The 50,754-nt window shown below is 67.1% G+C and carries 49 protein-coding genes, 1 tRNA gene, 3 pseudogenes and 1 other annotated feature; of the genes and pseudogenes, 28 read left to right on the forward strand and 25 right to left on the reverse strand.

What is annotated here, in order from left to right:
• Positions 1-209 precede the first annotated feature (209 nt).
• Complete coding sequence (locus IOE58_RS12855; RefSeq protein ID WP_193866770.1) at positions 210-437, forward strand: antitoxin; 228 nt, start codon at positions 210-212, stop codon at positions 435-437.
• Positions 438-569: 132 nt separating this feature from the next.
• Here the strand turns inward: IOE58_RS12855 and IOE58_RS12860 are convergent, their stop codons facing one another.
• Positions 570-1,283 carry a copper resistance CopC family protein gene (locus tag IOE58_RS12860; RefSeq protein WP_348981986.1) on the reverse strand — a complete coding sequence of 238 codons (714 nt, stop codon included), beginning with the start codon at positions 1,281-1,283 and terminating at the stop codon, positions 570-572.
• Positions 1,284-1,292: 9 nt separating this feature from the next.
• Complete coding sequence (locus tag IOE58_RS12865; RefSeq protein WP_193866771.1) at positions 1,293-2,786, reverse strand: nitrilase-related carbon-nitrogen hydrolase; 1,494 nt, start codon at positions 2,784-2,786, stop codon at positions 1,293-1,295.
• A gap of 86 nt (positions 2,787-2,872) precedes the next feature.
• Between IOE58_RS12865 and IOE58_RS12870 the strand changes: the two genes are divergently transcribed.
• A tRNA-Arg gene (locus IOE58_RS12870) sits at positions 2,873-2,948 on the forward strand.
• 12 nt (positions 2,949-2,960) lie between these two features.
• On the opposite strand, the gene IOE58_RS12875 is transcribed toward IOE58_RS12870, so the two are convergent.
• Positions 2,961-3,161, reverse strand: a complete 201-nt coding sequence (locus IOE58_RS12875; RefSeq protein WP_193866772.1) for a hypothetical protein — start codon at positions 3,159-3,161, stop codon at positions 2,961-2,963.
• A 334-nt stretch (positions 3,162-3,495) separates the two neighbouring features.
• Positions 3,496-4,563: pseudogene (locus IOE58_RS12880) on the reverse strand (PHP domain-containing protein); the annotation flags it as partial.
• 168 nt (positions 4,564-4,731) lie between these two features.
• Here IOE58_RS12880 and IOE58_RS12885 point away from each other — a divergent pair.
• Positions 4,732-5,670 (forward strand): LysR family transcriptional regulator, encoded by a 939-nt coding sequence (locus tag IOE58_RS12885; RefSeq protein WP_193866774.1) that lies wholly within the window; start codon positions 4,732-4,734, stop codon positions 5,668-5,670.
• 191 nt (positions 5,671-5,861) lie between these two features.
• Positions 5,862-6,749 (forward strand): AbiTii domain-containing protein, encoded by an 888-nt coding sequence (locus IOE58_RS12890; protein ID WP_193866775.1) that lies wholly within the window; start codon positions 5,862-5,864, stop codon positions 6,747-6,749.
• A 194-nt stretch (positions 6,750-6,943) separates the two neighbouring features.
• Here IOE58_RS12890 and IOE58_RS12895 read toward each other — a convergent pair whose 3' ends face one another.
• The 5 genes from IOE58_RS12895 to IOE58_RS14820 all read right to left on the reverse strand — a co-directional run bounded on the left by IOE58_RS12895 (position 6,944) and on the right by IOE58_RS14820 (position 12,451).
• Positions 6,944-7,708 carry a TatD family hydrolase gene (locus tag IOE58_RS12895; protein ID WP_193866776.1) on the reverse strand — a complete coding sequence of 255 codons (765 nt, stop codon included), beginning with the start codon at positions 7,706-7,708 and terminating at the stop codon, positions 6,944-6,946.
• Complete coding sequence (qatC, locus tag IOE58_RS12900; protein ID WP_193866777.1) at positions 7,705-9,066, reverse strand: Qat anti-phage system QueC-like protein QatC; 1,362 nt, start codon at positions 9,064-9,066, stop codon at positions 7,705-7,707. Before qatC ends, IOE58_RS12895 begins: the two co-directional genes overlap by 4 nt.
• Entirely contained in the window at positions 9,063-9,788 is a 726-nt protein-coding gene (locus IOE58_RS12905) for a hypothetical protein (RefSeq protein ID WP_193866778.1), read from the reverse strand. Before IOE58_RS12905 ends, qatC begins: the two co-directional genes overlap by 4 nt.
• A complete protein-coding gene (locus tag IOE58_RS12910) occupies positions 9,772-11,799 on the reverse strand; it encodes a P-loop NTPase fold protein (protein WP_193866779.1) in 2,028 nt (675 codons plus the stop codon). The genes IOE58_RS12905 and IOE58_RS12910 overlap by 17 nt, the downstream gene beginning before the upstream one ends.
• 223 nt (positions 11,800-12,022) lie before the next feature.
• Positions 12,023-12,451 carry a helix-turn-helix domain-containing protein gene (locus IOE58_RS14820; RefSeq protein ID WP_348981987.1) on the reverse strand — a complete coding sequence of 143 codons (429 nt, stop codon included), beginning with the start codon at positions 12,449-12,451 and terminating at the stop codon, positions 12,023-12,025.
• A gap of 223 nt (positions 12,452-12,674) precedes the next feature.
• Between IOE58_RS14820 and IOE58_RS12915 the strand changes: the two genes are divergently transcribed.
• Complete coding sequence (locus IOE58_RS12915) at positions 12,675-12,974, forward strand: hypothetical protein (RefSeq protein ID WP_193866780.1); 300 nt, start codon at positions 12,675-12,677, stop codon at positions 12,972-12,974.
• A 188-nt stretch (positions 12,975-13,162) separates the two neighbouring features.
• Positions 13,163-14,353 (forward strand): calcium:cation antiporter, encoded by a 1,191-nt coding sequence (locus IOE58_RS12920; RefSeq protein ID WP_193866781.1) that lies wholly within the window; start codon positions 13,163-13,165, stop codon positions 14,351-14,353.
• Positions 14,354-14,413: 60 nt separating this feature from the next.
• Here IOE58_RS12920 and IOE58_RS12925 read toward each other — a convergent pair whose 3' ends face one another.
• Entirely contained in the window at positions 14,414-16,123 is a 1,710-nt protein-coding gene (locus tag IOE58_RS12925; RefSeq protein ID WP_193866782.1) for an AMP-binding protein, read from the reverse strand.
• A gap of 149 nt (positions 16,124-16,272) precedes the next feature.
• Between IOE58_RS12925 and IOE58_RS12930 the strand changes: the two genes are divergently transcribed.
• Positions 16,273-17,028, forward strand: coding sequence for a dienelactone hydrolase family protein (locus IOE58_RS12930; RefSeq protein ID WP_193866783.1), 756 nt, complete (start codon positions 16,273-16,275; stop codon positions 17,026-17,028).
• Between the two features lie 21 nt (positions 17,029-17,049).
• Here the strand turns inward: IOE58_RS12930 and IOE58_RS12935 are convergent, their stop codons facing one another.
• The gene (locus tag IOE58_RS12935) at positions 17,050-17,625 is read right to left on the reverse strand and encodes a general stress protein (protein WP_228020109.1); all 576 of its coding nucleotides are present in this window, start codon (positions 17,623-17,625) and stop codon (positions 17,050-17,052) included.
• 194 nt (positions 17,626-17,819) lie between these two features.
• On the opposite strand from IOE58_RS12935, the gene IOE58_RS14695 reads away from it, so the two are divergent.
• Entirely contained in the window at positions 17,820-18,275 is a 456-nt protein-coding gene (locus IOE58_RS14695) for a MarR family transcriptional regulator (protein ID WP_193866784.1), read from the forward strand.
• Between the two features lie 20 nt (positions 18,276-18,295).
• On the opposite strand, the gene IOE58_RS12945 is transcribed toward IOE58_RS14695, so the two are convergent.
• The 3 genes from IOE58_RS12945 to IOE58_RS12955 form a co-directional block, all read right to left on the reverse strand.
• Positions 18,296-19,573 (reverse strand): ABC transporter substrate-binding protein, encoded by a 1,278-nt coding sequence (locus IOE58_RS12945; RefSeq protein ID WP_193866785.1) that lies wholly within the window; start codon positions 19,571-19,573, stop codon positions 18,296-18,298.
• Between the two features lie 124 nt (positions 19,574-19,697).
• Entirely contained in the window at positions 19,698-20,804 is a 1,107-nt protein-coding gene (locus IOE58_RS12950) for a Gfo/Idh/MocA family protein (protein WP_193866786.1), read from the reverse strand.
• Between the two features lie 80 nt (positions 20,805-20,884).
• Positions 20,885-22,174 (reverse strand): ROK family protein, encoded by a 1,290-nt coding sequence (locus tag IOE58_RS12955; protein ID WP_348981988.1) that lies wholly within the window; start codon positions 22,172-22,174, stop codon positions 20,885-20,887.
• Positions 22,175-22,326: 152 nt separating this feature from the next.
• Here IOE58_RS12955 and IOE58_RS12960 point away from each other — a divergent pair.
• Together IOE58_RS12960 and IOE58_RS12965 are read left to right on the forward strand one after the other, a co-directional pair.
• A pseudogene (locus tag IOE58_RS12960) lies at positions 22,327-22,482 on the forward strand (carbohydrate ABC transporter permease); the annotation flags it as partial.
• A gap of 85 nt (positions 22,483-22,567) precedes the next feature.
• A complete protein-coding gene (locus IOE58_RS12965) occupies positions 22,568-24,259 on the forward strand; it encodes a glycoside hydrolase family 13 protein (RefSeq protein WP_193866787.1) in 1,692 nt (563 codons plus the stop codon).
• A 27-nt stretch (positions 24,260-24,286) separates the two neighbouring features.
• Here the strand turns inward: IOE58_RS12965 and IOE58_RS12970 are convergent, their stop codons facing one another.
• Positions 24,287-25,009, reverse strand: coding sequence for a type 1 glutamine amidotransferase domain-containing protein (locus tag IOE58_RS12970; RefSeq protein WP_193866788.1), 723 nt, complete (start codon positions 25,007-25,009; stop codon positions 24,287-24,289).
• Positions 25,010-25,167: 158 nt separating this feature from the next.
• On the opposite strand from IOE58_RS12970, the gene IOE58_RS12975 reads away from it, so the two are divergent.
• The 4 genes and pseudogenes from IOE58_RS12975 to IOE58_RS12990 all read left to right on the forward strand — a co-directional run bounded on the left by IOE58_RS12975 (position 25,168) and on the right by IOE58_RS12990 (position 28,112).
• Positions 25,168-25,467 carry a transposase gene (locus IOE58_RS12975; RefSeq protein ID WP_193866789.1) on the forward strand — a complete coding sequence of 100 codons (300 nt, stop codon included), beginning with the start codon at positions 25,168-25,170 and terminating at the stop codon, positions 25,465-25,467.
• A gap of 197 nt (positions 25,468-25,664) precedes the next feature.
• On the forward strand, positions 25,665-26,762 hold the full coding sequence (locus IOE58_RS12980) for an IS110 family RNA-guided transposase (RefSeq protein ID WP_193866790.1): 1,098 nt from the start codon (positions 25,665-25,667) through the stop codon (positions 26,760-26,762).
• A gap of 28 nt (positions 26,763-26,790) precedes the next feature.
• Positions 26,791-27,792 (forward strand): annotated as a pseudogene (locus IOE58_RS12985) (IS3 family transposase); the annotation flags it as partial.
• 158 nt (positions 27,793-27,950) lie between these two features.
• Positions 27,951-28,112 carry a hypothetical protein gene (locus IOE58_RS12990; RefSeq protein ID WP_193866791.1) on the forward strand — a complete coding sequence of 54 codons (162 nt, stop codon included), beginning with the start codon at positions 27,951-27,953 and terminating at the stop codon, positions 28,110-28,112.
• Positions 28,113-28,170: 58 nt separating this feature from the next.
• On the opposite strand, the gene IOE58_RS12995 is transcribed toward IOE58_RS12990, so the two are convergent.
• The 5 genes from IOE58_RS12995 to IOE58_RS13015 form a co-directional block, all read right to left on the reverse strand.
• Positions 28,171-29,346 (reverse strand): Mur ligase family protein, encoded by a 1,176-nt coding sequence (locus IOE58_RS12995; RefSeq protein ID WP_193866792.1) that lies wholly within the window; start codon positions 29,344-29,346, stop codon positions 28,171-28,173.
• A gap of 182 nt (positions 29,347-29,528) precedes the next feature.
• The gene (locus IOE58_RS13000) at positions 29,529-30,665 is read right to left on the reverse strand and encodes a S1C family serine protease (RefSeq protein WP_228020113.1); all 1,137 of its coding nucleotides are present in this window, start codon (positions 30,663-30,665) and stop codon (positions 29,529-29,531) included.
• A 184-nt stretch (positions 30,666-30,849) separates the two neighbouring features.
• On the reverse strand, positions 30,850-31,611 hold the full coding sequence (gene fabG, locus IOE58_RS13005) for a 3-oxoacyl-ACP reductase FabG (protein ID WP_193866794.1): 762 nt from the start codon (positions 31,609-31,611) through the stop codon (positions 30,850-30,852).
• 558 nt (positions 31,612-32,169) lie between these two features.
• Positions 32,170-32,601, reverse strand: coding sequence for an arsenate reductase ArsC (locus IOE58_RS13010; protein ID WP_193866795.1), 432 nt, complete (start codon positions 32,599-32,601; stop codon positions 32,170-32,172).
• A gap of 26 nt (positions 32,602-32,627) precedes the next feature.
• Positions 32,628-32,993 carry an ArsR/SmtB family transcription factor gene (locus IOE58_RS13015; protein WP_193866796.1) on the reverse strand — a complete coding sequence of 122 codons (366 nt, stop codon included), beginning with the start codon at positions 32,991-32,993 and terminating at the stop codon, positions 32,628-32,630.
• Positions 32,994-33,074: 81 nt separating this feature from the next.
• On the opposite strand from IOE58_RS13015, the gene arsB reads away from it, so the two are divergent.
• Positions 33,075-34,166: an ACR3 family arsenite efflux transporter gene (gene arsB, locus IOE58_RS13020; protein ID WP_031307374.1), complete on the forward strand. Its 1,092-nt coding sequence runs from the start codon at positions 33,075-33,077 to the stop codon at positions 34,164-34,166.
• A gap of 23 nt (positions 34,167-34,189) precedes the next feature.
• Positions 34,190-34,618 (forward strand): arsenate-mycothiol transferase ArsC, encoded by a 429-nt coding sequence (locus IOE58_RS13025; RefSeq protein WP_193866797.1) that lies wholly within the window; start codon positions 34,190-34,192, stop codon positions 34,616-34,618.
• A 618-nt stretch (positions 34,619-35,236) separates the two neighbouring features.
• Here the strand turns inward: IOE58_RS13025 and IOE58_RS13030 are convergent.
• Positions 35,237-35,644: a MerR family transcriptional regulator gene (locus tag IOE58_RS13030; RefSeq protein ID WP_193866811.1), complete on the reverse strand. Its 408-nt coding sequence runs from the start codon at positions 35,642-35,644 to the stop codon at positions 35,237-35,239.
• A gap of 63 nt (positions 35,645-35,707) precedes the next feature.
• Here IOE58_RS13030 and IOE58_RS13035 point away from each other — a divergent pair, with 63 nt between their 5' ends.
• The 6 genes from IOE58_RS13035 to IOE58_RS13060 all read left to right on the forward strand — a co-directional run bounded on the left by IOE58_RS13035 (position 35,708) and on the right by IOE58_RS13060 (position 41,384).
• Positions 35,708-35,941 carry a ferredoxin family protein gene (locus tag IOE58_RS13035; RefSeq protein WP_193866798.1) on the forward strand — a complete coding sequence of 78 codons (234 nt, stop codon included), beginning with the start codon at positions 35,708-35,710 and terminating at the stop codon, positions 35,939-35,941.
• A gap of 84 nt (positions 35,942-36,025) precedes the next feature.
• Positions 36,026-36,841 (forward strand): arsenic resistance protein, encoded by an 816-nt coding sequence (locus IOE58_RS13040; protein ID WP_228020115.1) that lies wholly within the window; start codon positions 36,026-36,028, stop codon positions 36,839-36,841.
• A gap of 45 nt (positions 36,842-36,886) precedes the next feature.
• Positions 36,887-38,109 (forward strand): IS3 family transposase gene (locus IOE58_RS13045; protein WP_193866799.1). Its coding sequence is split into 2 segments (ribosomal slippage): positions 36,887-37,166 and positions 37,166-38,109, totalling 1,224 coding nucleotides; the frame shifts between segments, so codons are not numbered across the junction.
• Positions 37,156-37,258: a sequence feature (AL1L pseudoknot), on the forward strand. It overlaps the preceding gene by 103 nt.
• 365 nt (positions 38,110-38,474) lie before the next feature.
• Positions 38,475-39,596, forward strand: coding sequence for a tyrosine-type recombinase/integrase (locus IOE58_RS13050; RefSeq protein ID WP_259792751.1), 1,122 nt, complete (start codon positions 38,475-38,477; stop codon positions 39,594-39,596).
• Positions 39,574-39,924 (forward strand): helix-turn-helix domain-containing protein, encoded by a 351-nt coding sequence (locus IOE58_RS13055; protein ID WP_193866800.1) that lies wholly within the window; start codon positions 39,574-39,576, stop codon positions 39,922-39,924. The genes IOE58_RS13050 and IOE58_RS13055 overlap by 23 nt, the downstream gene beginning before the upstream one ends.
• Before the next feature lie 521 nt (positions 39,925-40,445).
• Positions 40,446-41,384 (forward strand): site-specific integrase, encoded by a 939-nt coding sequence (locus IOE58_RS13060; RefSeq protein ID WP_193866801.1) that lies wholly within the window; start codon positions 40,446-40,448, stop codon positions 41,382-41,384.
• A 184-nt stretch (positions 41,385-41,568) separates the two neighbouring features.
• On the opposite strand, the gene nrdF is transcribed toward IOE58_RS13060, so the two are convergent.
• Both nrdF and nrdI read right to left on the reverse strand, forming a co-directional pair.
• The gene (gene nrdF / locus IOE58_RS13065) at positions 41,569-42,579 is read right to left on the reverse strand and encodes a class 1b ribonucleoside-diphosphate reductase subunit beta (RefSeq protein ID WP_193866802.1); all 1,011 of its coding nucleotides are present in this window, start codon (positions 42,577-42,579) and stop codon (positions 41,569-41,571) included.
• Positions 42,576-43,085, reverse strand: a complete 510-nt coding sequence (gene nrdI / locus IOE58_RS13070) for a class Ib ribonucleoside-diphosphate reductase assembly flavoprotein NrdI (RefSeq protein WP_106505696.1) — start codon at positions 43,083-43,085, stop codon at positions 42,576-42,578. Before nrdI ends, nrdF begins: the two co-directional genes overlap by 4 nt.
• A 217-nt stretch (positions 43,086-43,302) precedes the next feature.
• Between nrdI and IOE58_RS13075 the strand changes: the two genes are divergently transcribed.
• From IOE58_RS13075 to IOE58_RS13085, 3 genes are read left to right on the forward strand one after another with little or no spacing between them, the layout of a single operon-like run.
• Entirely contained in the window at positions 43,303-44,232 is a 930-nt protein-coding gene (locus IOE58_RS13075) for a metal ABC transporter substrate-binding protein (RefSeq protein WP_228020117.1), read from the forward strand.
• Positions 44,229-44,972 (forward strand): metal ABC transporter ATP-binding protein, encoded by a 744-nt coding sequence (locus tag IOE58_RS13080; RefSeq protein WP_102237453.1) that lies wholly within the window; start codon positions 44,229-44,231, stop codon positions 44,970-44,972. Before IOE58_RS13075 ends, IOE58_RS13080 begins: the two co-directional genes overlap by 4 nt.
• Complete coding sequence (locus IOE58_RS13085) at positions 44,969-45,871, forward strand: metal ABC transporter permease (protein WP_193866803.1); 903 nt, start codon at positions 44,969-44,971, stop codon at positions 45,869-45,871. The genes IOE58_RS13080 and IOE58_RS13085 overlap by 4 nt, the downstream gene beginning before the upstream one ends.
• Here IOE58_RS13085 and IOE58_RS13090 read toward each other — a convergent pair.
• Positions 45,847-46,527 (reverse strand): metal-dependent transcriptional regulator, encoded by a 681-nt coding sequence (locus IOE58_RS13090; protein WP_193866804.1) that lies wholly within the window; start codon positions 46,525-46,527, stop codon positions 45,847-45,849. The genes IOE58_RS13085 and IOE58_RS13090 overlap by 25 nt on opposite strands.
• A gap of 250 nt (positions 46,528-46,777) precedes the next feature.
• Between IOE58_RS13090 and cmtR the strand changes: the two genes are divergently transcribed.
• The 3 genes from cmtR (at position 46,778) to IOE58_RS13105 (ending at position 50,066) form a co-directional block, all read left to right on the forward strand.
• Positions 46,778-47,137: a Cd(II)/Pb(II)-sensing metalloregulatory transcriptional regulator CmtR gene (cmtR, locus tag IOE58_RS13095; protein WP_006590980.1), complete on the forward strand. Its 360-nt coding sequence runs from the start codon at positions 46,778-46,780 to the stop codon at positions 47,135-47,137.
• Complete coding sequence (locus tag IOE58_RS13100; protein WP_193866805.1) at positions 47,134-47,736, forward strand: cadmium resistance transporter; 603 nt, start codon at positions 47,134-47,136, stop codon at positions 47,734-47,736. The genes cmtR and IOE58_RS13100 overlap by 4 nt, the downstream gene beginning before the upstream one ends.
• 371 nt (positions 47,737-48,107) lie before the next feature.
• Entirely contained in the window at positions 48,108-50,066 is a 1,959-nt protein-coding gene (locus tag IOE58_RS13105) for a cytochrome c oxidase assembly protein (RefSeq protein ID WP_193866806.1), read from the forward strand.
• Positions 50,067-50,128: 62 nt separating this feature from the next.
• On the opposite strand, the gene IOE58_RS13110 is transcribed toward IOE58_RS13105, so the two are convergent.
• The gene (locus IOE58_RS13110; protein WP_348981989.1) at positions 50,129-50,650 is read right to left on the reverse strand and encodes a copper resistance CopC family protein; all 522 of its coding nucleotides are present in this window, start codon (positions 50,648-50,650) and stop codon (positions 50,129-50,131) included.
• Between the last annotated feature and the right edge of the window lie 104 nt (positions 50,651-50,754).

Below are 50,754 nucleotides of genomic sequence, written 5' to 3' on the forward strand. Positions count from 1 at the left end.
CCGAAGATCCGGGCAGGGGGCGGGGACCGGGCGCGCTCACGTTCACGCAGTCAGTATTGCGCGAGATGCGCCGATCTTGGGCTCGATCGGGCGGGATCGTTCGGTTTCGGTTCGGATCCGCGGTCTCAGTGGTGGGGGACGCGTTCCCGGATCTACGGTGGCGGTGCCGCCCCGGTCGGGGACGGCGACCTACGCGAGAGGAGAACGCCATGGGCATCGGCGATTCGCTGAACAATGCTTTCGACAAGGCCAAGGATCACGCGGAGAAGAACCCGGACAAGGTCGACCAGGCTTTCGAGCAGGGCACCAAGCACGTCACCGACCGCACCCCGGACCAGTACGACCAGCACGTCGAGAAGGGCTCCGACGCTGTGCGCGACCGCCTCGGCGGCGGCGCGGACGACGCAGCGGCCGACAAGGACCAGCAGCAGAAGTGACCGTCTGAGAACGGACCACGACGCCCCCGGCACCGAGCGTGCCGGGGGCGTCGTCCTGTCCTGTGCGGGCAGCTGCGCGGTGGCACCGGCCAGCCGGCTTGCGGCCCCGGCGTGCTCGGGGGCGCCCCTCCCTCAGCGGCGGCGCAGGGCGAAGAAGGAGGCGAGGGCCACGCCCAGCACAGCCACGGCGATCACGCCGAGCAGCAGCGGCGTGGTCGAGGTCCCCTGCTCCTGGGTGGTGCCGTCGGCGGTGTCGCTCCCGGCGGTTTCTGCATCGGCGCCGTCCTGGGCGTCGGTGTCCTCCGCCTGCTGGGCGTCCTCGGCCTGCTGGGCGTCCTCGGACTCCATCGCACCGGCCTCGCCCTCGCCGGGCTCACCGTCCGTCTGCGCGGGGTCCTCCTCGCCTGAGCCTGCGCCACGGGCACCCGGCTCACCCTCGACGGTGAAGGTGATGGAGCCTTCGATGGGGTGGCCGTCGGAGGAGACCACGCGCCACTGGGCGGTGTGGGTCCCGGCGGGAAGGGGCTCGGTGATCTGCGCTGTCACGGTGGGGCCGTCGATCACGGGTTCGAGCACGATGGGCTCCCCGTCGCCGCCCGGGCTGATCTGGACCACGGGGCTCACCTCGAGCACGTCCGCGGAGTAGGTGAGGGTGATCTGCTCAGGGGATGCCTCCAGGGTCGCGCCGTCGGCCGGGTCCGAGGAGATCAGCGTGTCGTGCGCGTGGGCGGGTACGGGCCCCAGCAGCATCACCGCCGCCATCGTCAAGGCGGCGAGCAGGGCGAACAGCGCGCGAGGCGCGGCAGCGGTCGGCGGGGCGGGGCGGGAGAGGGTGGAGGTGAGCACCCGGCCAGGCTACGCCGATGGGCTGGGCGGCTCCTCCAATGCCGCCGCGGCGGCACGGCCGTGCTCGAGGACGGGCAGTTCCAGCCGCGCCTGCGCGATCTCAGCCAGGTCCAGATCCACCACCAGCATGCCTTCCTCGCGGCCCAGTTCGGCGCGCACCTGCCCGAGGGGGGAGATCACGGCGCTCTCGCCGATGCCGCGCGGCGCGCGTCCCCGGTAGTGCGGGTCGGGAGCCTGGTCGGCAGCGAGGATCGCGCAGGTGGAGTCCAGCGCCCGAGCGCGCAGCAGCAGCCGCAGCTGCTCGCTCTTGGCGGGCCCCTCGGCCCAGGCGATCGGCAGCAGGATGGCCTGCGCGCCGCGACGGGCGAGGGCCGTGAACTGCTCGGGGAAGCGCACGTCGTAGCAGGTGGCGATGCCCAGGGGGGTGCCGTCCACCTCGATGGTGACCAGCTCGCTGCCGGGGGCGACGGTCTGGGACTCTCGCGCGCCGTAGGCGTCGAACAGGTGGATCTTGCGGTAGTCGGCGCGCACGCCGGGCCCGCGTGCGATGACGGTGTTGTGCACGCGGTCCCCGTCGGCAGGGGTGAAGGTGCCTGCCACGATCACCAGGTCGTGGTGCGCGGCGAGCTGCTCGACGAGGGCCTCGAAGCGGGGATGGTGCTGCTCGGCTGCCTCGCGCAGGTCGGTGCCGAAAGGAGTGAGGGTGGCCTCGGGCAGCAGCAGCACCCGGGCCCCGCGCATGGCCGCCTCGGCGACGGCGCGGCGCAGGGTCTGCAGGTTCTCCTCGGCGTCCTCGCTGATGCGCACCTGGGCCACCGCGATGCGGGGCCCGGCACTGCGGCGCACCTGGTCGAGGTCCTCGGGGGTGTCCATGTCCGCTCCCTCCATGCCGACGGCGGGACGGGCGACCAGTTCATCAGGCCCCAGGTCCGCATAGAGGCGGCGCAGGCTGAGGTCCGCCCAGTCGCCGCCCGGGCCGGCCACGGCATCGAGGGCGGCCCGCAACCGGGCGAGCGGCCAGGCAGCACAGAGGAACTGGGGGCGGCCATCGGCCTCCAGCGCCACCACGCGGGTGCCGCGGGGATCGTGGTCGCGCAGGGACTCGAGGGTCTCGGTGCGCAGCAGCGGCATGTCCCCGCCGAGGAGCAGGATGCGGGCGCCCGTTGCGGCGGGTGCGTGCTCCTCGACGGGCCGCTCGTGCGCGGCAAGAAGCCGCTGGGCCTCCTCCACTCCCCTGGCCAGCGCCGCGAGGGGCCCGGAGCCGGGAGGATCTTCCCGCACGAAGCGGGCTCCGTGACGTTCGTGCAGCCCGGCAGCATCGTCCTGCTCGGGGCCGACGACGATCAGGTGATCCGCAGGGGCGGCGCGCAGCACGCGTTCCAGGGCCGTGACACCGGCCACCGGCAGACGGGTCTTGTCCACCCCGCCCATGCGGGTGGAGCCGCCTCCGGCCAGCACGATCGCGACCGTCGGGCCGGTGATGTGGTCGTCATCGCTCGCCATGGGGCGATCCTCCCACGGGGCGTTACGATGTCCCAGGCCCTCGCGCAGGGCCGATGGCGGTCCCGACCGGATGGACCCGCCGCCCCGCCTCCGTAGCTCAGGGGATAGAGCACCGCTCTCCTAAAGCGGGTGTCGCAGGTTCGAATCCTGCCGGGGGCACCAGAGCGTCGTTGTTCAAACCAGCGACGTTCCCGGTTTGATCCGCCCCGTTTCCGCCTGCTGTCTGGCGGGCGAGCGCGGTGGCCTGGACCTCGGGGTTGAAAGGGTGTCGAAGGGCACTCCTGGTTCGGAGTCGATGGCGTCGTCGTCGGTGACGGTGAGGCGTTCGAAGAAGGCCTGGTTGGCGATCCGACGGAGTGAGTCGTCGATGCTCATGTAGATCGCGTGGGCGTTGCCTGCCAGGGCTAGGCAGTCTTCGAGGTGGGCGCGGGCCTGGTCGTACTCGATCTCGCTGGCCTCGATGCGTGAGTCGAGGAACGCGATCTGTCGGGCGATGCGGTCCTGTTCGGTCCTGAGCAGGTCCAGTGGAACGGCTCCGGCGTAGTGGGCCTGGAGCAGCTTGGTGCGCTCGTCGTAGAGGCGGTCACGTTCGGCGACCTGTGCCTTGCGTTCGGTCTTGGCGGTGGCGAAGAGCCGGTCGAACTCGCTGGTGATCAGCTCGCGCAGTGAACCGCCCTGGGTTTGATGGAGACTCGGGTCAGTGGGTTCCCATCAAGTAGCCGGCGAAACCCATCTGCACGATGACACGGGTCTCGTAGTCCGCGCGGTCACGGACCTCGGCGCTCAGCCCGCCGGGGTAACGCTCGGCCAGGCCCCGTTCGATCTCCTTGACCAGCCAGCTCTCCTCGGTCTCCCCATCGGGAACCGGGAAGCGGGGCATGTAGTTCGCGCTCGTGTCAAAGGCGACATCGCACCGCTCGGCGATCAGCAGCGTGTTGTCGCACGCTTCGGGGTAGTCGCGGAACAGCTCCCGCATCTGCGCGGCCGACTTTAGATAGAACTCATCGGCATCGAATTTGAACCGCTTCGGGTCATCGAGGGTGCTGCCGGACTGCACGCACAACAACGCGGCGTGGCTGGTGGCGTCCTCGGCGGCGACGTAGTGCAGATCGTTGGTTGCCACCAACGGCAGGGTCAGCTCTTTGGCGAGCCGGAGCAGATCGGTCATGACGCGGCGTTCGATGCCCAGGCCGTGGTCCATGACCTCGCAGAAGAAGTTGTCCGGCCCGAAGATGTCGCGGAAGTCCGAGGCGGCCTGGCGGGCTTGGTCGTACTGCCCGAGGCGAAGACGAGTCTGGACCTCGCTGGAGGGGCAACCGGTGGTCGCAATCAGTCCCGAGCCGTACTGGCTGAGCAGGTCGCGGTCCATCCGCGGTTTGAAGTAGTAACCCTCGATCGAGGCCAGCGAGGACAGCCGGAACAGCTTGTGCATCCCCGCGGTGGTCTCGGCCAAGAGCGTCATGTGCGTGTACGCGCCCGACCCAGAGACATCATCACCCGAGCTGCCGCCCTCACCCCACCGCACCCGGGTACGGTCCTGCCGCGCGGTGCCTGGTGTCAGGTAGGCCTCTGTACCGATGATCGGCTTGATCCCGGCATCGGTCGCGGCCCGCCAGAACTCAAACGCGCCGAACACGTTGCCGTGATCGGTCATCGCGACCGCCGGCATGCCCTGCTCGACGGCCGCAGCGATCAGCGGGTTCACGCGTGCTGCCCCGTCGAGCATCGAATACTCACTGTGAACGCGCAGATGCACGAACGAGTCCGTCGCGGTCACGCTGAGCACCCCGCTGATACTCCGGCCTCGTACACTCCGCCCACCTGCACGACCTCCATCCACAACCGACTGTTGACTACATCAATTCGATCAATCGGGCGTCTGGGGCGACAAACAACCAGACCGTCGGAGAGTCACAACTAGAGGTTGTTGAAGTAGGATGGGCGGATGGATGTGGAGGCCGTACGGACGTTCGCGACCGCGGCCGCCCTGGGCCAGTTCCAGGAGGCGGCGATCGACCTGGGCGTCACCCAGCAGGCGATCTCCAAGCGCATCGCCGTGTTGGAGCGCCAGCTCGGGGTCACCCTGTTCACCCGGACCGCGCGCGGTGCACAGCTCACCATCGACGGGCAAGCGTTCCTCCCGCACGCACGCGAGCTGTTGCGCGTCGCGGCGCGCGCAACCGAGTCAGTGCAACCCGGCAGACGAGCGTTGCGGGTCGACGTGACCAACCGGCGGATCGCCCCGGCCGTGATCCTGCACGACTTCCACCGCGCTCATCCCGAGATAGACCTCGACGTCGTCACCCTGATCGACAGCGACCTCACAGCCGCGATCGCCGCGGTCCACGACGGCACCATCGATGCCTCCTTCCGCGCCGTCACAGTGCCCCCGTCGCAACTACCCGACGGGGTTGCAACTGTGCGAGCCATCGACCACCGGCTCGAAGTCCTGCTGGGCCCCCACCATCCGTTGGCGAACGCACGAGAGCTGGCTCCCTCGCAGCTCGCCGGCCACCGGATTTGGATTCCCGGCATTGTCGAAGGAACCGAGTGGGCGACCTTCTACAGCGACCTCGCTGCCGCTTTCGACCTGACCATCGATGCCCTCGGCCCCCACTTCGGCGACGAAGCCCTCATGGACCAGCTCGCCGAGTCTGCCGATCTTGCGACGCTGGTCGGTGAGCGCGACCGCTACCTCTGGCCGGCCCACTACGACCTCCGACGTATCCCGTTACGGGGCCCGACCCCGATCTACCCCCACTCGCTCATCTGGCTAAAGGCCAACCCGCAGCCAGGGCTCGCCGAGTTACGCGCGTACCTCGCCGCGATCCGAATGACGTCCACCGACTCCGACGACTGGACACCTGCCTGGACTGCACGCTGAGCCTTGGCGCACAGCAAGCAGCGAGCCAACCACCTTCATCCACCACCACCGAGAGCTGCCACGCCTCTTGCAGGTCGAGGTTGACCGCGCTCTGAGTCGCACCGCTCGATCAGTGGTTCGAAGGCCTTCTCGAGCGCCGAGAGCAGTGCGGACACGGGTAGCCGACGGCCTCGCGGAGGTAAAATTCGCCTATGGCGACACTTCTGGACCAGATCATCGACGGAAGCAGCGACGAAGGCGTGAAAACACCGGACTTGCTGCGGAAGGTCCAAGTCGCCGCGACGCGGATCGGCGCTCCTGGCGTGGTCGACTGGGTAAAGCAGGAACTGCAGGGGTACACCGATGATTCAGATCTCCCCAGCTACCGGAAGATGCAGACGGTTGTAATGGGTCATTTCACTGGGCCGATGCAGAGTCAGATCAAGAAGCAACTGCCGCCCTATCCCGGATTCGAGGACGACTTCTTCATTGAGATGCGGCAGCCCCTCATAACGCTTCAGTCTTTCGCCGAAGCCGAAGAGGACGCCCAACTACAGTGGCCAATCTGGAGGGTCGAAGAGTACGAGAAGACCGGAGCGTTCGCCATACAGCTCTACGGCTTGTTCGGTGCGTGGAACGTGATTACAAGGCAGTCACTTCTTGGGGTCATCGACACCGTGCGATCTAAGGCCATGGAATTCGCTCTTGAACTCCAGGAGAGCTTTCCCGACGCAGGTAGCGTTGACGGCCCGTCAGTAGCGAAAAACACCGCCGTTGCGCCGATTGTCTTCAACACAACCAACAACATCTATGGGCATGGCGCGAACATTGCGACCGGCTCGGACATCGCGCAGAAGAGCGTAGTCAAGGGGAACCCGGAAGAGTTCAAGCGACAACTGAAGTCGCTCGGCCTTAATGACGTTGAAGCGGAACAGTTCACACAGATCATCTATGAAGAACAGTCCATCGATAAGCCACGCACGAAGGCTTTCTTGGAGAAGGTGCGGGCAGGTTCGATCGCGGTGGGAACAGCAGTTCCGTCCAATGTCATTGCAGGCTCCCTCGTCGAGCTTGCCAAGATGTATCTCGGCATCTCTTGACGGCCTGGGGCGCGGGCCAGAGCAAGTAGCGCTGTCGCAGCACATTTCCCAATGACCGCCATCGCAGTGGTCGATGCCGTTCATCCACGCTACGCGTTGGCTGAGAGGCCCACCCAATCAGGCAACGCCTCGCTCGGCCAGCAAGACCATCTCCTGTTCGCGGTCCGACACTGCCATCTACTCGCCGAGGTCGATCACCTCAATAACCTTCTCGTGGTGTCTGTCTGACTGAGAAAACGCGCTTGATTCTCGCCGATGATCGATGTCGCTTCCTCCACTGCCGTGCCCCATGCGTTGGCCAGGTCTCTTACGACATCGTTAAACTCGTGGGGATAAGCAATGCGACCTCTAGATTTTGCGTACGGGCCATCCGTTTCCAGCAATACGCGATCCGCCGGAATCGCTCGCACGAGCGACGCGAATCGATTTGACTGGACCATTGCGGCGTTGAAGGAAAAATACAGGCCGGCGGCGAGTGCGTCATCGATCGGACCGATTGGTCCCGAGTACCAGTGCATTACGCCTGAAACCCTGGCATCGCGAAGTCGCTCAATCACTTCTTTCTCTGCGCCACGACTGTGGACGGTAAGGGGGTGCCTGCCTGGCTGTGCTTCGGTGAGGACCACCTCGAAGACCTTCAACTGCTGCTTCTTCGTCGCCGCCCCAGCGCGCGAGAAGTCGAGTCCTACTTCGCCGATCCAAGCGCATTGAGGGACGAATCGGAAGAATCGTGCAAGATCGTTCGGTGTGAAGGAGGCCGCCCGGAGCGGGTGGAGTCCGAGTGCAACTTCGATCTCTCGCCGTGAGCCCAATCGCGTCTTTAGCCGTCGATACTCATCTGGGTCCTCCGTCACTGCGACAATAGAGGTGCCGGTTCGTTCTGCGTCGCGGACGACTGACATCGGGTCTGAGTACGCTCCGACGTGGCAGTGGGTGTCAAGCAGGGCGCTGCGTTTCATCGGAGTCCACTCACCAGAGCGTTGGTGGCTCCGGTTGCGTTGTTGAGCCAGTCTCGCAGTTCGTCGAGACCTGTTCGCCAAACACGAAGGAACTCTTTGTGCTCACCGTCAGGGATGGGGCCGTTGCGGAGTATGTCTCGATCGGGACGCTCGGCGTAGACACCGGAAATGACGGCACGAAGGTCCGAGGCCCGGCGGGTGTTGCGGTCGAGTAGGTCTGCACCGGAGAGCGCATCCCACGAGTAACCGGCGGCGCCATCCCAGCCGACTTGTGCCATCGAAGCTCGGCGGATGATGCAGGGGAAACAGTAGCCACAGTTTCCTTGCGGTCGTTTGACATACCGAGCAGCTTCCGGGTGAGAGCAGGAGATGCTTAGCGGTGCGAGGCTCTCAAGTAGTTCGGGGTTCCTCGTTTCTGCGAGGATCTGTCCCTTTGTCTTCAAGCGGAAAGGATTCAGGATCGGGTTTTCCACGCCCAGGTCTCTGATGGCAGAGCCGAGGGATTTTATGAAGAACGGATGGGTAGTGCGCGTGCTGTAACTACCGCTGCGTGCACGGGTCAGTGGCACATTGATTCCGATGAAGCCATTCTCGGGGATGTAGACCGGCGTCGTAGGACTGATCGACGAGGCGAGAGCGAGAGCCGCGGTGAGGAAAAGCAGTGATCGCGCGCGTGTAGTGTTCTCGCGTCCTGGCGGCAGTGGCCGTGCCTGATGTCTGTTAGCCGGCGCCGGTCGCAGGAACAAGCGGCGATCTTGGAGTCGTTCCTTCCCGTAGTGGTCTCGTAGCTTTGCCAACAGTTCTTGCTGCGCCGTCGATGCCTTGTCTCCTTCGTTATGAGAGAGAAGGCACAGCTTGCGGTCTGGGTCCTCTTCGAGGAGGTCGATCACACCCGTCAGAGAGTCAAGACCGCCGGAGAACAGGCACACGCCGTCGACCTCGGCGACCGGAGTTACTTCCTCCGGAACGCGTCTCAGGTCCGCGAGCGGTGACCGAGATTCGTGATAAGACCGTATGCTCCAGCGATCGCCCGTTAGGAAATCGAGGACCGGCTCGACGGCTGCGTTGTCCCATCGATCTGTGCTTCCGACAGGCAACTCGACGTGCAACTCGCGCGTCCAGTGATCGGGTGCCGAATGTCGCATGCTGGTCTTGTCGACGCAGTAGGCGGCTGCACCAAGCATGAAGAGGTCAAGCGCCTCGCGTGGCGCTCGCCATCCGTCGAAGAATCGGGCACCGGCTTGACGCCCAATCTGGATAGTGGCCGACGGGCGACCTGGTTCCCAATCGAGTACGAGAACGGAATCGTCGTGTGGGAGTTCCGACGTCGGATCGCTCCTGACTCTGAAGCTGGTCATGACTGTTCCTCACTGTCGAGAGCCGCGAGTGTCTCGTACACGGACTCGATCGCACTGTCGGCGAGCGCTCTTCCGGCGCCTCCTTGCCAGTCGATGGATGAAAGGTCATCCGGAAGTTCAATGGCGACCAGGTCGGAGATGATCTGGCGCATTTCTTGATCCGCCTGTCGCATAGCTTCGGGGTCCGTGAGCCTGCTGAGTCGCTCCGCTACGACAGGTATCCGGTTGTAGACGTACAGCGCGAGGAAGCGTTCGAGGATGTGGCCCAGCTCGGCCTCGCCTACGTCGACCGCGGCCAATTCATCCCAAGTATCGGCGTCGCCAAAGACTTCATCGAGGACATCACAGGCTGCGTCTCTGGCGGCTTGCGCGTCAAGGTCATCACCGTCTCCCGTGATGAAGGTGATCAGTTCGTCCAGGACAAAGAACCGATCCTCTCCGATAAGCCTGGTGAGACCGAGAGAATCGAAGGTTTGGGTGACACCGTTCGCCGCGATCCCAGAGAGCAACGAACCTAACTGGCGTATGCCCGCACTGCCGGCTCGCGCCGAGGAAGCGGCCGAGCCCGCACCGCCGAGTAGGGGGACGTGGCGAGTCAACAGGCGCCGCGCACGTTCACCCGAGTCGCTGCGGCCGATGCCGCGAATGTATGTGTTCGTGGCATGTTTCAGGGGCGTCCAGTTCCCCCCGCTTCCGGCCGAGCGGTCAGCCGACGTGCCCACGGGATGTCCCCTTCTTCGCCTGGGCTTTGCGTGCCTGCGACACGAGCGTCTTCAAGCCGCTGTTCTCGCTCGCTTCCCAGTGGTTCAACAATTCGATGACGGCGGCGTGATCTCGCGGGAGGCGACGTACCGCGCTCGTGCCAGTGGACCCGGCGATGCTTGCTGTCGGAATCCGCACAAGGGCTTCACAGATGGGCTGGACTACGTCGGGGTTCTGTTCCGCCAGCTCGATTGCGGCGGTCATCGCCACGCTGTCTGGTTGACGCCTCACTCGATCGAGAAGTGCCTCAATGAACTGTGCGCGCTCGGTAGCTTCGAGTGCGGCGAACGCCGAGTAGTGGCTTCTTCGGTTCTGGTCGACGTCGGACTGAATGTTCGTCAGAAGCTGTTGAAGGTGGGGAGCGAGACGAGACGCAGAAACGCCGAACGAGAGTTTGTCCCGCGAGTACGTGAAATAGGGTCTTAGATCGACGCCCTTGAACGGAGGCTCAGCACGCAGCCACTCGGCGATGTGAGGCTTGTCGGCCCAAGCCTCGGCGTCGCTTGGGGGAGGTGGGGGTGCTGTCTCCTTCGCCGATGAGTTCCGTTTCACCCCGGGCTCGGCCTTCGTTGATGCTGGCTCCTTCTGAGCCGAGGCGTCCTCTTCATCTCCTGGTTCAGACAGCACAGATCCAGCTCTGGCGTGACTCTCCGCTGTCGCGATTTCGGGGCACTTTCCTTCCGCTGCCATCTCCCAGTCGAACAACTTCTGGAAGTCGGTATTGTACTGGTCTTCGAGCACCATCAGTTTTGCGAGCACGGGCAACTTGAGTTTCACGTCCCTTCGTGCGGCGCTTCGATGCTTTAGCAGCAGGTTGTTCAAGAACCGCTTGAGCTGACGAGGATTACCCCGAAGGGATGAGCCCAAGATGGGCGTGATCTCGGCCGCCCATCCCAAGTCAGCGGCGAGTTCGTCCGGTATATTTCCGAGCGCCTCGCCAGCGATTCCGGTATTAAATGCAACCGATAGACCGCTAGCCTTACGATTCTCTTCTACTGTGGCGAGCGCTTCGTCAAACTTCTCCGGGGGCAAGTGCAGCTCACCGAACAGCAGATTTATGTAGGTCTCTGCTTCTGCGGCCGAGAGTGCTGGGATCGAAATTTTCAACTGAAGCATCTTCTCCAAGTAGTCTCGCCCTATTCCTCCTCCATCGGCCTTTCGGAGGTCCGGATAACGTGAGTCAATAGCCGACTCAACTACGTTCTGGTTGAGCGCGAGCACGTAAGCGGTCTTAGGGGTGTTAAGGAAGAGGCGGATTGCTTCGAACGTATCGACGACAGTCTCAGGGAGGCAGCGATCTAGGTCGTCTATGAATACGACGACGGCCTCTCCGCCTGGAATGCTTGCAACGAGTTTCTCGAATTCCGCGCGAAAAGCTTTGATATCGCCGATGGGCAGTGGCTCGTCCGCGCCCTCGCTAGCGGGCTCCGAACCTGGCTCGGTGAGTGCATCGTTGACTTCCTTCGCGGCCGCCCCTGCGCCAGCGGTGAGGATTCCTGCCACCTCAGGACTCAGGTCTGGCGCGGCACCTTGCAGGATGATCGGCAGCACGGTGGGAGCAGCGCTCGTACCGGCCCGCCCAATGCGTCGCCCCCAGCGCTTTAGGCGGGTTATGAACTCGCGCAGTCGTCCTACTTCGTCGGCGGCCTCAGGCAACAGTGTTGCGAGTGCGTCAAGAACCGTGGTCATCAGGGCGACTTTGACGTCTTCGTGGTCTTCGTACTGCCACGGGCTGAACTCGACGATCAGATAGGGATAGACGGCGGGTTCACCCTCGGAATCAGGTTCCCTCTGAATCTCTCTGAGTTCGTCTGCGGCGATTCGCATCAGACTGCTCTTGCCTGATCCCCAATCGCCGAGCACGCCCACCGTCAGGGGCAGCAGCCGAGGCTCAGTAAGCGCCACCACCAAGCCATCAACTAAGAAGTCGAAGCCGAGAAGATCGATCTCAGCCTCATTGTCTGCCCACATTGGCCCTCCGCTCCGCCGATCGGGTGGCGGATGCAGCGGCAATGACTGTAGGCCACCGACGCCTACGCGGCTTCGATCACACCGATCTTCTCTCTCATGACGAGTTCGATTCTACCGGAATGAACCCCCACCCGTCGCGAGATCGATGAGCGGGTCGCGACGTGGCGTCAGGCATCTCCACCATCGGTACGCGGGCTGCGGGGCCTGTCGCACCTACCGGAACCTAGCCCGAGACGCGCCGTCGACCCCGGGAGCGGATCGTTCCACCACACGCCACGACCGCCGAACGCACCGTCTCATCGCCAACCCCTAGCTCGGCCGCGACCTCTTCCAGCGTCATGCCTTGCTCGTACAGTCGCGCAGCGTCTCGACGCCCAGGCTCGTCCAGACCTCGACGACGCGACGAGACACCCGCCTGAGCAGCGAGTCGATGCACAGTCGCCCGATGCACCCCGAACCGCCGCGCCAGCTCGTCGACCGGCACTCCCTTGGCGTACTGCTCGGCCAGCGCAGCCCGATTCGGGACACTCAAACGGGTTTGAGGACGGGGTGAATTCCTGGCGACCGGGCCGCGCACATCCTGGATAGGCTGACCTTCAGGACGTGACACCGAGCGGCGTGATCCCCGCAGAATCCGGCGAATCAGCGTCATGAGGGGCTTGCGCGGGTTTGAGAACCACCCAGCGAGGTGCACCGTCGGCAGTTCGCGGCACTGTGCGAGACAACGGAGTCACGATGATGCCGCCCCGTGGAAACCTCGACGGCGCCCAGCAGGGCCAGGCGCACCTCCGATCTCACCACCGGGGCCGCCGAGAGGGGATAGCGTGGAGGGCCCGCCGCACTCCCCTGCGGCCCTGTCCACGAACGGAGAACCCATGGCCGCGAACACGCGTCGCTCCTTCGACGCCACCTGGCTGCCCTTCGGGCTGCCCATCGGCCTGGTCCTGGGAATCTCCGTCGGGATGATCTGGTTCGACAGCCTGATCGTGGGCTTCGTACTGGGTGTGATCCTGGGCCTGGCCCTCGGGGCCGCCATCGGCCTGCGCCGCGGCGACGGCGGCGAGGACGAGCGCATCGAGGACGCCCTGCGCGAGGACCAGCTGCGCGAGGAGCAGCCGCGCGAGGAGGAGCAGCCGCACACCCGGCCTCGCGACGGCGACCAGGACCGCATCTGAGAGGGACGGCCCCGGGGCGCACCGCACCGCGGGCAACGGCTCACCCTGGCCAGATCCCTCACCGAGGGATGCCCCCGCCCCACGGATCGTCTACGGTGAGGGGGCGCCGCTGAGCAGGCGCTCCGGCCGGGACGACCCGGCCGGTCAGCCCGAGCGAGGACGGCCTCGCGGAACAGGACCCACTCCGCATGCCGTCGCCCTTCCCTCTCCGTCGCGTCCTCACGCCTGTGGCCATCGCCCGCCTGGTGATCGGCTGGGGCGCCGTGGGTGCCCTCGCCGCAGCCGGCCCCCTGCTCGCCCCACCCGTGGCCGGCCCCGTGCTCCTCATCGTGCTGGCCGTGACCATCGTGGTGATCCTGCTGTGCTCCTTCGGGGTGGTCCACGAGGCCGAAGCTCTCGCCCGCCGCCTGGGCGATCCGTACGGGACGCTGATCCTGACCCTGTCGATCGTCACCATCGAGGTGGTGCTGATCGCCGCGGTGATGCTGGGCCCCGGTGACCACGCCACCATCGCCCCGGACTCGGTGATGGCGGTGTCGATGATCATCTTGAACCTGGTCGTGGGGGTGTGCCTGCTGCTGGGCGGGATCCGCCACGGCGACCTGCGGGCGAACCGCACCGGCGCCCTCGCCTACACCACGCTGCTGGTGGTGCTGTGCACCACGGCCTTCGCGCTGCCGGCCGCGATCGGGGCCGACGGGGCCTACACCCCCGTCCAGGCGTTGACGGTGGCGGTGATGACGGTGGGCTTGTACGGGTTCTTCCTGTGGCGGCAGACAGGTGCGCAGGCCGCCGACTTCCAGGAGGTCGCCTCGCCCGCGGGGACCGACATCGGTGCGATCACCGGGCAGCAGACCGCGAGCACCGGGCAGCAGACCGCGAGCATCGAGCAGCGACCCGCGATCGGCGCGGGCATCACCGCGCACCGCAGCGAGCCGCTGGCGCGCCCCGCGCTGCTGATCGTGACGGTGCTGCCGATCGTGCTGCTGTCCCACGACTTGGCCGCCCTGCTGGACGACAGCCTGGGCCGACTCGGCGCACCGGTGGCACTGGCCGGGGTGCTGATCGCGATGATCGTGTTCACGCCGGAGTCGATCACGGCGGTGCGCGCGGCCCTGGGCGGGCAGACGCAGCGCGTGGTGAACCTGTGCCACGGGGCGCTGGTCTCCACCGTCGGCCTCACGATCCCCACCGTGCTGGTGATCGGCCTGCTCACCGGCCAGCAGGTGGTGCTGGCCGAATCAGCGGCGAACCTGCTGCTGCTGGGCATCACCCTCGCACTCACTGCGGTCGCGGCGACCTCCCCGCGGGTCACCGCGATGCACGGCGCCGCGCACCTGATGGTGTTCGGACTGTACGCGCTGGTGCTGTTCAGCTGAGGGCGCCTGCGCTGTTCAGCTGAGGGCGCGACTCAGCGGAGCCCGAACTCGCCGGGCTGCTCAGTCCTCGCGGTGGCGGCGCCGGTCCAGCTCCTCGAGCGTGGCGCGCACCTCGCGGCGCAGCACCTTGCCCATCTCGTTGCGGGGCAGCTCGGACAGCACGTGGAAGCGGCGCGGCACCTTGTACGCGGTGAGCCGCTCCTTGAGCCGGCGGCGCAGCGCCTCCACGTCCGGCAGCAGCCCATCGGGCGTGACGATCGCAGCGACCACCTCCTCGGTGCCCAGCTCGTCGACCATGCCCACCACGGCGATGTCGTCGATGCCCTCGTGGCCGCGGATCGCATCCTCCACCTCCGAGGGGTACACGTTGACCCCGCCGGTGATCACCATCTCCTTGAGGCGGTCCACGATGCTCAGGAACCCGTTCTCGCTCGCCACCGCGATGTCGCCGGTGCGGAACCAGCCGTCGTGGAACGCGGCCGCGGTCTCCTCGGGCCGGTTGCGGTACCCGGAGAACACCTGGGGGCCCTTCACCAGGATCTCCCCGGCCTCACCGATCTGGACGTCGCGGTCCAGGTCCTCCGGGTCGGCCAGGCGCACGTGCGTGTCGGGGAAGGGCACGCCGATCGAGCCGGGGGTGCGGGAGGCATCCACCGGGTTGCCGGCCACGATCGGGCAGCACTCGGTCAGGCCGTAGCCCTCGATCAGCAGCCCCCCGGTGGCCTCTTCCCAGGCGTCCACCAGGTCCGGGCGCAGGGGCATCGCCCCCGCGATCCCGGTGCGGATGCCCTGCAGCGACATGCCGCGCTCCTTCGCGCCGGCGACCAGTCGCTCGAACAGGGGCGGCACGGCGATCATGGTGGTGGGGGTGCGGCGCCGGATCGCGTCCAGGATCAGGCCCGTCTCCGGCTTGGGTATCAGGTGGATCATCGCCCCCACCGTCAGCCCCGCGTTCATGGACAGCGAGCAGCCGAACACGTGGAACAGCGGCAGGCAGGCCATGAACACCTCCTGGCCGGGCACCAGCGGTGTCACCCAGGTGCGGGACTGCGTGGTGGTGGCCAGCAGGTTGCGGTGGGTGAGCTGCACGCCCTTGGGTGCACCCGTGGTGCCGGAGGTGTACAGCAGCAGCGCCACGTCCTCGGGGCCGGGCCGGTTCTCCCGGGGCGCGCGGGCCTTGCTGCGCAGCAGGTCCCGGAAGGGGATGGTGCCCTCGGGTGCAGGCTTGGTGAGCTGATCGCGGGAGGCGCGGGCCTTCTTCACCGGCAGGCTCAGCAGCAGCCGCTTGGCCGGCGTCATCTGCTCGATCAGGTTCACGGCGACGATCGCCCGGGGCCGCACCTCCTGCGGGAGGGACTGGACGGTGCCGGCGGCGGCGTCCCACACGATCGCCACCTCGGCCCGGTGGTCGGCGAACATGGGGGCGAGCTCGACGGCGGGGTACAGCGGGTTGTGCTCGACCACGGTGCCGCCGCAGGCCAGCACGGCGTAGAAGGCGACCACGTGCTGGGGGCAGGTGGGCATCAGCATCGCCACGGTGGAGCCCGGGCCCACACCGAGGGTGTGCAGCGCGCCGGCGACGGCCTCGACCTGCTGGGCGAGCTCGCGGTAGCTGGTGCGGCGGCCGAAGAAGTCCAGGGCCGGCTTCTGGGCCCAGGTGCGGGTGGCCAGATCGAACTCGTCGACCAGGGAACCCTCGGGGTAGTCCAGGCCGTGGCGGGGCACCCCGTCGGCATAGGCGGCGCTCCAGCGCTCCTCGAGAGTGGTCATGGCAGCTCCTGGACATGGATGGGACGCAGCGGGATCCATCGGCCGCGGACGGCTGACGGCGCAGGGCCGACGGCACGGGCACCGGTGCCCGTCCTGCCAGCCCAACCAAGGGTATGCCCCACGCCCGGCCCTGGCGATACGCTCGCGGCGTGACTGCGACGACGCTTCCGATCCCCACCGACGACGGTGACCTGCCCGGCCTGCTGTGGCTGCCCCCGAACGAGGCTCGGGCCGACCGACCGGTTCCCGGTCTGGTGGTGCTGCAGGAAATCTTCGGACTGTCCGCGTACCTGCAGCAGCGGTGCGCACAGCTGGCCGAGCTGGGCCGGGCGGTGCTGGCCCCACAGCTGTTCGCCCGGCTGGACCCCCCGGTGGTAGGCCTGCCCGACGGCGAGGACTTCGAGGCGTGGCTCGGGGAGGGCATCGCACTCACCCAGGCGCTGCCCTGGCAGCGAGCGGAGGCCGACGCCGTCGCGGCGCTCGAGGCGCTGCGCGGGCACGAGGCGGTCGATGCCGCGCACGTGGGGATCATGGGCTTCTGCTACGGGGGCGGGCTGGCCTTCGCCGCCGCTGCCACGGCGCGCGAGCAGGGCCGCGCACCCGCGGTGCTGGTGAGCTACTACGGCTCCGCCCTGCCCACGCTGCTGGACCGGGCCGCCTCCGTGGACATGCCCTCCCTGCACCTGTTCGGCACGGACGATGCCTTCATACCCATGGAGCAGGTGGAGCAGATCCGCCAGGCGGTCACTGCCTCGGGGACGCGTGAACAGGTGCGGTTCGAGCTGCACGAGGGCGCGGGGCATGCCTTCGACAACCCGCACCCGGGCCTGCACCATGCACAGGCGGCAAAGCGGGCCTGGATGCAGACCAGGCAGTTCCTCGAGGAGGAACTGCCTGTCAGCTGAACGCTGGGCCGGTATGCCGGATCAGCGACCCTTGGTGAGGATGTCCAGGGCGGCGCGGGCGCGGTCGAAGGGGACCTCGACCGTGTAGGAGCTCGCCTTCATGGTGGACTGCGAGTGGAAGTTGCGGTCCTGGCCCTGCGCCGCGAAGGCGATCAGACCGAAGATCGCACCCCAGACGGCGCCGAAGACGACCGCGCCCAGCACGGTGCCCAGGGAGCCGACCGGCACGAAGATCGCCATCAGCAGGCCGATCAGCAGGCCGAACCAGGCGCCGGAGCCGGCGCCGAACAGGGCGGCCTTGCCGTAGCTCATCCGGCCGCGCACGATCTCCACGCTCTTGAGGTCGTGGCCCACGATGCGCGTGGCGCCCACCTCGAAGCCGGAGTCGGAGAGCAGGTCGACGGCGGCCTGGGCGTCGCTGTAGTCGGAGAAGTCGGCGATCGTGGTCATCGACGGGGTGGCGGTGAAGCCGGCATCGTCGGTGTTGGCGGCCTGGGCCTGCTGCACGTGGTCGCGGTCCAGGGGCTGGGCGTCTGAGGGCCGGCCTGCGCTGTGCCAGCCGTGGGGCTGCGGGGTCTGGTTCTGGGCCTGGGTCATGAGGTCTCCTTCGGTGATGACGGGGGCGGCAGGAGTCGCCGCGGAGCGTCACACAACGATAGTTTGATTGTATAAACCAATCTTCAGGCATGTCAAAGTGAGCAATCAACGATCGGTATCGGGAGGAACGCACGATGGGATGCACCCGTGCGGCTGCAGGCGTCGATCCAGGCACGAGAGCGGGGGGTGAGGCGGTGCGAGCATCTGTCGCACGTGAACTGCGTCGCACCGTGGCGGAGATCCAGCGGTGGACCCAGCGCTGGCTGCACCGGCGCACCGGCACCTCGCTCTCCCCCAACGAGACCCATCTGCTGGGCCACCTGGACATCGCCGGGCCGCAGCGCATGAGCGGGCTGGCCGCCTGGCAAAACGTGGACAAGTCCACGATGACGATGCAGATCAAGAGCCTGGTGGAGCGCGGCTTCGTGGAGCGCAGGCCCGATCCGGCCGATCGCCGGGCCGCGATCGTGGCCCTCACGCCGGCCGGGCGCGATGTGCTGGCCGCCTACGCGGACCGTGCATCGGCGATCCTCTGCGATGCGCTGCAGGACTGGACCGAGGAGGACCTTCGCCGCTTCAGCCATGACCTCGCCCGGTTCGCCGGGGACCTCGAGGGCGCCCTCGTCCAGGACGTCGAGCACCGCCTCTGAGGCCGGACCCGGCCGACTGCTCAGCCCCGGCCGGACCCCGCAGCATCCGCGAGTGCGCTCTGGTAGCCCGCCAGATCCGAGGCACCGGTGGTGAACTGGCTGGTCGCCTCGCTGATCGCGGTCAGCCACGCCACGGAGGTGGCAGCACCGTGCGCGATCGAGGAGCAGATGGCATCCTGCGCGAAGGAGGTCAGGGCGCCCTGCATGTACTCGCTGAACTCGGCGGTGTCCACGTCGGTGCGCGCCGGGATGGCCCCCTTGGCGAGACTGAGCGCGAGCTGCCCGTCGACGGAGGAGACCGTCTCCAGCCACGCCCTGGCCCCGTCGGGGTGGGATGCGCCCTCCGGCAGGGTGAACGAGTCCGCCAGGAAGCCGAACACCTTCTCCCTGCCCGGCAGCTCGAAGGCCACGAAATCCTCGCCCAAGACCAGCTGCGCCTGTTCGAACGCGGCGATGGCCCAGTCCCCCATCACGTTGTACCCGGCCGCGCCGTCGATGACCTGCTGGGTGGCTCCCGGCCAGTCGAGGTCGTCGCGGTCGGGGTTGGTGTGACCGATCATGGCCTCGAACCTCTCCAGTGCGGCGGTCACCTCGGCACCGTCCCAGGCGGTGGCCCCGTCGAAGAGGCCGTTGTAGGCATCGGCGCCCAGCTGGGCCATCAGCACCGCCTCGAGCAGGTGCACCTGGGTCCAGGTCGTCCCCACCGACAGCGGCGTGACGCCGGCGCCCTGGAGCCTCTGGAGCTGCTCGAGGAACTCGTCCAGCGAGGCCGGCGGGCTGGAGGTGTCGATCCCGGCGTCGTTCAGCACCGTGGCGGAGCCCCACACCATGTTGGACCGATGGATATTCGAGGGGATCGAGTAGATCGCCTGATCCACGCTCAGGCGCGCCAGCAGCCTCTCGGGGATGGCGTCGCGCAGCCCGAACTCGTCCAGCAGCGCCGAGACGTCCTGGATCTGGCCCGCCTCGATGTAGTCGTTGAGCTCGGCGCCGGCATGGGCCTGGAAGGTTTCCGGCGGGTCGCCGGCTCGAAGTCGGGACTGCAGCAGGTCCTTGGCGGCGGAGCCGGCGCCGCCGGCCACCGCGCCGTTGACGAACTCGACGTCCGGGTGCTGGGTCGCGAACACCTCCACCAGGGCGTCGAGCCCGGCCTTCTCGGATCCCTGCGCCCACCAGGTGAAGACCTCGACGGAGGTCTGGGCCGCGGTGCCGCTGCCCGTGCTGTCCTCACCGCAGGCAGCCATCGTGCCGACTGAGATGAGCGCGGGGAGGGCGAGCAGGGGCCTGCGCTGGATCAACTGAACCGATCTCCTTCGGACCGCGCGAGGGTGGGCAGCGGGCTGGCGTGAATGTCGCGCACATGGGCGCATCGAGGCGCCCCGGCGGGCCCTCCCGCACGAGGGCACGTCGCGCGCTGAGCTCTCAGAGCTCGAGCGCGACCTCGCCGCCCTGCTTCGCGGAGGCGTAGCAGGCATCGAGGATGCGTGCGCGGCGCAGAGCCTCCACGCCGACGTGCTGGCCAGGCTCACCCGTGCGCACCTTCTCCAGGAAGTTCGCGACCGCCGCGGCATGCTTGCCGTGCTCGCCCACTTCCGGTCGCAGTTCGGCGGGCAGCCCCTGGACCTCGGTCCATACGTTCAGACGCTGATAAGGGTGGCGGGGGTCGCCGCCCCATTCCACGCTGGCCCCACCCTCGGAGCCGTAGAGGGTGACGTACACCTGGTCGTAGGGGATCCACTGCGCCCAGCTGGTCTCCAGCAGCAGGGTGCCGCCGCCCTCCATCCGCAGGAACGCCGAGGCCAGGTCCTCCACCTCGAAGGGGACGTCCTCCACCGCGGAGGAGGTCTGGAAGGAGCTGCCGCCCCGTCCGCGCGGACCGACCGGGGCATGGGTGGCGGCTGAGACCGCCGTGACCTTCGGCTCCCCCATCAGGTGCAGCGACATGTCCAGCATGTGCACGCCGATGTCCATCAGCGCTCCACCACCGGCACTGGCGGCGCTGGTGAACCAGGTGCCCATGCCGGGGATGCCCTTGCGGCGCAGCCAGCCCGTCTTGGCGTAGTAGATCTCCCCCAGCCCTCCGGACTCGACCACCTCGCGCAGGGCGGTGACGTCACCGCGCTGGCGGTGGTTGAAGGCGATGTCCAGCACCTTCCCGGTGCGACGGGCTGTCTCGACCATGGTGGCGGCCGCCTGCCCTGTCTCAGCCATCGGCTTCTCGCACAGCACGTGCAGGCCGGCCTCGAGGGCCTGCACGGTCATCGGGGCGTGCAGGAAGGTGGGGGTGGCGATGGAGACCACGTCCAGGTGGGCCTCGGCGAGCATGGTGGTGTAGTCCGGGTACCGGCCCTCGATGCCGTGCTGGTCACCCAGCTGGTCCAGCAGGTGCTGCTCCTTGCCGGAGATCGCCACCAGATCCACCGTCGGGTCGGTGGCGTAGGCATCGATGTGCTGCCGCCCGGCCCAGCCCAGTCCGATCACCCCCGCGCGCAGCTTCGGGGTGTCGGCGGTGCGGTCGGTCGCGGTCATGGGGGTGCTCCTGGGGTGGGTGCTCGCGTGCGATGACACCACCCTAGGGTCCGTTCCAAGGGTTCCGCACCAGGTGGGCCTCATCCTTGGTCGAGGTATTCCAGCGGATCCTCACGCAGGCGGGCCAGGGCCAGCTCGATCGCACCGCGCACCACCACCTCGGAGCCGTGCATGCTGGCCACCAGGCGCGGGTGGGGTGGTCCGGTGAGGGCCGGGATCCTGGTGCGCGCGCGTTCCAGCACGGGCTCGACGGCATCGGCGATGGCACCGGCCACCACCACCGTCTCCACCCCCAGCAGGCTCGCCAGGATCACGGCGATCCGGGCCAGGCGGTCGCCGATGCGCTCCATCACGGCTCGTGCGAGCTCGTCCCCGCGGTCGGCCGCGGCGAACACGTCCACCGCCGTGATCCGCTCGGCGCTGATGCGAGCCAGCTCCGAGCGCGCGGCCACCCCTGCACCGTCGTCGAGCGCGCCGTCCCCGGCGAGCGCCTCGAGGGACCAGCGGCGCGCGAGCGCGGCCACGCCGTCGGCACCCCGCTCGTCGTCGAGGGCCACGTCGAGGAACCGCATCTCGCCCGCACCCCCGGAAGCTCCGCGCAGCAGGCGCCCGTCCACGATCAGACCGGCGCCGAACCGCTCCCCCATCAGCAGGGTCGCCACGTGCGACCCGATGCCCCCGGCGTGCTCGGCGATCGCGGCGAGGTTCGCATCGTTCTCCACCAGCACAGCGCCCCCCGCAGCGGCGCGCTGCGTAGGAGACCCGGGCCCGGCCCCGGGGTTGCCGTCCTGGGGCACGGTGCCCAGGGCGTCGACGAACCCGGGGTTCATCCGCTGCCAGAAGTCGTCGTCGTGCGGGGAGCGTCCGTGCTGGTCCACGGGGGCCGGGACCCCGACCACGGTGAGCACGCGCGGCGTGCCAGGCACGCCGGCACGCGCGAGCACGCGGTCGATCAGCGCAGTCACCATGGCGGTGCGGTCGGCCGACGGATCAGGCTCGGCCTGGTCGATCGGGTGATGCACGGTCGCCAGGGTGCGCCCGCACAGATCGGCCACCCGGGCAGTGAGGGTGTGCTCCCCTGCGTCGACGCCCGCCAGCACGGCGGCAGCGGATCGCAGGGCGTAGCGCCGGGCGGGCCGTCCGCGCTGCGCGGACCCGCCGGCGGGCGCTCCGTCGACCTGCTCGAGCCAGCCCGCGCTCACCAGCTCGGCGCACACCCCGAGCACGGTGGCGCGGGTGAGGCCGGTGGCGGCCATGGCATCGGCGGCGGTGAACGCGGCACCCCGCAGGGCCAGGCGCAGCAGGGCCTGCCGGTTGGCGCGGCGCATCAGCTGCGGGGAACTGGCACCGCGACCTTGGTCCTTTGACACCGTTGGGCACCTCCCCCATACTTTTCGATAAGGCTTAAATATATTGCCTGTACGTCCATCGTCGCACCGGAGCCCCCGCTGCGCACCCCCTTTGCGAAGGAGAGACGTCGTTGTCATCCTCGACCGGCTCGAGCCGGCCCCTCTCCCGCCGCTTCCCGGTGCTGCAGAACATGTTCCAGACCCAGTTCAGCAACAACTACAACGTGGCCTTCGCCTCCTACCTGATGGCCATGGCGCCCGCGATCATCGTGTACCTGTTCGCGCAGCGCTGGGTGATGTCCGGCCTCACCCAGGGCGCCATCAAGTGATCGGCGGCGCGGCCGGGTACACCCAGGCCGCGCCACCACCGCCCACGCACCCGAACCGAGCAACTGCACCCTGAGGAGTTCCCCCATGTCCGAGCACCACTCCGTCGAGATCCCCCTGAGCGATGCCGACTGGTGGCGCCAGGCCGCCGTGTACCAGATCTACCCGCGCTCCTTCGCCGACGGCACGGCCGACGGCGTCGGTGATCTGACCGGGATCATCTCCCGCATCGACTACCTGCGCTCCCTGAACGTGGACGCCGTGTGGCTGAGCCCGTTCTACCCCTCGGCGCTGGCCGATGGCGGGTACGACGTGGACGACTACCGCGACGTGGACCCCCGCATCGGAACCCTCGAGCAGTTCGACGAGCTGGTGGACCTGCTGCACGGAGCCGGGATCCGCGTGATCGTGGACCTGGTGCCCAACCACTCCTCCGACCGCCACGCGTGGTTCCAGGAGGCGCTGGCCTCCCCGAAGGGCTCGAACGCCCGCGAGCGGTACATCTTCCGCGACGGCACCGGGCCGGACGGCTCCCTGCCGCCGGCGGACTGGGAGTCCATCTTCGGCGGGCCCGCCTGGACCCAGGTGGAGGACGGCCAGTGGTACCTGCACTCCTTCGCCCGCGAGCAGCCCGACTTCAACTGGGACCACCCCGAGGTGCGCGAGGACTTCCTGCACACCCTGCGGTTCTGGTCCGATCGCGGGGTGGACGGGTTCCGGGTGGACGTGGCCCAGGGGCTGGCCAAGGAGCTGCCGGAGCAGTTGCCCACCAAGGCGCAGCTCAAGGAGATGCCCAAGGACGGCACCCATCCCCTGTGGGACCGCGACGACGTGCACCGGATCTACGCCGAGTGGCGCCGCGTGTTCAACGAGTACGATCCGCCGCGCATGGCGGTTGCGGAGGCCTGGGTGGACACCCCCGAGCGGCGCGCCAAGTACGCCACCCCGGACGGCCTGGGCCAGGCCTTCAACTTCGACCTGCTGGAGGCCGACTTCACGGCCGCCGACTTCCGCGAGGTGATCGACTTCAGCCTCGAGCAAGTGGAGAAGACCGGCTCGACCACCACCTGGGTGCTGTCCAATCACGACCAGATCCGCCACGCCACCCGGTACGGTCTGCCACCGCGCAACGGCAGCCCCGACAAGCACGGCGCCGACTGGGTGATCGCCGGCGGTCCCGAGGAGCAGCTGGACCGGGAGCTGGGCATCCGCCGGGCGCGCGCGGCGACGATGCTGGAGCTGGCCCTGCCGGGCAGCGCCTACCTGTACCAGGGCGAGGAGCTGGGCCTGCACGAGGTGGCCGACATCCCCGACGAGCATCGGCAGGACCCCGCCTTCTGGCGCACCACCCCGGAGAGCCGCAGCTTCGACGGCCTGGGCCGCGACGGCTGCCGGGTGCCGATTCCGTGGACCCGTGGAGGCTCCTCCTTCGGCTTCGGGGAGGACGGTGCGCACCTGCCCCAGCCCGGCTGGTTCGCCGAGCATGCGGTGGAGGCGCTGGACGGGGTGGCCGGCTCCACCCTGGAGCTGTACCGCGAGGTGCTGGGACTGCGTCGAAAGCTGCAGGGCGCGGAGGAGCTGCGCTGGGACGAGTCGCTGTGCGGCCCGGACGTGCTGGCCTTCGACCGGCCCGGCGGCTGGCTGTCGGTGACGAACTTCGGTGAAGCGCCGGTGCCGCTGCCGGTGGGCGAGGTGCTCGCCTCCAGCATGCCGTTGGTCGGGGACGAGATCCCCGGGGCCACCACGGTGTGGCTGCGCCGCAGCGTACGGTCGTCCTGAGGCAGAGGCCGTTTCGGCCGAGGCCGGTCAGCGGCGGTCCTGCTTGGCCAGCAGCTTCACCACGGCCTCTCCCACGCCGCTGGCACTGGTGGGGTTCTGGCCGGTGATGAGTCGATCGTCGACCACCACCTTGGAGGCCATCGGCCGCAGCGCCTTGGTGTAGGTGGCGCCGCGCTCCTTCAGCCGCTCGTCCAGCCGGAAGGGGACCGCGTCGGCGCGGCTGGCGAGCTTCTCCTCGGGCCAGCTGTAACCGGTGACCTTGCGTCCGTCCAGGAAGGGGCGGCCGTCGGCACCGATCACCTCCGTGAGACCTGCCGGGCCATGGCAGACGGCTGCGACAATCCCACCGTCGCCATCGGTGCGACGGATCCGCTCGGCAAGGGCCGCGGAGGTGGGGAAGTCGAACATGGTGCCGTGGCCGCCGGTGAGGTAGACGGCGTCGAAGGACTCATCGGCCAGGGACTCGATGCTCGGGGTGTCCTCCAGCAGATCCATGAAGGAGCGGTCTGCGTAGCGCTGCCCTGTTCCGCCCTGCTTGAGCACCAGTGTGCCTAGGCTCTCGGGATCCAGGGGGACGCGGCCGCCGTCGATGCTGGCGATGACCACGTCGTGCCCGGCGCCGGTGACCACGTCGTAGAAGTGAGTGAGCTCGCCCAGCCACAGGCCGGTGCGGTACCCGACGGTCTCATAGGCCGCGGTGCTCGTGGTGACGGCCAGGATGCGCTTCGGGGTGGTGCTCTTGGGTGACATGCGTGTTCTCCCTGACTCGGATGCGGGGGCTGCTGGGGCACGGCCGCCGCATGTTCGGGTGGATCAGGTGGTGATCATGCCATCTCGAGCTGGCCAGCTCATTCTGAATCGGCCCAGGTTTGATGCCGCTGCTGTTTGAGTCCGAGAGGATGGACAGCATGCCGAAGAAGATCGATCCCCAGCTGCGCGCGAGGTGCGTGCGGCTCGTCAGGGAGCACCTCCAGGAGTCCCCCACCTTGCCCGCCGCCGTCACCGCAGTGGCTCGCCAGGAAGGCGTCTCGCGCGAGTCCGTGCGGCGCTGGCTCGCGCAGGCCGAGGTCGCCGACGGGACCCGCCCCGGCATCACGACCGAGGAGGCTGCCGAGGTCAAGCGACTGAAAGCAGAGAACAAGCGGCTTCGCGAGGACAATGAGATCCTGCGCCGCGCCTCGATTTTCTTCGCGTCAGTACCAGACTGAAGGCGTCCCGGCGGGGCTGGCTCCTTTTTTCGCTGCCCTCGTGGCTTATCCGCGATGTGCCGTCCCGCCGGGGCCCGCGGTGCTGGAGGTAGGCGTGGCCTGATAGGAGCCTGCTGGTTCGACTGCCCCACTGAGGCGTGCCCGCCCGCGTTCGGCACCGCAGCTCGAGCAGAATCCGGCCTGAGGAAGGGACTGTCATGACTGTCATCGGTATCGACGCTCACAAGGACTGGCACACGCTCGTCGCGGTGGACGAAGTGGGTCGCAGGATCAAGGAACTTACGGTCGAAGCACGTGCCGCCGGTCACCGAAGAATCATGACCTGGCTGGAGGGCTTCGAAGACGTCACCGTCGCAGTCGAGGATTGCCGACACCTGACTCGTCGACTCGAGGCGGATCTGCTCGAAGCCGGCCATCGAGTCGTGCGCGTGCACACCAGGTTGATGGCCGGCATGAGGCGCAGCAGCCGGGAACGCGGGAAATCCGACCCCATTGACGCTGAGGCCGTGGCCCGGGTCGCACTTCGCGAAGAGGGTTTGCCGACCGCTGAGCTGCCGGGCGCCTCCAGGGACATCAAGCTCCTGTCAGACCATCGCAGGACCCTGGTCGCCCGGCGCACAGCGATGCAGTCCAAGGCTCGCTGGTTCCTCCACGAAATTGATCCTGAGCTGGAGATTCCCTCTCGTGCTCTGCGCCGATACCACCTCCTGGACGAGCTGATCGAGTACCTGGAGCCAGTCGAAGGGGCGGTGGCCGAGATCGCTCGGGACCTCCTGGTCGACATTCGAGAGCTCACCGTCAGGATCAACACGCTGGAGTGCCGCCTGAGTCGACTGGTGCGCGCCAGCCATCCCTCACTGGTCGCCGTCCCGGGGATGGGAACCTTGGGCGCCGCGATGATCATCGGCGAGACAGCGGGGATCGCCAGGTTTCGCTCCCGCGATGCCTACGCGAGATTCAACGGCACCGCGCCGATCCCAGTCTGGTCAGGCAACAAGGTCCGCGTTCGCCTCTCGCGCGGAGGGAACCGCACGATCAACACCGCCCTGCACATGGCCGCCCTCACCCAGATCCGGATGGGCGCTGAGGGCGCCGCCTACTACGACAAGCTCATCACCGCCGGCAAGACGCGCAAAGAGGCGCTACGGCTGCTACGACGTCGACTCTCGGACCGCGTCTATGCGGCACAGCGAGCCGACGTGGTCCCCGCCGCCCAGGCGTTCGCAGATCCCGTTCCTATGGGGTCGTCGACAATGCAGGATCCCGCGTCTTCGGTGATGCTCATGGCCGCCTGAGTACCTGAACTTGACATAGGAGCATCGGGGAGCTCGACCCCCGAAACCGCTGATCTGCGCGTTCATCGACGAGATGCGCACCGAGGGCTATGCAGTCGAGCCGATCCTCCGCGTCCTGCGCCAGCAGGGCCTGAAGATCGCTGCACGCACCTACCGGGCCTGGAAGAGCCCGGTCCGTATCGCGGCCCGCACCGTCACAGACGCCCTGGTCGAGGACAAGATCCGCGACCTCGCCTGGCCCATCACCCCCGCCACCGGGCAGGTCCAGATGACGCCCGAGGGACTCTACGGACGTAGGAAGTGGGTCGCGCGGCTCCGCCGACAGGAAGGCCTGGCCGGCACCTCCCGCGGGGCGGTGGACCGGGCGATGCGGACCCTCGGTCTTGAGGGCATCCGGCGGGTGAAGAAGGTCCGCACCACGATCCCCGGCCCGGACGGGAAGCGGGCCGGTGACCTGCTGAATCGCGATTTCACCGCCCCTGCTCCGAACCGGGTCTGGGTCACCGACTTCACCTACGTCCGCACCTGGGCGGGGTTCGTCTACGTCGCGTTCGTCGTGGACGTCTTCGCCCAGCGAATCGTGGGCTGGCACGCCTCCACCTCGAAGCAGGTCGACCTGGTCATGACCCCGCTGCGCATCGCGCTGTGGCAACGCGAGAGGGAAGGAAACCCAGTCTCACCAGGGAACTTGATCCATCACAGCGACGCTGGGTCTCAGTACACCGCCATTCGACTGACCGAGCACCTCGCCCTCGAGGGCATCGCCCCGTCGATCGGGACCGTCGGCGATGCCTTGGACAACGCGCTGATGGAGACGGTGAATGGCCTGTTCAAGACCGAGTGCATCCGCACCACCGTGTTCCACGCCGGCCCTTACCGCACCCTCGCGGACGTCGAGTTCGCGACCGCCGGCTGGGTCGACTGGTACAACAACCGCCGCCTCCACGGCTCCCTCGGGATGCTCACCCCGATAGAGTTCGAGACGCTGCACAAAGAGGCCCTCACCCGAGAGCCCGCACCCACAAAGTAGCGGCAGAGAACCTGGGCCGATTCATTCTGGCTACCTCCTTTCAGCGGAGAAGTGATCGACGAAAGTCGCAGGCCAGGACCTTGTCCTACCAGGCGGGAACTGCGTTGAATCAGCAGTGCACCACGGTGCATTTCTCACACACCATTCAAGGGGGAATGATGAACGGTTACGACCCCGACGCCGGCTACGACCCCGACAGCGGGTACGACCCGGACGGCGGGTACGACCCCGACGCCGGGTACGACCCCGATGGGGGCTACGACCCCGACAGCGGGTACGACCCCGACTCCGGGTACGACCCTGATTCGGGTTCGTTCTGAGCTGCCTGTGCACTGAGAGAGCGCGGCGTCCGCATCTGCGGGCGCCGCGCTCTCGCATTCAGCGGGCCGCCATGGCCTGGCGGATGACCTCTCGGTCATCATGCGGGATGCGTCCAGTGCCCACCAGCTGCACCGTCTCATCACCCTTGCCTGCCACAAGCACTGTGTCGCCGGGTCGAGCCATCTCCAGCGCGGCGAGGATCACATCCGTGCGGCGCGGGATCTCGATGCAGTCCGGGCATCCCTTGCGCACCTCGGCCCGTATGCGCTGCGGAGGCTCGCGCCGGGGGTTGTCGTCGTTCAGCACCACCAGGTCGGCCAGGTGCGCGGCGATCGCTCCCATCTCCTGTCGCTTGCCGCGATCCCTCTCACCGCCCGCGCCGAACACGACCAGCACTCGGCCCGGGGTGCGCTCGCGCACTGCGGTCAGCGCAGTGCGCAGGGCTCCGGGATTGTGGGCGGTGTCCACCATGGCGGTGATTCCGTCGCACTGGGTAATGATCTCGAGTCTGCCCGGCGGCGGGGCCACCTGTTCCAGGCCTGCCACGACCGCTTCGGGTGACCCGCCGGCTGCGATCACGGCGGTGGCGGCCAGCAGCAGGTTCGTCACTGCGATCGAGTGCACCGTGGGAAGCGTGACCGGGTAGGGGTCCTCGCCCAGATGGAGCTTTCCGCTGAGGTGTCCATCGGTTTCGTGAGCGTCGGTGAGTCGCACGTGCCCGCCCTCTCCCACTTCCACGACCCGGGCGCCGCGACGCCTCGCGGCCTCGCGCACCATGTCGCCGCGCACACAGTCCGTGGCCAGCACGGCTGTCCCGTCGGGACGCAGATGCCTCTCGAACAGTGACAGCTTGGCGGCCCAGTAGCCGTCGACGCCCCCGTGCACGTCGAGGTGATCCCGTTCCAGGCCCGTGCACACGGCGGTATCCACTTCGACGTGCTCGAACAGGCCGTCCGCCAGGATTCCGACGAAGGCTTCCAGGGAGATCGCCTGGGCACCGCGGCGCACCTGGTAGTCGATCAGCTCCGGCAGGTAGGCGGGCGAGCGCCGCACCTTCGCCTCGTGCAGCACACCGTCGACGTCGGTGATGCCGGTGGAGTCGTACCCGGCGGCACTCCACCCGGCTGCCCGCATCAGCTGCAAGGTGGCCGTGCCGACGCTGGTCTTCCCGTTGGTGCCGGTGACCGCGGAGATCAACGGGCGCCCCGCAGGCACGCTGACAGGCTGGATCATGGTGCTACTCCCCCGAGCAGGCTGCCCCCCACGGGCCGCGACTGCCTCCATCACAGCACGGGCACCGGATCATCGGCGTCCTCCCCTCGGCGATTACCGGAGCGTAAACCCGAGCGAGCACGACACGACGGGTGACCGTGCATCGTCAGCTCCGCCGCCGAGTCACCCGCGACGCCCACTGCTCAGGGCCGCGCGGCGAGGGTGACGGTGACCTCCTGGGCCTCACCGTCGCGGACGATGTCGAGGGTGACCTCGGTGCCCACCGGCCGTTCACGGATCTGCGCGATCAGCGAGAGGGCGGAGTCCACGGCCTCGTCGTCGATCGCGAGGATGCCATCGCCCTCCTGCAGGCCGGCCTGCGCTGCGGGGCCGTCGGGTGCCACGTTCGCGACACCTGCGGCCCACCGCTGGGCCCCGTCGACCTCGACGATCACGTCGCCCACACCCACGCCCAGGTAGGCGTGCTGGACGGTGCCGGTCTCCAGGATCTGGTCAACCACGGACCGCATCTGCCGTGAGGTGATCGCGAAGCCGATGCCGATGTTGCCGGATTCGGGGCCGAGTGCGGCGATCGAGGAGTTGATGCCCACCAGCTGGCCGTTCGCGTCGACCAGGGCGCCCCCGGAGTTGCCGGGGTTGATCGCGGCGCTGGTCTGGATGGCGTTGGTGACCACGGGCTCCTGCGCCCCCGACGCCGACGGTTCAGCGCTGCCAGCCGTCACGGGACGATCCAGCGCGCTGACGATGCCGGTCGTGACCGTGCCGGACAGTCCCAGCGGGTTGCCCACGGCCATCACGGGTTCGCCGACCACCAATTCGTCGGAATCGGCGACCTCGATCGGGGTCAGGTCTGCGGGAGCATCGGCGATCTCCAGGACCGCGAGGTCGCTGGCCTGATCGCTGCCCAGCACGGACGCCTCGAAGACCCGCTCGTCAGCGAGCGTCACCAGGATCTGCCCACCCTCGGTGGCCCCGGCGATGACGTGGTGGTTGGTGACCACGTGGCCCTGCTCGTCGATGATCACGCCGGATCCGGCGCCACCGCCCTGCGAGGTGCGCACCGAGATCGAGACCACGCTCGGTGCGACCTGCGCTGCCGTGGCAGACCAGTCCCCGCCCGCCGATGCCGCGACGGCAGCCGGCTCAGAGGCCGGTTCGGAAGCGGAGGAGGCAGGCGATGCGTCCGGGGCAGCGGGACCGGTGTCCGCGCCTGTGCACCCCGCCAATGCCAGGGCCACACAGGATGCCAGGACCACTGGTGCAGCGGTGCCTCTCACCCGTCGGATCGTCCTGATCGTGCTCGGCCGCGTGATCCTCATCCCTGATCTACCCCTATCATGGACAGCGCAGCGGCGCACGATGCGCCGCGACGGCGAAAGAGGTGGACCGCCGGCGCCTCTTCGCAAGACACCGGCGATCTCCCCCTACGGGAAGCATCCCACCGCATAGTCTCTGCCAACTGGAAGGGATGCGAAAGACTCCTGGAGGCCGACGGCGAACGGCTCAGATCTCCTCGAGTGCCTCCGGGGTCTCCGGCAGGATCTGTCCGCCATCGACCACGATGCCCTGCCCGGTGATGTACCGGGCGCCGTCCGAGGCGAGGAAGGCGACGGTCGCACCGATGTCCTCCGGCTCACCAAGGTAGCCGGCAGGCACGGACCGTGCCATCTGGTCCAGGTACTCCTGCCCCAGCTCCTTCAGCCCCGGGGTCAGGATGTTGCCGGGCAGCACAGCATTGATCGTGATGCCCCTGCGTGCCAGTTCGATCGCGGCGGAGCGCACGAACCCCATCTGCGCGGCCTTGGTGGCCCCGTAGTGGGACCACGCCGGAAAGCCCGTGAAGTTGCCGGTGATCGAACTGGTCACCACGATGCGACCGCGCCCCGATGCCTCCAGTGCGGGGATCGCCGCCTGGACGGCGTGGATGGTGCCCTTGACGTTGATGTCGAAGATCAGATCGATGTCCTCGTCGGTCATCGCCTCGATGCGGGCCTGCGGGTACACCCCTGCGTTGGAGGCCAGCACGGAGAGTCCTCCGAGCTCGTCGGCCGCTCGGGCGATCACCTCGTCGCACGCCGCGCGATCACGCACGTCGAGCACGTAGGCGGTGAAGCCGTCCTCCCTTGCCTGGGAGCATTCGTCCTCGGTGAGGCCGGTGACGATGACCTGGGCGCCATGGTCGCGGAGCTGGCGTGCGATGCCTGCGCCGATGCCGACGGTCCCTCCGGTCACCAGGGCGGTGCGGGAATCAAGCAGTGCGGTCACGGAGATCCACTCCTCGGTCGAGATCAGAGTCCTGGCTCGCCGACCGTGGTTCGACGGCCGCTTCCACTGTAGTTCGGTAAGCGGGCACCGGGCCGGGACGTGCGCGGGGCCCCGGAGCAGGTCAGCGCTGCAGGACGGCTGGCCGGTGCATTGAGGCACCGCCGCGGAGGATCAGCTAGTTCGAATCCTCAGGCGCTGACGCGCCGGTGTCGCATCAACGCCACCCCGGGAATGCCACCACGCTTAGAGACGCACGCAACCGACTCCTGATCGTGCATCAGTCCCTTTCAGCGCGAAGAACCGAAACGCGATCTCGGCTCTGACCTGCGGTGGGCCCGGAGGGGACCGACCCTCGACCCGCGGATTGAAAGTCCGCCAGAGCACCGGCCGCAGAGCGTGTACAAGCAGGTCAGAGGGCTCGTACTGCTACCCGAAGCGCGACGGACACCACCGCGTCGCTGTCAGCGTTGCTGTCAAGAGGTGTTCGAGACGGGTCGGCATCTGTTCCTTGGGGACGGTGTCTCCAGAAGCCCTAGTCACACGTGCGCTCGGCTTTCCTCAACCTTGGACTGGAATGTCGAGTGGCTCGCGGGACAGCAAGCTGCCGATGAGCTCCTCGATGCGGGTGCGGATCTCGTCGCGCACCGGGCGGACTTCCGCCACGCCCTTGCCGGCTGGGTCCTCGAGTTTCCAGTCCTCGTACCGCTTGCCGGTGTAGTAGGGGCAGGCGTCGCCGCATCCCATGGTGATGACCACGTCGGAGGCCTGGACGGATTCGGGGGTGAGGACCTTCGGCTTCTGGTGGGAGATCTCGATGCCGACCTCCGCCATGGCCTCCACCGCTGCGGGGTTGATCGAGTCGGCGGGCGCAGACCCGGCGGAGCGGACCTCGATGCGGTCCCCGGCGAGCTCCCTCAGCCACCCGGCTGCCATCTGGGATCGACCGGCGTTGTGGACACAGACGAACAAGACGCTGGGGCGAGCGGGCATGGGAGCCTCCCGACCGGGGGTGAGGTTCAGGCGATGTCGAGGAACGCGCGGAGTTCGGCAAAGGCGGACGGGACGACGGAGTAGTGGGCCCAGCGGCCCTTCTGCTCGCGCGTGAGCAGGCCGGCGTCGACAAGCTTCTTCATGTGGTGGCTGACGGTGGGCTGACTGATGCCGAGCGGCTCGGTGAGATCGCACGCGCAGACCGACTCGCAGCCCTGGGCGGCGACGTGGGAGAGGAGTCGGAGCCGCGTGGGGTCGGACAGCGCCTTGAACAGGGAGGCGATCCTCTCGGCGTCGACGGTGTCGACCGGGCCTGCGGACAGCGAGCAGCACTCGTCAGAGTCGGTCCTCAGCGCGAATCCGGTGGCTGTGGCGTCGGTCGTCGTGGACATGCCCTCACCTTACATTGACAGTCATCGATGTGGGGCATAGCGTACGCATCGATAACCGTCGATGGAAGGAACATGGCCCTGATGAGTACGACCACCAAGGATGTGGAGCAGCCCCGCGTAATGGAGGAGATGTCCTTCCTCGATCGCTGGCTCCCGGTATGGATCCTGGCCGCCATGGCCGTGGGGCTCCTCCTGGGGCGGTTCGTCCCCGGCCTGAACACCGCACTGGAGGCGGTAAAGATCGGATCCGTGTCCCTCCCCATCGCGATCGGACTGCTGGTGATGATGTACCCGGTCCTGGCGAAGGTCCGCTACGACGAGACCCGCAGAATCGGAGCTGACCGACGCCTGCTGGTGACCTCCCTGGTGCTGAACTGGCTCGTCGGACCGGCACTCATGTTCGGCCTCGCGTGGATCTTCCTTGCCGACCTGCCGGAGTACCGGACCGGCCTGATCATCGTGGGCCTCGCGCGCTGCATCGCGATGGTGCTCATCTGGAACGACCTCGCCTGCGGCGACCGCGAAGCTGCCGCCGTGCTGGTCGCGATCAACTCCGTCTTCCAGGTGATCGCCTTCGGTGCCCTGGGCTGGTTCTACCTCCAGGCGCTGCCGTCGTGGCTAGGGCTGCCGACCACGTCGGCCGAATTCTCGATCGGCGCGATCGTCCTCAGCGTGCTGATCTTCCTCGGGATCCCCCTGGTCGCCGGCTTCCTGACCCGCATCCTCGGGGAGAAGGCGAAGGGTCGGGCCTGGTACGAGGAGCGGTTCCTCCCGAAGATCGGCCCGTGGGCGCTGTACGGGCTGCTTTTCACCATCGTGCTGCTGTTCGCTCTCCAAGGCGACGCGATCCTCTCCGCCCCGGGAGACGTGGCCCGCATCGCTCTGCCGCTGCTGGTCTACTTCGTGGTCATGTTTCTGGGGTCCTTCCTGCTCGGACGGGCGATCGGCCTGAATTACGCCAAGTCCACGACCGTCGCGTTCACCGCCTCGGGAAACAACTTCGAGCTCGCCATCGCCGTCGCCATCGGCACCTTCGGCGTCACCTCCGGCCAGGCCCTCGCCGGTGTCGTCGGCCCCCTGATCGAGGTCCCGGTCCTCGTCGCCCTCGTCTACGTCGCCCTCGCGATGGGCCGCCGGCTCTTCCCCGGCGACGCGACCGTTCCCACCCGATGAACCAGCAGAGAGGTCGAGTCACCATGACCGCGAAACGCCCCGCAGTCCTGTTCGTGTGCGTGAAGAACGGCGGTAAGTCACAGATGGCGGCCGCCCTCATGCGCCATCACGCCGGAGATGCCGTCGAGGTGCACCCCGCCGGCACCCGCCCCGGCACCGCCATCAATGCCCAGTCCGCGGAGGCGATCGCCGAGGTCGGCGCGGACATGTCCTCCGCCGTCCCCCAGCCGGTCACCTCCGAGCTGCTGCGCAGCGTCGACCACGTGATCGTCATCGGCGGCGAAGCCGAAATTGAACCCGTTGAGGGAATGACCGCGCCGGTCACCACCTGGCACACCGATGAGCCCTCCCTGAGGGGCATCGACGGGATGGAGCGCATGCGCCTGGTGCGGGACGACATCGACGCCCGCGTCCGTGCACTCCTGAACGACCTCACCGCTACCGCGAACTGACCGCGCCCGCAGCGACACGGCCCGACCTCGCCACCGCATCGAACTCGCCTCCCTGGTCGTCATCGACCCTGGTCCCATCGGCCCGGCCGCTGCCGCCCACCTCTGAGAACGCGGCTCTCGGGTCCTTGCCCGGGTGCCGGACCCGTCAATAGAGCGGCGCCTACCAGCGCCTCCGCCTGGGCACTCGCGCAGGGGAGACCGCGCTTCGACACCGATGGGTCGCCGACATGGTTCTCGCACCGTGTACACCCTGCTCGTCCTGCGGGCGCAGCCGGTAGGCACTCCCCGCCATACGGGCCGGGTGTGCGACCAAGTTCCCGTCGACTCCCCACAGGACGCAGCCATGTCGCCGACGACAGGCTTCGACCAGGGTGGGCCCGGAGGGGATCGACCCCTCGACCCGCGGATTAAAAGTCCGTCTGGACACGCGCGAACGACCACGTTTTCACAGGTCATGGCCCCGGCGCGACTCGAGCGAACCGACCAGACACCAGCGCGTTGCTGTCAGCACTGCTGTCAGATCCGCAGCGGCCTCTATGTGCAGACAGTTCACACTGGCGCACTGTCTGAGCATTATTGAGCAGATGCAACCCTGGTGTTCGTGAGTCGCTTGGCTTCCTAGTGCCCGGCGAAGGCCCTGAACGCGCACTCCGACCGGCAGCGCTCGTCGCTGTCCGGGCAAGCGTCGACGTGAGCCTGCGCCCTATGCAACTGTCCTTGCAGGTCAGTCAGGGTTCGCAGCTGGTTCTCGACAGCGGTGATCTGCATTGCCAACAGTGGCTGGAGCGTGGCCTTGACTCCCGTGCAGGTGCCGTTGTCCGCGAGGTCGAGGAGGCGGCGGATCTCGGGCAGCTCGAGGCCGAGCCGCTTGGCCGAAGCGATGAAATCCAAGCGCTCCAGGTGGCCCACGTCGAAGTCCCGGTATCCGTTGGCGCTCCTGTGCGCGGTGAGGATACCGAGGCGCTCGTAGTAGCGCAGTGTGCTCGTGGGCACTCCGGTGCGCTCGGCGACCTCGGAGATCCTAATGCTCCGACCATAGAGGGCTCCGGCTTGACCTTCAACCTGAGTTCAAGGTCTAACGTCTTGGGTATGACGTATGTGATTGCGCTGCCCTGCGTGGATGTGAAGGACCGTGCATGCATCGACGAGTGCCCGGTCGACTGCATCTACGAGGGGCAGCGAATGCTCTACATCCACCCCGACGAGTGCGTCGACTGCGGAGCCTGCGAGCCGGTCTGCCCCGTCGAGGCGATCTACTACGAGCTGAGCTTGATCGACAAGGATCACCCGATCGTCGCCGCACTGCCACCGCAGAACGGATAGAACAGCGTGTCCTGACCCAGGCCGCTCGACCTTGGATGCGATTGCGCATCCGGTACTGGTACGAGAAGGAACCGAAGGAGACTTATGCGCGCGAGCGTGGAATGGATGGAGCGGCACCAGGTGGTGCTCTACGTGGCGGGCCTGGCTCTCGGGGCCGTCGTTGGGATGGCCTGGCCTGCGGTTGCTCATCCTGCGGAGCTGGCGATCCACCCGGTGCTGGCGCTGCTGCTGTACGCCACGTTCCTCGGGATTCCCTTCGGCAGGATCGGGCGGGCGTTCCGGGACTGGCGGTTCCTTTCGACGATCCTCGTCGTCAACTTCGTCTTGGTGCCGTTGATCGTCTGGCCGCTCTCACGGATCGTCGCCGCCGACCAGGCACTCCTCGTTGGCGTCCTGTTCGTGCTGCTCACCCCTTGCATCGATTACGTCATCGTCTTCTCCGGCCTCGCGGGCGGCGACGAGGAGCGGCTCCTGGCTGCGGCACCGTTGCTGATGATCGCTCAGATGCTCCTGTTGCCGCTGTACATGTGGCTCTTCGTGGGAGCGGAGTTCGCCAGCTCCATCGAGGTCGCGCCGTTCGTAGAGGCGTTCGTGCTCATCATCGCGCTTCCCTTCTTGGCCGCGGCACTGACCCAGCTCGCCGCTGCCCGGTCACGGGCCGGCAGGAAGCTCGACCAGGTTGCTACCGCGAGGATGGTGCCGCTGATGGTCACGACGCTGGCGGTCGTCGTCGCTTCGCAGATCTCCGGCGTGAGCGCCCGGCTCGGTTCACTGCTCCTGGCGGTGCCGGTCTACGTCCTCTTCGCTGCAGTGATGGTGCCGGTCGGGATGCTGGCCAGCCGCATTGCGGGCCTCGACGTACCTGGAAGGCGTGCGGCCGTCTTCAGCGGGGCGACTTGAAGCGCCCTGGGTTTCGTTCCGAGTCTCAGCAAGGAGAATCGGAGTATGCCCAAGAAGTTCAGTCCAGAGCTGCGTGACCGTGCCGTGCGTATGGTCTACGACCGTCAGGTACGCGAGGGTGGTCCCCGTGCAGCATCGATCCGTGCGGTCGCCCCGCAGCTCGGTGTCGGCGAGGAGACGCTGCGGATCTGGTGCAACCGCTACGGCCCCACCGAACCAGCCGGCCCGGGAGAGCCGCTCGAGGAGGAGAACCGCCGGCTCCGGCGAGAACTCGCCGAGGCGAGACGCGCGAACGAGATCCTGAAAGCCGCCTCGGCGTTTTTCGCAGCGGAACTCGACCGCCCCACGACGAAATGATCGCGTTCATCGACATGCATCGCGAACAGTTCGGGGTCGAGGCCATCTGCCGCATCCTCGGTGCGACAGAATGTGGGTTCATCACCTCCCGCGGATACCGTGCCGCAAAGAGCAGGCCAGCCTGCGCTCGTAGCATTCGGGACGAGATGCTCGTGGAGGAGGTGAAACGAATTCACAAGGAGAACTACAGCGTCTACGGGGTCCGAAAGATGTGGCACGCCATGCAGCACGCGGGATGGGACGTCGGTCGCGACCAGGTGGCACGACTGATGAGGATCGCGGGACTCCAAGGCGTCCGGCGAGGCCGTAAGCCCGTCACCACCCGCCCTGGAGCCGGACCGGATGAGCGCCCCGACCTTGTGGAACGGAAGTTTGCCGCGGACCGTCCGCGGCAGCTCTGGGTCGCTGACATCACCTACGTCCGGATCCTCGCCGGATTCTGCTACGTCGCATTCATCACCGATGTCTTCAGTCGGAGAATTGTCGGCTGGGCGGTCGCACCCACACTCCACACACAGTCTCTACCTTTGCTCGCACTGGAGCACGCACTTCTTTCCACTGGTGCAAGCAGGAATGATAGCGGATTGGTTCACCACTCCGACAGGGGCAGTCAGTATGTCTCACTGGCCTATTCGGACGCTCTCATCGCAGCGGGGGTGAAAGCATCAGTCGGCACCGTTGGCGATAGCTACGATAACGCCCTGGCCGAGACCGTGAACGGTCTCTACAAGACGGAACTGATCTACTCGAAGCGGATCTGGGATTCGGTCAGCGAAGTCGAGTTGGCGACGATGGGCTGGGTCCACTGGTGGAACACGACCCGGCTCCACGAGGCGCTCGACTACCGCACTCCAGCGGCAGTCGAAGCGGCCTACACTCACACCACGACGACCGCGCCCGCGACCGTCTAACCACGGAACGAAACCCAGGACGCTTCAACTCGCAACTCACTCGTCGTCTTGCCCCTGGTGCTCGCCTTGCCGGCTGCGTTCGACATTGCTCCTCTCGTGGTCGTGACCCAGACGCTCGTCGAGCTCGTCGCCATGGTCGTCTTCATCCGGCTCATCCCACGCGTCATCCCCGCGCGGCCGGGAGCCGGTACTGACCGGGCCCCCGCCACACAAACCTCAGATATCGAGACGTAGCCCCGGTCCAGGGTGCTCGTGGTCGATGACCCCATCTCCTCAGCGCCCGTGGACGTGTTGGCGGTACGGGCCACCCGACGCGACGAAAGGTTCAGGTGCATCATTGTTGCGGTAGATGCAATACTAGGTGGGTGACCCAGGATCATCGTGGCGTGTCTCCACTTCGACAGCTCCGCAACGTGCGGGCGTTGGACGAGGGACGCTTCGTGTTCGAGGCGATGCTCTCAGGTTGGTCGGATCAGCAGGGCAGCCGAGGACTCGCTGAGCGGACGATCGGGAGCCGTGAGCTGGTTATCCGGAGGTTCGAGGAGTTTGCTGGCCGTTACCCGTGGGAGTGGTTGCCGGGTGACCTGGAGGACTACACGACACAGGCGAAGTCCCGAAAGCACCCAGCGACTCCGTCCACGATTCGCGGCTATCACTCCGTCATCCGCCTGTTTTGCGACTATCTCACCGACCCTCGATACCGGTGGGCGACGGACTGCGATGAGCGCTTCGGATCAACGCCGCAGCAGATCTGCCATGAGTGGAACACGCTCGCGCACTTGGTTGAGTACGAGGGCCGTCCGCAGCGCCGAGCCCTCACCTACGACGAGCTCGAGCAGCTCTTCACCGTGGCCGACCATCGCGTCGAGACGATCCTGCAACGCGGCCGCAAAGGCGCCCTCACAGCGCTGCGCGACTCTCAGATCCTCAAGACGATCTACGCTTTCGGGCTGCGCCGGGCCGAGGCAGTGGGTCTGGACGTGGCGGACCTTCGGCCCAACGGTGCTGCTCCACGCTTCGGACGCTTCGGCGCCGTCGATGTGCGCTGGGGAAAGGGTGCACATGGGTCGGGCCCGCGACGCCGGTCGGTGCTCACGATTCCCGAGCTGGACTGGATCACGGAGGGATTGGCCCAATGGATCGACCGCGCCCGACCTCGTTTCACCACCGGATCGGCGGGGCCTCTGTGGCTGACCGAGCGAGGTACGCGTGTCTCGCTGCGCTACATCGACCTCCGCTTCGCCCAGCTCCGCGACGAAGCAGAACTGCCGTCAGAGCTCAGCGTGCACGCTCTGCGCCACACATACGTCACCAACCTCATCGAGTGGGGATACGCCGAGAAGTTCGTACAGGACCAGGTCGGGCACGCGTACGCCTCGACGACCGCGATCTACACCTCCGTCGGTGACGACTTCAAGAACCGCATGATCAATCAAGCCCTCTCCCGGATCTATGGAGGACCCGATGCCGAAGACTCCCGCCGCTGATACCCCGATCACCTGGAACCTGCGCCCGCTCATGGCCGCTGCCGGCATGTTCCAGACCACGGATCTGATCGAACCGCTGCGCGCCCAGGGAGTACAGCTCTCTCGCGAGCAAGTGTTTCGCCTGGTGACAAGGACTCCCGAGAGACTGAACGTCGAGGTGTTCGCAGCTCTCTGCCGAATTCTCGATTGCACCCCCAACGACCTCATCGAGATCCCGAATGTCCAGGCCGCGCGCCCACGCCGAGCAGCCGGAGCTCCAGACAGCTCTGGGCCGGCGATCGGCGATCTGCGCCCGATCCGCGCCAAGCTGCACCGCCCGCTCGAGTGAACCGACCGGGACGTACCCATGGCCACCAGGTCGGCTGTGACAGGTGCGCGCGTCCTATCGCAGCCAGGTACTCGATCCTTGAGCAGCACATCTGCAACGCCTGCTACTCAAGGCTCCGCCGACATCCCGGAAACTGCCCCGAGTGCGATCAAATCAAGGTTCTGGCCTTCTACGACGCGGACCGACGCATCGTCTGCGCAACCTGTGCCGGAGTGCCGTCAAAGTTTGCGTGCATCACCTGCGGAAGCGAGCAACAGCTTACCGGATCTCAGTGCGGCACCTGCCGGCTGACCGAGCGTCTCCGCGACGTCCTCGCAGACAAGGGCGGTGCGATCCATCCCAGTCTTGCCACCCTGTATGAACACCTACTGACGGCACGCGACCCGCGCGCGGTGGTGCGATGGCTGCGCAGAGAGCCGGTCGGGGCGACGCTTCGCGCCATGGCCGCCGGCGAACTTCCGATCAGCCACTCCACACTCGATGCTCTCCCGCTCTCGCCTCGCGTGCGGTACCTGCGCCGCATGCTCATCAGCGCCGGAACGCTCCCGACCATCGACGTACTGCTCAACGACCTCGAGAACCACGCCGCCGCCTTCATTGCAAGCCTTTCCACGGAGCACGGTGCCGTCATCGCCCAGTACTTCCACTGGGAGCTGCTCCGCAAGATCAGACAGCGATCCGCGAACCGAGCCATGACCCCCAGCAGCTACAGCATCCGGTCCACGGAGTTGCGCAAGATCGCTCACTTCCTCGCCTGGCTCGACGCCAACGGGCTCTCCCTGCCTTCGCTGGATCAGACTTCCGTCGACCGCTTCTTCGCCCGCCATCACTCCCAGGTGGCAGTTGGCACGTTCCTGAACTGGGCGATACGGCAGAGCCTGACAAGTCCGGTGAAGATCCCCGGGCGGAAGCCAGCCCGGCCGCGTCCGCCGGTCTCCGACGACGTCATCTGGGACAAGGTCGATCAGCTCGTCGATGACGAATCCGTTCCGTTAGGAAGTCGCCTCATCGGCCTGCTCGTCCTCGTGTTCGCACAGCGGATCAGCGACTGCGTGCGTCTGTGCCGCTCGGACGTCACGGACGGCGAAACGATGAGGATCGCGCTGGGGCGGACCCCACTCACCCTGCCAAGCCCCATCGCCGTACTGCTGCGACGTCATCTCAAGGAGCTAAGCACCCGGCGGCCCTACGTCGCCGGTGGACCGGATTGGCTCTTCCCCGGGGCCACGCCTCACCACCACGTCAGCGAAGCCAGCGTCGCCCTCCACCTCGTCCCGCACAAGATCCATGCCAGAAAGATCCAGCAGGCCCGAATCGACCACCTCGTTCAAACCGTGCCGGCCAGCATCGTCGCCGACACGCTCGGCATCAACATCCACACCGCCGTTAGACATGCCGCACGCACCAACTCAAGATGGGGCAACTACCCCGAACTACGAGCGTCACCCACTGGGGAATAGTGCACGTCTGAACGATGCCGGTCCCCGGCAATCTGAGTGCGAGTGGCCAGGCGAGCCGTTGCGGCAGACCTGCGGACGGGTTCAGGTCTGTCGCAGCACGGTCTGCGCTGAGTGCTTGCCCCGGGTCGTAGCGATCCGGGGCATGCGCGGTACCGCTTCGCGTCCGACAGGTGAGTCTGCGTGCCTAGAAGTCCCAGTCGTCGTCGCTGGTGTGCTCGGCCTTGCCGATGATGTACGACGATCCGCTTCCGCTGAAGAAGTCGTGGTTCTCGTCGGCGCTGGGGGCGAGGGCGGCGAGGATCTCTGGGCTGACTGACGTCTCCTCGGCGGTGAACCGTGCCGGGTAGCCGAGGTTCATGAGGGATTTGTTCGCGTTGTAGCGCACGAAGGCGGCGACGTCGCCCATCAGGCCGAGGGGTTCGTAGAGCTCGCCTGAGTAGTCGAGCTCGAGGTCGTAGAGCTCTTCGAGCAGGGTGTACGTGAACTCCTTCATCTCGTCGCGGCGGTTGGGGTGAGCATCGAGGCCGCGCTGGTACTTGTAGCCCGAGTAGTAGCCGTGCACGGCCTTGTCGCGCAGGATGAGTCGGATCATGTCGGCGGTGTTGGTCAGGGTGGCGTGCACGGAGAAGTGCAGCGGCAGGTAGAAGCCGGCGTAGAGCAGAAGGCTGGAGAGCAGGGTGGAGGACACCTTCCGCTTTAACGGGTCGGGCCCGTAGTAGTACTGGAGCACCTTCTTGCATCGCGCTTGAAGCAGGTCGTTTCCGATCGCCCAGCGGTAGGCCTCATCGATCTCTCGGGTACTGGTCAGGGTCGAGAACACCGAGGAGTACGAGCGGGCGTGGACGGACTGCATGAAGGCGATGTTGGTGTAGACGGCTTCCTCGTGCTCTGTGCGGGCGTCCTGGATCTGGCAGATCTCCCCGACGGTGGCCTGCACGGTGTCGAGCATGGTAAGGCCGGTGAAGACTCGCATGGTGAGGGTTCGTTCATGGGGCGCGAGTGCTTGCCAGGCCTGGTGGTCGTTGGACAGGGGCACCTTCTCGGGCAGCCAGAAGTTCGCGGTCAGGCGGTTCCAGATCTCGAGGTCCTTCTCGTCGCTCACGCGGTTCCAGTTGATCGGACGCAGCGGTGCGCTGGGGTCGTGTCGGTATGCTGGAGGGGTGATGGAGCCTTCTACGGCTGTTGTGGCGGTCATGCTGTTCTCCTCTGTTCGTTGTTCTTGTCGTTCGTCGTGGCTGTCCGTTGCCAGAACAGGTCGAGCCCTTCGTTCACGCACTCAATATCGCGCTGGGTGCCCAGGAGTTCGAAGCGATAGAGCTCTGGGACACCGCACTTTCGGGAGATGACTGGGCCGGCGAGGCAGTAGTGCTCGCCGAAGTTGGTGTTGCCTGCGGTGATCACCCCGCGCAGCAGCGCACGGTTGGCGGGATCGTTGAGGAAGGCGATGACCTGCTTCGGCACGGCCCCGGCCTGCTCGCCGCCGCCGTAGGTGGGGACCACCAGAACGAAGGGGCGGCACACGCGGACCATCCCCTCGACACGGGGGCGGAGCGGGATCCGCACCGCAGGCCGCCCCAGCCTCTCCACGAAGCGCAGCGTGTTCTCGGAGACGCTGGAGAAGAACACGAGATCTGCTGACTCCTGTGGCGTCAGGTCACGTGTTCCGAGTCCCGGTGCTGCGCGCTCGATGCCTGCCGTCATCGATCCCTCCTTCGTCGTCGTCCCATCCGACTGACCTCGAACTACTAGATGTTGGGTCTGCACTCCGCGGGGGTGACACATGTAGTGATATCAGTCCTGGCAGCCCTCGACCATACGCCACGCCGGGTTTGTAACTTCGGCATACCGAACCATACGATTTGAGGGTCCGGAAGTGGCCACGCCTGTGGCCGTGAACGAAGAGAGGTCGCCGATGCACATGCGAGGACGATGGAAGGCTGCGCTCGGCGCAGTCGTTGCGAGTGCGGCGCTGGTGCTCACCGGCTGCTCCGCTGGAGCCAGGCCTGATGCTGCCGACGACGGAGAGAAGCCGGTGGTGTTGACGACGTTCACCGTGCTGGAGGACATCGCGGAGAATGTTGCGGGCGACCACCTCGTGGTCGAGTCGATCACGAAGCCTGGCGCGGAGATCCACGGGTACGAGCCGACGCCGGGAGACATCCGGAAGGCCTCGGATGCCGACCTGATCCTGGACAACGGCTTGAACCTGGAGGTGTGGTTCGGCCAGTTCGTCGAGGAAGTCGATGTGCCTCATGTCGTGGTCTCGGAGGGGATCGATCCCATCGACATCGCGGGGGACGCCTACGCGGGCAAGCCCAACCCGCACGCCTGGATGAGCCCGAAGAACGTGCAGGTGTACGTCGACAACATGGTCGCGGCGTTCAGCGATCTCGACCCGGAACACGCTGAGGACTACGAGAGGAACGGGGAGACCTACAAGCAGCAGCTCCAGCAGGTCCAAGATGACCTGACGGGCGAGCTCGAAAGTCTTCCGACCAGCCAGAGAGCGCTGGTGACCTGCGAGGGCGCATTCTCCTACCTCGCCCGAGATGCCGGGCTGACCGAGAAGTACATCTGGCCCGTCAACGCCGAGCAGCAGGCGACCCCGCAGCAGATCACCTCCGCGATCGAGTTCGTCGACGAGAACGAGGTCCCCGCCGTGTTCTGCGAGTCGACGGTCTCCGACGACCCCATGCAGCAGGTTGTGGGTGCTACGAATGCACGCTTCGGAGGAACGCTGTTCGTGGACTCGCTCTCCGAGGAAGGCGGCCCGGTGCCCACGTACCTGGATCTGATCCGCCACGATGCGGACACCATCGCTGCGGGACTCACCGGAGAGGACTCATGACGACAGCGGCGATCGATGTCAAAGGTGTCACCGTCCGCTACGGCGATGTACTCGCCCTCGACGACGTATCTGTTGCGGTGCGGGCGGGTGCGGTGACGGGGTTGATCGGAATGAACGGCTCCGGGAAGTCCACCTTGTTCAAGGCGATCACCGGCATGGTCCGGCCTGACGCAGGCAGCGTCCTGCTGAATGGCGCGCAGCCGGCGCCGGCCAGGCGGCGAGGACTCGTCGGCTACGTCCCCCAGAGCGAGGACGTCGACTGGGCTTTCCCCGTCTCTGTCCGAGACGTCGTGATGATGGGAAGGTACGGCCACCAGGGCGCCACGCGCCGAGTTCGGCCCGCTGACCGCATCGCTGTGGACGAAGCCTTGGAGAGGGTGGAGCTCACGGAGTACGCCGATCGACAGATCGGCCAGCTCTCCGGCGGGCAGAAGAAGCGCGCCTTCGTCGCCCGCGGGATCGCCCAGGACGCACGGATCATGCTGCTGGATGAGCCCTTCGCCGGCGTGGACAAGCGCAGCGAAGCCACCATCGTCGATCTTCTCCGCGCACTCGCTGACGACGGCCGTACCGTCCTGGTCTCCACCCACGACCTCCATGCTCTGCCGCAGCTCGCCGACGACGCCGTGCTGCTGCTGCGAACCATCCTCTTCCACGGCCCGGTGAAAGAGGCCCTCACACCCGAGAGGCTCGCTCTCGCCTTCGGCCTGGACGTTCTGCAGCAGGAGGGTGCCGCATGACCCCGCTCGACTGGCTCCTCGAGCCGCTCTCCTACGACTTCATGACCCGTGCGCTCGTCACGACCGTGATCGCTGCCGTGGTGTGCGCACTGCTGTCGTGCTGGCTGGTGCTCATCGGCTGGTCGCTCATGGGGGACGCCGTCTCTCACGCCGTCCTCCCCGGAGTCGTCATTGCCTACATCCTCGGTGTCCCGTTCGCCATCGGCGCGGTCGTCTTCGGGTTCCTGGCGGTCGGCATGATCGGGCTCGTCCGCGGGACGAGCCGCGTGAAGGAGGACGCCGCCATCGGCATCGTCTTCACCACTCTCTTCGCCCTCGGGCTGGTTCTGATCTCGGTCACACCCAGCCAGACCGACCTCAACCACATCATCTTCGGCAACATCCTCGGCGTCTCCCGCGCAGACCTCGTCCAGATCGCGATCCTGGCTACCGTGGCTCTTGTCACCCTGGTGTTCAAACGCCGCGACCTCACGCTCTACGCCTTCGACCCGACACACGCCCACGCGATCGGCCTGTCTCCCCGATTCCTCGGCGCGCTGCTGCTGGGTCTTCTGGCGCTGACCGCAGTTGCCGCTCTCCAGGTCGTGGGAGTGGTGCTCGTCGTCGCGATGCTCATCATTCCCGGAGCGACGGCCTATCTGCTCACCGACCGCTTCGGGCGGATGCTCGTGATCGCGCCGGCCCTCTCGTCACTCTGTTCCGTGGTCGGGATCTACATCAGCTACTGGGTCGACGCCTCACCCGGCGGCCTCGTCGTCCTCACCCAGGGATGCGCCTTCGCACTCGTCTACCTCATCAGTCCCAAGCACGGCCTGCTCAGCAAGAAGGTCGGAGCTCGCCGGTATCGACGCGATACGGCTCGCCGGCGTGAGGATCAGGTAGGCCCCGCAGAGACGTAGAGGGCATCTGTCGCAGAGCGTCCCAGCAACGTTGGCGAGCCCACTTCTCCAGAACGAACTTCCAGCGCATCGGAGAACGGCGCTCCCGCCGCGACCACAAGCGTGGCCCCGACTCCGATGCCCTGGGACTCGAAGAACTGCAACATCGCCGGGTCCGTGTCCGAGATCCGCTCGACCACAAACCTGCCCTCCGCTCCGACGTCGGTGAGACGCCGCGCATCAGGCACGGTCACTGTTCCGTCCGCTGCAGGGATTGGATCACCGTGCGGGTCACGCCGGGGGCGACCCAGAACGTCATCGATCCTCTCCACCATCAAGTCCGAGACGGCGTGCTCGAGCTGCTCGGCCTCCTCGTGGACCTCGTCCCACCGATACCCGAGGGTCCCCACCAGAAACGTCTCGATCAAGCGATGCCGCCGCACCATCACCAGCGCGTACGAACGACCGACCTCCGTCAACTCGACCGAGCCATACCTCGCGTGAGACAGAAGACCCTGCTCAGTCAGTTTCCGCACCGCATCCGAAGCGGCCGACAGGGCAACACCGGTCCGCTGCGCGATGAGCTTCAACGTCACTGGCTCGTCACTCCACTCGGACAACCCCCAGATCGCCTTCAGATAGTTCTGGGCACTCGCAGACAGCTCATCGACGGACATGGCACGACGATAGCCTCGAAGCTTCAACTTAGCTATATAGAACTCGAGGCTTCGGCGCGCCACGGACTCACGTAGTAGGCATCGACCGTGAGGTGCGTCCCGGGCCCGCGCCTCATCCGGCACTGACGCAGAACCCTGAGAACAATGCTCAGCCGAATGAATCTCTCCCCCGGCAGTCTCCCCTTACGGGCATGAGATCTGGCCTGACGCCTGGGACGGAGTGTTCAGTGCATGCTGTATAGTTCAGTGCATGCTGACTATTGCTTCGCGTCTCGACGTGATGAACCGCCTGGGTCGCGCACTGGCCGACCCCACTCGATCCCGGATCATCCTGACCCTGCTCGACCATCCCGCTTACCCGGCGGAACTGGCCCGAGATCTGGACCTGACACGCCCGAACGTGTCCAACCACCTGGCATGCCTGCGCGATTGCGGGATCGTCGTCTCCGAGCCCGAAGGTCGCCGGACACGATATGAGATCGCCGATTCGCACCTGGCGCAGGCCCTGACGGCACTGGTCGATGCCACCCTGGCAGTGGACGAAGACGCCCCGTGCATCGACCCTGCCTGCTCGCTTCCCGGATGCGACGCAGCTGGGGAGGGCGCATGATCCTCACCTCGGTCTTACAGGCGATGGGCCTGTTCGCAGCGACCAACATCGACGACATCATCGTGCTCTCCCTCTTCTTCGCTCGAGGGGCAGGCCAGCGCGGCACCACCGCCCGCATTCTGGTCGGCCAATACCTCGGGTTCGCCGGCATCCTCGGTGCCGCGGTCCTGGTGACCATCGGCGCCGGAGCGTTCCTGCCCTCGGCAGCCATCCCGTACTTCGGCCTCATCCCTCTGGGCCTCGGCCTGTGGGCCGCGTGGCAGGCCTGGCGCGGAGACGACGACGATGACGACGACGAGGCCAAGGTCGCCGGCAAAAAGGTCGGCGTGTGGACAGTCGCAGGCGTCACCCTCGCCAACGGCGGCGACAACATCGGCGTGTACACCCCTGTCTTCCTCAGCGTGGAACCTCTCGCCGTAGTCGCCTACTGCATCGTCTTCCTCGCCCTCGTCGCGGTCCTGGTGGCCCTGGCAAAGTTCGTCGCCACTCGCCCACCGATTGCCGAAGTCCTCGAACGCTGGGAGCACATCCTCTTCCCCATCGTTCTTATCGGTCTCGGCATCGTCATCCTTGTCAGTGGCGGAGCTTTCGGCCTCTGACTCAGCTAAAGCAAACACAGGTCCCGGGCTCGATAGATCGGTCCCGGAACCTGGACCCGGGACACTTCGTCGCGTCGGCATCGTCCGAGCGGAGTCCGGATCTGAGCCCCGACGAGTTCCCACCGTTCAACGGGGAGGGCTTGCTCATGGTGAGCTCGTCTGAGTTCCAGCGCGCACCGGTCGATGGCTAGCCTGACCGGGGCTAGTGGAGTAGCTGGCGCAACAGTGAACGGGAGACTGGGCAGCATGTTGAGGATCGGTACGCGCCGGGTTGCTTCCCGTGCGGCGAACAGAGTGGCAGACAACGACGCCGAGACGGCCGCCTCGCCTGTCGGCGCAGCAGTTTCCGGGATTCGATGCGGGGCGAGCTGGTGAGCTCGATTCGCACCAGAATCCTCATCGTGGGTGCTGCGGCCCCGTGGGCTCTGCTCTGGACGGTGATCGCGGCCGCCATGGCGGGAGCACCGGTCTCGATGGAGCTCGTCGATGCCGGCCCGGTGGTGCGGTGGGGTTTGCCGATCGTCGATGCCATCGGTGATGTGGTCGGTGCCGCGACCGTGGCGTGCCTCGTGCTGGCGCTCGTCGTGCTGCCCCGCCGTGCGGAGCCGTCCGCGTCGGAGGCTGATCAGGAACACGCTGCCGTGTCTCGGTTCCATCCAGCGTACGAGCGGACGCTCGATATCGGTATGGGCCTGGGAATGGTGTGGTCAACGCTGCTGGTCGTACGGATGGTGCTTGGCTACGCTTTGGCGGCGGGCCAGGCACCCTTCTCCCCGCGGTTCGGCTCCGATCTCCTGATGTACATCACACGGCTTGAGCTCGGTCAATACCAGCTTGCCGGGGCGGTGTTCGTCGCCGCTGCCTCGACCATGCTGATCGTCGTGAGGTCCCGTACGGGGCTGCTGATCTCGCTGAGTCTGGTGTTCGCGGCGTTGGTGACGAAGTCGATGACGGGCCACGCCTCGGGGCAGACCTCCCATGAGGCGGCCACGAGCGCGATGATCGTGCACCTCGTGGCTGCCGGAGTGTGGCTGGGTGGGCTCGCGCTGCTCGTACTGGTTGCGGGCCGGCTCGGAGTACGACTGAGGGATGTCGCCGAACGGTTCAGCGTCCTGGCGCTTGCTTGTTATGGGGCGTTGGCCGCCAGCGGTATCGCCTCTGCCCTGGTCCGGCTCTCCGCGCCTCTGGACCTTGTGACCACCGCGTACGGGTGGATGCTCGTGCTGAAGACGGTGTTGCTGGTGCTGCTGGGTGGCGCTGGCTGGTGGCAGCGCCGACGGGTACTGGGCCGGCTGCGGGACTCGGATCGCCGGAGAGACTTCCTGTGGCTCGCCGCGGGGGAAGTCTTCCTGATCGCGGCGGCGACCGGACTCGCTGCCGCACTGTCGAACACGGCGCCTCCGGTGCCGGACGAGCCTGAGCCGGTCACCTCGACGGCTGAGGCGCTGACCGACTATCCACTGCCTGCTCCGCCTGAGCTGGCGACGCTGCTGACGACCTGGCGTGTGGACGTCGCCGGAATGGCACTCGCCCTCGGTCTCGCGGTCATCTACCTCTGGGTGCACCTGCGCCGCCCGTTGACGGGCACTGGCGGGCGACGCTGGCCCGTGGCCAGGACTTCGGCGTGGGTAGCGGGATGCGTGGTCATCTTTTGGGTGACGAATGGGGCACCGGGCGTGTACGCGCCGGTGCAGTTCTCCGTGCACCTGAGCCAGCACGCGCTGCTTGCTCTGGTGGCAGTGCCTCTACTGGTTGCCGGGCGTTTCGGTGATCTCGTGCGGGATCGGATCGCTCCTCGGTCGGACGGTTCGGCGGGACTGCGCGAGCTCGTCGACTGGAAGCCTCGCTCCCGTGCGGGTCGGTGGCTCGCTCACCCGGCGGTGTTGGCGCTGCTCGGCGCGGCGGGATTTGCAGCGATCTACCTGACCCCGGCGCTCGGCGCGGGGTTGCATACCGCGCCCGGCCGACTGGTCGTGCTTACTGCCGCTGTGGTGGCCGGTGCTGCTGTGTCGCTGCCATTCCAGGGTAGGGCGCTGGGTGGTGGCATGGTCGCTGGGCGGGAGCGCTGGGTGGCCCTGGTTGTGGGGGCCGGCTTTCTTGCTGGGCTGGCGCTTCTGCTGGTGCTGGCGCTCCCGGTCGTGGAGCCCGACTGGTTCGCAGTCATGGGGCGGACCTGGGGCCCCGATGCGTTCGGAGATCAAAGGCTTGGTGGCTGGGTCCTGCTTGCGCTGGTTCTGACGCTGGCAGTCCTGCACGGCGCGGTCATCTCGCGATCGCGACGGAGCAGCGAAGGACTCTCCGTAGGTCGTTCCGCCTCAGCGCGGTACTGAGCCGGGTTCTGTTGCTCGCCGCGGCGTGCCGTGATGCGTTGTCCTGATCGGGTTCGTGATGGTCAGTCGGTGTTGTCACCGGGGCTGCGGCGCAGGCGGACGATGATCGCACCGATCGCGGCGAGCAGTAGGAGCAGAGCGAGGCCGCCGAGGATCATACCGAGAGGAAGGCCGCCCTCGCTCTGTTGAGCCTCTGCCGGTTCGGCAGCGGTGTCTTCCGTGCTCGGTTCGTCCGTCCCGGCGGTCGGCTCCTCGCTCTCCTTCGGCTCCTCCGATTCGGAGTCCGCTGTGGCCGTGGGCTCGGCACCGACTGTGACGGTGAAGTCGACCGTGCCTTCGATCGGGTGGCCGTCCGAGGAGACGACACGCCACAAGACCTGATAGTCATCGGCGGGCAGCGGCGGCAGGTCGATCGTGGCCGTGTTGCCGGACACGGCGGGGGGCCCCGGGGAGATCTCCCCCCCCGCGGGGGGGGGCAGGCGCCCCGCCGGGCGGAGGTGTGGAGGCCCCACGCCGTAGGGGGGGCCGGGGGGCCCGGGGGGCGGCCCGGGGCCCGGGGGCCCTGACGAGCCGCGTCCACGCACAGCTCCCTCAGCTCCACCAGCAGTGCGATCAGACCCGCCAGGTCGGTGGCCGTGGCGGTGGGAGCGGGCGCTGTAGTGGCGTGGGGATCCGGGTCCTCCGCCTG

Origin of the sequence: Brachybacterium epidermidis, assembly GCF_015209585.1 — a bacterium.
Classification (GTDB): Bacteria; Actinomycetota; Actinomycetes; order Actinomycetales; family Dermabacteraceae; genus Brachybacterium; species Brachybacterium epidermidis.

What these genes read in the sequence shown, in the direction of transcription:
- IOE58_RS12970 (WP_193866788.1), bottom strand. Translation starts at nt 25,009, where the DNA reads ATGTCACCCAAGAGCACCACCCCGAAGCGCATCCTGGCCGTCACCACG.
- IOE58_RS12875 (WP_193866772.1), bottom strand. Translation starts at nt 3,161, where the DNA reads ATGAGCATCGACGACTCACTCCGTCGGATCGCCAACCAGGCCTTCTTC.
- IOE58_RS13035 (WP_193866798.1), top strand. Translation starts at nt 35,708, where the DNA reads ATGACGTATGTGATTGCGCTGCCCTGCGTGGATGTGAAGGACCGTGCA.
- IOE58_RS13025 (WP_193866797.1), top strand. Translation starts at nt 34,190, where the DNA reads ATGACCGCGAAACGCCCCGCAGTCCTGTTCGTGTGCGTGAAGAACGGC.
- IOE58_RS12920 (WP_193866781.1), top strand. Translation starts at nt 13,163, where the DNA reads ATGCCGTCGCCCTTCCCTCTCCGTCGCGTCCTCACGCCTGTGGCCATC.
- IOE58_RS13075 (WP_228020117.1), top strand. Translation starts at nt 43,303, where the DNA reads ATGCGAGGACGATGGAAGGCTGCGCTCGGCGCAGTCGTTGCGAGTGCG.
- arsB (WP_031307374.1), top strand. Translation starts at nt 33,075, where the DNA reads ATGAGTACGACCACCAAGGATGTGGAGCAGCCCCGCGTAATGGAGGAG.
- IOE58_RS12935 (WP_228020109.1), bottom strand. Translation starts at nt 17,625, where the DNA reads ATGACCCAGGCCCAGAACCAGACCCCGCAGCCCCACGGCTGGCACAGC.
- IOE58_RS13085 (WP_193866803.1), top strand. Translation starts at nt 44,969, where the DNA reads ATGACCCCGCTCGACTGGCTCCTCGAGCCGCTCTCCTACGACTTCATG.
- IOE58_RS12965 (WP_193866787.1), top strand. Translation starts at nt 22,568, where the DNA reads ATGTCCGAGCACCACTCCGTCGAGATCCCCCTGAGCGATGCCGACTGG.
- IOE58_RS12995 (WP_193866792.1), bottom strand. Translation starts at nt 29,346, where the DNA reads ATGATCCAGCCTGTCAGCGTGCCTGCGGGGCGCCCGTTGATCTCCGCG.
- IOE58_RS13000 (WP_228020113.1), bottom strand. Translation starts at nt 30,665, where the DNA reads ATGAGGATCACGCGGCCGAGCACGATCAGGACGATCCGACGGGTGAGA.
- nrdI (WP_106505696.1), bottom strand. Translation starts at nt 43,085, where the DNA reads ATGACGGCAGGCATCGAGCGCGCAGCACCGGGACTCGGAACACGTGAC.
- IOE58_RS12915 (WP_193866780.1), top strand. Translation starts at nt 12,675, where the DNA reads ATGGCCGCGAACACGCGTCGCTCCTTCGACGCCACCTGGCTGCCCTTC.
- IOE58_RS12975 (WP_193866789.1), top strand. Translation starts at nt 25,168, where the DNA reads ATGCCGAAGAAGATCGATCCCCAGCTGCGCGCGAGGTGCGTGCGGCTC.
- IOE58_RS12855 (WP_193866770.1), top strand. Translation starts at nt 210, where the DNA reads ATGGGCATCGGCGATTCGCTGAACAATGCTTTCGACAAGGCCAAGGAT.
- IOE58_RS14820 (WP_348981987.1), bottom strand. Translation starts at nt 12,451, where the DNA reads ATGACGCTGATTCGCCGGATTCTGCGGGGATCACGCCGCTCGGTGTCA.
- IOE58_RS12925 (WP_193866782.1), bottom strand. Translation starts at nt 16,123, where the DNA reads ATGACCACTCTCGAGGAGCGCTGGAGCGCCGCCTATGCCGACGGGGTG.
- IOE58_RS13015 (WP_193866796.1), bottom strand. Translation starts at nt 32,993, where the DNA reads ATGTCCACGACGACCGACGCCACAGCCACCGGATTCGCGCTGAGGACC.
- IOE58_RS12980 (WP_193866790.1), top strand. Translation starts at nt 25,665, where the DNA reads ATGACTGTCATCGGTATCGACGCTCACAAGGACTGGCACACGCTCGTC.
- IOE58_RS12895 (WP_193866776.1), bottom strand. Translation starts at nt 7,708, where the DNA reads ATGAAACGCAGCGCCCTGCTTGACACCCACTGCCACGTCGGAGCGTAC.
- IOE58_RS12865 (WP_193866771.1), bottom strand. Translation starts at nt 2,786, where the DNA reads ATGGCGAGCGATGACGACCACATCACCGGCCCGACGGTCGCGATCGTG.
- IOE58_RS13040 (WP_228020115.1), top strand. Translation starts at nt 36,026, where the DNA reads ATGCGCGCGAGCGTGGAATGGATGGAGCGGCACCAGGTGGTGCTCTAC.
- IOE58_RS12990 (WP_193866791.1), top strand. Translation starts at nt 27,951, where the DNA reads ATGAACGGTTACGACCCCGACGCCGGCTACGACCCCGACAGCGGGTAC.
- IOE58_RS12910 (WP_193866779.1), bottom strand. Translation starts at nt 11,799, where the DNA reads ATGTGGGCAGACAATGAGGCTGAGATCGATCTTCTCGGCTTCGACTTC.
- IOE58_RS13100 (WP_193866805.1), top strand. Translation starts at nt 47,134, where the DNA reads ATGATCCTCACCTCGGTCTTACAGGCGATGGGCCTGTTCGCAGCGACC.
- IOE58_RS13060 (WP_193866801.1), top strand. Translation starts at nt 40,446, where the DNA reads ATGCTCATCAGCGCCGGAACGCTCCCGACCATCGACGTACTGCTCAAC.
- cmtR (WP_006590980.1), top strand. Translation starts at nt 46,778, where the DNA reads ATGCTGACTATTGCTTCGCGTCTCGACGTGATGAACCGCCTGGGTCGC.
- IOE58_RS12890 (WP_193866775.1), top strand. Translation starts at nt 5,862, where the DNA reads ATGGCGACACTTCTGGACCAGATCATCGACGGAAGCAGCGACGAAGGC.
- qatC (WP_193866777.1), bottom strand. Translation starts at nt 9,066, where the DNA reads ATGACCAGCTTCAGAGTCAGGAGCGATCCGACGTCGGAACTCCCACAC.
- IOE58_RS12950 (WP_193866786.1), bottom strand. Translation starts at nt 20,804, where the DNA reads ATGACCGCGACCGACCGCACCGCCGACACCCCGAAGCTGCGCGCGGGG.
- IOE58_RS12885 (WP_193866774.1), top strand. Translation starts at nt 4,732, where the DNA reads ATGGATGTGGAGGCCGTACGGACGTTCGCGACCGCGGCCGCCCTGGGC.
- IOE58_RS13090 (WP_193866804.1), bottom strand. Translation starts at nt 46,527, where the DNA reads ATGTCCGTCGATGAGCTGTCTGCGAGTGCCCAGAACTATCTGAAGGCG.
- IOE58_RS13010 (WP_193866795.1), bottom strand. Translation starts at nt 32,601, where the DNA reads ATGCCCGCTCGCCCCAGCGTCTTGTTCGTCTGTGTCCACAACGCCGGT.
- IOE58_RS13080 (WP_102237453.1), top strand. Translation starts at nt 44,229, where the DNA reads ATGACGACAGCGGCGATCGATGTCAAAGGTGTCACCGTCCGCTACGGC.
- nrdF (WP_193866802.1), bottom strand. Translation starts at nt 42,579, where the DNA reads ATGACCGCCACAACAGCCGTAGAAGGCTCCATCACCCCTCCAGCATAC.
- IOE58_RS13055 (WP_193866800.1), top strand. Translation starts at nt 39,574, where the DNA reads ATGCCGAAGACTCCCGCCGCTGATACCCCGATCACCTGGAACCTGCGC.